Source organism: Actimicrobium sp. GrIS 1.19 (assembly GCF_035984655.1).
Lineage (GTDB): Bacteria > Pseudomonadota > Gammaproteobacteria > Burkholderiales > Burkholderiaceae_D > Actimicrobium.
Genome location: NZ_JAXCHT010000012.1, coordinates 1 through 56,554 on the forward strand (window position 1 = coordinate 1; position 56,554 = coordinate 56,554).

Annotated in this window: 57 protein-coding genes (1 of these 57 cut by a window edge); 30 read left to right on the plus strand and 27 right to left on the minus strand. The window is 61.8% G+C overall.

Going from position 1 to position 56,554, the window contains the following annotated elements:
- Positions 1–251, minus strand: a 251-nt coding sequence (locus RCH09_RS10085; RefSeq protein ID WP_326940953.1) for a transposase, incomplete at its 3' end; no start/stop codon positions are given.
- A gap of 116 nt (positions 252–367) precedes the next feature.
- On the opposite strand from RCH09_RS10085, the gene RCH09_RS10090 reads away from it, so the two are divergent.
- A complete protein-coding gene (locus tag RCH09_RS10090) occupies positions 368–850 on the plus strand; it encodes a CopG family ribbon-helix-helix protein (RefSeq protein ID WP_326940954.1) in 483 nt (160 codons plus the stop codon).
- A 7-nt stretch (positions 851–857) separates the two neighbouring features.
- Here RCH09_RS10090 and atzF read toward each other — a convergent pair whose 3' ends face one another.
- The 7 genes from atzF to RCH09_RS10125 all read right to left on the minus strand — a co-directional run bounded on the left by atzF (position 858) and on the right by RCH09_RS10125 (position 10,434).
- Positions 858–2,696 carry an allophanate hydrolase gene (gene atzF, locus RCH09_RS10095; RefSeq protein WP_326941059.1) on the minus strand — a complete coding sequence of 613 codons (1,839 nt, stop codon included), beginning with the start codon at positions 2,694–2,696 and terminating at the stop codon, positions 858–860.
- Entirely contained in the window at positions 2,696–6,325 is a 3,630-nt protein-coding gene (gene uca, locus RCH09_RS10100; protein ID WP_326940955.1) for an urea carboxylase, read from the minus strand. The genes atzF and uca overlap by 1 nt, the downstream gene beginning before the upstream one ends.
- Positions 6,326–6,402: 77 nt before the next feature.
- Positions 6,403–7,053: an urea amidolyase associated protein UAAP2 gene (locus RCH09_RS10105; protein ID WP_326940956.1), complete on the minus strand. Its 651-nt coding sequence runs from the start codon at positions 7,051–7,053 to the stop codon at positions 6,403–6,405.
- A 34-nt stretch (positions 7,054–7,087) separates the two neighbouring features.
- Positions 7,088–7,870, minus strand: coding sequence for an urea amidolyase associated protein UAAP1 (locus RCH09_RS10110; protein ID WP_326940958.1), 783 nt, complete (start codon positions 7,868–7,870; stop codon positions 7,088–7,090).
- A 75-nt stretch (positions 7,871–7,945) separates the two neighbouring features.
- Complete coding sequence (locus RCH09_RS10115; protein ID WP_326940959.1) at positions 7,946–8,755, minus strand: TorF family putative porin; 810 nt, start codon at positions 8,753–8,755, stop codon at positions 7,946–7,948.
- A gap of 16 nt (positions 8,756–8,771) precedes the next feature.
- The gene (locus tag RCH09_RS10120; RefSeq protein ID WP_326940960.1) at positions 8,772–9,056 is read right to left on the minus strand and encodes a hypothetical protein; all 285 of its coding nucleotides are present in this window, start codon (positions 9,054–9,056) and stop codon (positions 8,772–8,774) included.
- 112 nt (positions 9,057–9,168) lie between these two features.
- Entirely contained in the window at positions 9,169–10,434 is a 1,266-nt protein-coding gene (locus tag RCH09_RS10125; protein WP_326940961.1) for a catalase family protein, read from the minus strand.
- A 417-nt stretch (positions 10,435–10,851) separates the two neighbouring features.
- Between RCH09_RS10125 and RCH09_RS10130 the strand changes: the two genes are divergently transcribed.
- The 10 genes from RCH09_RS10130 to RCH09_RS10175 all read left to right on the plus strand — a co-directional run bounded on the left by RCH09_RS10130 (position 10,852) and on the right by RCH09_RS10175 (position 20,712).
- Positions 10,852–12,030 carry an acetyl-CoA C-acyltransferase gene (locus tag RCH09_RS10130; RefSeq protein ID WP_326940962.1) on the plus strand — a complete coding sequence of 393 codons (1,179 nt, stop codon included), beginning with the start codon at positions 10,852–10,854 and terminating at the stop codon, positions 12,028–12,030.
- 88 nt (positions 12,031–12,118) lie between these two features.
- Entirely contained in the window at positions 12,119–13,936 is a 1,818-nt protein-coding gene (locus RCH09_RS10135; RefSeq protein WP_326940963.1) for an acyl-CoA dehydrogenase, read from the plus strand.
- Positions 13,937–13,956: 20 nt separating this feature from the next.
- Positions 13,957–14,739 (plus strand): SDR family oxidoreductase, encoded by a 783-nt coding sequence (locus RCH09_RS10140; RefSeq protein WP_326940964.1) that lies wholly within the window; start codon positions 13,957–13,959, stop codon positions 14,737–14,739.
- Positions 14,739–15,197: a PaaI family thioesterase gene (locus RCH09_RS10145; protein ID WP_326940965.1), complete on the plus strand. Its 459-nt coding sequence runs from the start codon at positions 14,739–14,741 to the stop codon at positions 15,195–15,197. Before RCH09_RS10140 ends, RCH09_RS10145 begins: the two co-directional genes overlap by 1 nt.
- Positions 15,184–16,179: an NADP-dependent oxidoreductase gene (locus tag RCH09_RS10150; protein ID WP_326940966.1), complete on the plus strand. Its 996-nt coding sequence runs from the start codon at positions 15,184–15,186 to the stop codon at positions 16,177–16,179. The genes RCH09_RS10145 and RCH09_RS10150 overlap by 14 nt, the downstream gene beginning before the upstream one ends.
- Positions 16,180–16,199: 20 nt before the next feature.
- Positions 16,200–17,132 (plus strand): glutathione S-transferase family protein, encoded by a 933-nt coding sequence (locus RCH09_RS10155; RefSeq protein ID WP_326940967.1) that lies wholly within the window; start codon positions 16,200–16,202, stop codon positions 17,130–17,132.
- Between the two features lie 16 nt (positions 17,133–17,148).
- Positions 17,149–18,057 (plus strand): SDR family oxidoreductase, encoded by a 909-nt coding sequence (locus RCH09_RS10160; RefSeq protein ID WP_326940968.1) that lies wholly within the window; start codon positions 17,149–17,151, stop codon positions 18,055–18,057.
- Between the two features lie 13 nt (positions 18,058–18,070).
- Entirely contained in the window at positions 18,071–18,964 is an 894-nt protein-coding gene (locus RCH09_RS10165; RefSeq protein ID WP_326940969.1) for an alpha/beta fold hydrolase, read from the plus strand.
- A gap of 64 nt (positions 18,965–19,028) precedes the next feature.
- Positions 19,029–20,294, plus strand: a complete 1,266-nt coding sequence (locus RCH09_RS10170; RefSeq protein WP_326940970.1) for an HD-GYP domain-containing protein — start codon at positions 19,029–19,031, stop codon at positions 20,292–20,294.
- Positions 20,275–20,712, plus strand: a complete 438-nt coding sequence (locus tag RCH09_RS10175) for a GNAT family N-acetyltransferase (protein ID WP_326940971.1) — start codon at positions 20,275–20,277, stop codon at positions 20,710–20,712. The genes RCH09_RS10170 and RCH09_RS10175 overlap by 20 nt, the downstream gene beginning before the upstream one ends.
- Before the next feature lie 9 nt (positions 20,713–20,721).
- On the opposite strand, the gene RCH09_RS10180 is transcribed toward RCH09_RS10175, so the two are convergent.
- The 5 genes from RCH09_RS10180 to ygfZ all read right to left on the minus strand — a co-directional run bounded on the left by RCH09_RS10180 (position 20,722) and on the right by ygfZ (position 24,029).
- Complete coding sequence (locus RCH09_RS10180; protein ID WP_326940972.1) at positions 20,722–21,345, minus strand: hypothetical protein; 624 nt, start codon at positions 21,343–21,345, stop codon at positions 20,722–20,724.
- 155 nt (positions 21,346–21,500) lie between these two features.
- Entirely contained in the window at positions 21,501–21,923 is a 423-nt protein-coding gene (locus RCH09_RS10185) for a hypothetical protein (protein ID WP_326940973.1), read from the minus strand.
- 87 nt (positions 21,924–22,010) lie between these two features.
- Positions 22,011–22,736, minus strand: coding sequence for an NRDE family protein (locus tag RCH09_RS10190; protein ID WP_326940975.1), 726 nt, complete (start codon positions 22,734–22,736; stop codon positions 22,011–22,013).
- Complete coding sequence (locus RCH09_RS10195) at positions 22,727–23,014, minus strand: DUF4936 family protein (protein ID WP_326940976.1); 288 nt, start codon at positions 23,012–23,014, stop codon at positions 22,727–22,729. The genes RCH09_RS10190 and RCH09_RS10195 overlap by 10 nt, the downstream gene beginning before the upstream one ends.
- Before the next feature lie 7 nt (positions 23,015–23,021).
- Positions 23,022–24,029, minus strand: a complete 1,008-nt coding sequence (gene ygfZ, locus RCH09_RS10200; protein WP_326940977.1) for a CAF17-like 4Fe-4S cluster assembly/insertion protein YgfZ — start codon at positions 24,027–24,029, stop codon at positions 23,022–23,024.
- 109 nt (positions 24,030–24,138) lie between these two features.
- On the opposite strand from ygfZ, the gene mltG reads away from it, so the two are divergent.
- From mltG to RCH09_RS10235, 7 genes are read left to right on the plus strand one after another with little or no spacing between them, the layout of a single operon-like run.
- On the plus strand, positions 24,139–25,119 hold the full coding sequence (mltG, locus tag RCH09_RS10205) for an endolytic transglycosylase MltG (RefSeq protein WP_326941060.1): 981 nt from the start codon (positions 24,139–24,141) through the stop codon (positions 25,117–25,119).
- Positions 25,116–25,784 (plus strand): dTMP kinase, encoded by a 669-nt coding sequence (tmk, locus tag RCH09_RS10210; RefSeq protein ID WP_326940978.1) that lies wholly within the window; start codon positions 25,116–25,118, stop codon positions 25,782–25,784. The genes mltG and tmk overlap by 4 nt, the downstream gene beginning before the upstream one ends.
- A 32-nt stretch (positions 25,785–25,816) precedes the next feature.
- Entirely contained in the window at positions 25,817–26,842 is a 1,026-nt protein-coding gene (locus tag RCH09_RS10215; RefSeq protein WP_326941061.1) for a DNA polymerase III subunit delta', read from the plus strand.
- Between the two features lie 12 nt (positions 26,843–26,854).
- Complete coding sequence (locus RCH09_RS10220) at positions 26,855–27,217, plus strand: PilZ domain-containing protein (RefSeq protein WP_326940979.1); 363 nt, start codon at positions 26,855–26,857, stop codon at positions 27,215–27,217.
- A gap of 9 nt (positions 27,218–27,226) precedes the next feature.
- Positions 27,227–27,727 carry a GNAT family N-acetyltransferase gene (locus RCH09_RS10225; RefSeq protein WP_326940980.1) on the plus strand — a complete coding sequence of 167 codons (501 nt, stop codon included), beginning with the start codon at positions 27,227–27,229 and terminating at the stop codon, positions 27,725–27,727.
- Between the two features lie 7 nt (positions 27,728–27,734).
- A complete protein-coding gene (locus tag RCH09_RS10230) occupies positions 27,735–28,514 on the plus strand; it encodes a TatD family hydrolase (RefSeq protein ID WP_326940981.1) in 780 nt (259 codons plus the stop codon).
- Positions 28,511–29,167 (plus strand): ankyrin repeat domain-containing protein, encoded by a 657-nt coding sequence (locus tag RCH09_RS10235; protein WP_326940982.1) that lies wholly within the window; start codon positions 28,511–28,513, stop codon positions 29,165–29,167. Before RCH09_RS10230 ends, RCH09_RS10235 begins: the two co-directional genes overlap by 4 nt.
- 4 nt (positions 29,168–29,171) lie before the next feature.
- Here RCH09_RS10235 and RCH09_RS10240 read toward each other — a convergent pair whose 3' ends face one another.
- A complete protein-coding gene (locus tag RCH09_RS10240; RefSeq protein WP_326940983.1) occupies positions 29,172–30,773 on the minus strand; it encodes an NAD(P)/FAD-dependent oxidoreductase in 1,602 nt (533 codons plus the stop codon).
- A gap of 211 nt (positions 30,774–30,984) precedes the next feature.
- Here RCH09_RS10240 and RCH09_RS10245 point away from each other — a divergent pair, with 211 nt between their 5' ends.
- Positions 30,985–31,443, plus strand: a complete 459-nt coding sequence (locus tag RCH09_RS10245; RefSeq protein WP_326940984.1) for a PA2169 family four-helix-bundle protein — start codon at positions 30,985–30,987, stop codon at positions 31,441–31,443.
- Between the two features lie 94 nt (positions 31,444–31,537).
- Here the strand turns inward: RCH09_RS10245 and cls are convergent, their stop codons facing one another.
- Positions 31,538–32,932: a cardiolipin synthase gene (gene cls, locus RCH09_RS10250; RefSeq protein WP_326940985.1), complete on the minus strand. Its 1,395-nt coding sequence runs from the start codon at positions 32,930–32,932 to the stop codon at positions 31,538–31,540.
- Between the two features lie 175 nt (positions 32,933–33,107).
- Between cls and RCH09_RS10255 the strand changes: the two genes are divergently transcribed.
- Entirely contained in the window at positions 33,108–34,016 is a 909-nt protein-coding gene (locus RCH09_RS10255) for a methyltransferase domain-containing protein (protein WP_326940986.1), read from the plus strand.
- Between the two features lie 27 nt (positions 34,017–34,043).
- Here the strand turns inward: RCH09_RS10255 and RCH09_RS10260 are convergent, their stop codons facing one another.
- The 3 genes from RCH09_RS10260 to RCH09_RS10270 form a co-directional block, all read right to left on the minus strand.
- Positions 34,044–34,805, minus strand: coding sequence for a hypothetical protein (locus RCH09_RS10260; RefSeq protein WP_326940987.1), 762 nt, complete (start codon positions 34,803–34,805; stop codon positions 34,044–34,046).
- Between the two features lie 219 nt (positions 34,806–35,024).
- Positions 35,025–36,086, minus strand: a complete 1,062-nt coding sequence (gene mnmH / locus RCH09_RS10265; protein ID WP_326940988.1) for a tRNA 2-selenouridine(34) synthase MnmH — start codon at positions 36,084–36,086, stop codon at positions 35,025–35,027.
- Between the two features lie 4 nt (positions 36,087–36,090).
- Positions 36,091–36,741 carry an arylesterase gene (locus tag RCH09_RS10270; protein WP_326940989.1) on the minus strand — a complete coding sequence of 217 codons (651 nt, stop codon included), beginning with the start codon at positions 36,739–36,741 and terminating at the stop codon, positions 36,091–36,093.
- Here RCH09_RS10270 and RCH09_RS10275 point away from each other — a divergent pair.
- The gene (locus RCH09_RS10275) at positions 36,740–37,426 is read left to right on the plus strand and encodes an ABC transporter ATP-binding protein (protein ID WP_326940990.1); all 687 of its coding nucleotides are present in this window, start codon (positions 36,740–36,742) and stop codon (positions 37,424–37,426) included. The two genes, RCH09_RS10270 and RCH09_RS10275, sit on opposite strands and share 2 nt — an antisense overlap.
- Positions 37,427–37,554: 128 nt before the next feature.
- Positions 37,555–38,205 carry an SGNH/GDSL hydrolase family protein gene (locus tag RCH09_RS10280; RefSeq protein ID WP_326940991.1) on the plus strand — a complete coding sequence of 217 codons (651 nt, stop codon included), beginning with the start codon at positions 37,555–37,557 and terminating at the stop codon, positions 38,203–38,205.
- Between the two features lie 22 nt (positions 38,206–38,227).
- Here RCH09_RS10280 and RCH09_RS10285 read toward each other — a convergent pair whose 3' ends face one another.
- The 8 genes from RCH09_RS10285 to RCH09_RS10320 form a co-directional block, all read right to left on the minus strand.
- On the minus strand, positions 38,228–39,721 hold the full coding sequence (locus tag RCH09_RS10285) for an NAD(P)H-hydrate dehydratase (RefSeq protein WP_326940992.1): 1,494 nt from the start codon (positions 39,719–39,721) through the stop codon (positions 38,228–38,230).
- A 1-nt stretch (position 39,722) separates the two neighbouring features.
- On the minus strand, positions 39,723–40,967 hold the full coding sequence (locus tag RCH09_RS10290; RefSeq protein ID WP_326940993.1) for a D-amino acid dehydrogenase: 1,245 nt from the start codon (positions 40,965–40,967) through the stop codon (positions 39,723–39,725).
- A gap of 55 nt (positions 40,968–41,022) precedes the next feature.
- The gene (locus RCH09_RS10295; protein ID WP_326940994.1) at positions 41,023–43,053 is read right to left on the minus strand and encodes a site-specific recombinase; all 2,031 of its coding nucleotides are present in this window, start codon (positions 43,051–43,053) and stop codon (positions 41,023–41,025) included.
- Positions 43,054–43,160: 107 nt separating this feature from the next.
- Complete coding sequence (locus RCH09_RS10300; RefSeq protein WP_326940995.1) at positions 43,161–43,817, minus strand: OmpA family protein; 657 nt, start codon at positions 43,815–43,817, stop codon at positions 43,161–43,163.
- A 50-nt stretch (positions 43,818–43,867) separates the two neighbouring features.
- Positions 43,868–44,350 (minus strand): pyridoxamine 5'-phosphate oxidase family protein, encoded by a 483-nt coding sequence (locus tag RCH09_RS10305; RefSeq protein ID WP_326940996.1) that lies wholly within the window; start codon positions 44,348–44,350, stop codon positions 43,868–43,870.
- Positions 44,351–44,364: 14 nt separating this feature from the next.
- Positions 44,365–44,919: a ferritin-like domain-containing protein gene (locus RCH09_RS10310; RefSeq protein WP_326940997.1), complete on the minus strand. Its 555-nt coding sequence runs from the start codon at positions 44,917–44,919 to the stop codon at positions 44,365–44,367.
- Positions 44,920–45,040: 121 nt separating this feature from the next.
- Positions 45,041–45,196 (minus strand): entericidin A/B family lipoprotein, encoded by a 156-nt coding sequence (locus RCH09_RS10315; protein ID WP_326940998.1) that lies wholly within the window; start codon positions 45,194–45,196, stop codon positions 45,041–45,043.
- A 34-nt stretch (positions 45,197–45,230) separates the two neighbouring features.
- On the minus strand, positions 45,231–45,380 hold the full coding sequence (locus RCH09_RS10320) for a lmo0937 family membrane protein (RefSeq protein WP_326940999.1): 150 nt from the start codon (positions 45,378–45,380) through the stop codon (positions 45,231–45,233).
- A gap of 297 nt (positions 45,381–45,677) precedes the next feature.
- On the opposite strand from RCH09_RS10320, the gene RCH09_RS10325 reads away from it, so the two are divergent.
- The 5 genes from RCH09_RS10325 (at position 45,678) to purL (ending at position 52,878) form a co-directional block, all read left to right on the plus strand.
- The gene (locus tag RCH09_RS10325; protein WP_326941000.1) at positions 45,678–46,352 is read left to right on the plus strand and encodes a Crp/Fnr family transcriptional regulator; all 675 of its coding nucleotides are present in this window, start codon (positions 45,678–45,680) and stop codon (positions 46,350–46,352) included.
- 106 nt (positions 46,353–46,458) lie between these two features.
- Positions 46,459–47,004 (plus strand): hypothetical protein, encoded by a 546-nt coding sequence (locus RCH09_RS10330; protein WP_326941001.1) that lies wholly within the window; start codon positions 46,459–46,461, stop codon positions 47,002–47,004.
- Between the two features lie 91 nt (positions 47,005–47,095).
- Positions 47,096–47,407 carry a BON domain-containing protein gene (locus tag RCH09_RS10335; RefSeq protein WP_326941002.1) on the plus strand — a complete coding sequence of 104 codons (312 nt, stop codon included), beginning with the start codon at positions 47,096–47,098 and terminating at the stop codon, positions 47,405–47,407.
- A gap of 134 nt (positions 47,408–47,541) precedes the next feature.
- On the plus strand, positions 47,542–48,672 hold the full coding sequence (locus RCH09_RS10340; protein ID WP_326941003.1) for an AI-2E family transporter: 1,131 nt from the start codon (positions 47,542–47,544) through the stop codon (positions 48,670–48,672).
- Between the two features lie 201 nt (positions 48,673–48,873).
- Positions 48,874–52,878, plus strand: coding sequence for a phosphoribosylformylglycinamidine synthase (gene purL / locus RCH09_RS10345; protein WP_326941004.1), 4,005 nt, complete (start codon positions 48,874–48,876; stop codon positions 52,876–52,878).
- 10 nt (positions 52,879–52,888) lie between these two features.
- Here purL and RCH09_RS10350 read toward each other — a convergent pair whose 3' ends face one another.
- Positions 52,889–53,830 (minus strand): PfkB family carbohydrate kinase, encoded by a 942-nt coding sequence (locus tag RCH09_RS10350; protein WP_326941005.1) that lies wholly within the window; start codon positions 53,828–53,830, stop codon positions 52,889–52,891.
- A gap of 207 nt (positions 53,831–54,037) precedes the next feature.
- Here RCH09_RS10350 and RCH09_RS10355 point away from each other — a divergent pair, with 207 nt between their 5' ends.
- From RCH09_RS10355 to RCH09_RS10365, 3 genes are all read left to right on the plus strand, one after another.
- Entirely contained in the window at positions 54,038–55,033 is a 996-nt protein-coding gene (locus RCH09_RS10355; protein ID WP_326941006.1) for a sugar ABC transporter substrate-binding protein, read from the plus strand.
- Between the two features lie 105 nt (positions 55,034–55,138).
- On the plus strand, positions 55,139–56,095 hold the full coding sequence (locus tag RCH09_RS10360) for an ABC transporter permease (protein ID WP_326941062.1): 957 nt from the start codon (positions 55,139–55,141) through the stop codon (positions 56,093–56,095).
- 3 nt (positions 56,096–56,098) lie between these two features.
- Positions 56,099–56,554, plus strand: partial view of an ATP-binding cassette domain-containing protein gene (locus tag RCH09_RS10365; protein WP_326941007.1) — the 5' portion only. The gene runs 339 nt beyond the window's last position; only the first 456 of its 795 coding nucleotides appear in the window; the start codon lies at positions 56,099–56,101; the stop codon falls past the right edge of the window.

Here is a 56,554-nt window from a genome sequence, read left to right on the forward strand (position 1 = left end):
CCGTCCTCGTAGCCGCAGCCGATTTGAAAGATTCGCTGCGTCAGTAAGTCACGATAAGAATGGCTGATGTAACTTTGGTGACGACGATCGCCTAGGGCGGCCGTGAGGCGCTCGGTCAGTCCAATCTGGCGATCAACACCGCGTAGCAGCAGCGGGCCAAGGTCGGATGACAAACCACCGCCGGCAAAGTCGGCGCGAACGGTATGTCCTGGAATGGATGCAAAACGGAGCTGCTCTGAAGTAGAATTCATGTCGGGCAAGGTGGCGTTTGTGTTGATGAGTGTGTTTCTCGATAACTTACATTTTATCAATCACTTACGGCATTCTTGCCCTTTTTTATGCAAAATTCAGGCTAAAGGATGCGCGCATGGTGATAAAGAAAGACAAGGCAAGTGAGCTGGTCAGCCGGATCAGCGTTTCGCTGGCGCCGGCGCTGCTCACCGAGCTCGATCAGATGGTCGAGTCGCGCCAGTTCGGCAGTCGCTCGCAAGCCGTCAGCGACATGGTCAATCGTGAACTGGTGGAGTACAAGCGCAGCGTCGGCAACGACATCATGGTCGGCACGATTACGGTGCACTACGATCGCTCGGTGCGCGGCCTGCAAAGCAAGCTGGCCGACATCGAGTATCAATACATTGATGAAGTCATCAGCTCGCTGCACGTTCAGTTGAGCGAGAACCAGGTGATGGAAGTCCTCCTGGTCCAGGGCCATACCCAGCGCCTGCAGGAAATCGCCAACGTGATGTTGACCCGGCGCGGGGTGTTCAGCTGCCGTCTTCAGGTCCACGCGGCGATCATTCCACCGCTGCAGGCGCCGGTCGCTTCGCCGCGACCAAAACGCCTGCGCTGAGGGTGCGTCAGGCGATGCTGGCGAGGTAGTTGCGCCACCCGCCGAAATGACTGATGTCCTGCGCGTGCCGGGTGGCGTGTGCTTCGCAGACAAATCCCTGCACGCTGCTGCCATCCTCAAGCAGCACGGTTCCGATGCCCAGTGGCGCCGGGATGCCTGCCACGAATCCGCCAAACTCGCGCGCCGGCAGCTCCCAGACTTCGAGCGCGATCGCTGCGCCATCCTGCTCCACCCGGACCATGCCGGGGCGATACGGCGGTCCGCCTGGCAGGGCGAACAAGCGATAGCAGGCAGCACTCTGGACGGTGCTTACCAGGCGGCCTCCGCGCTGCGTCAGTTGCCAGTTCAATGCCAGTCCGCTCAGATGCGCACCACAGACGGCGACCTGCACCTGGCCTGCATCAAACGGGGCGGCGTCGGGCGCGGGATCGGCGACGCGATGCGGAGCGTGCGAAGTCGCACCGACGCGCTCGACGGCCCGTGCATGCAGTCGTGCAGCCAGCGACAGAAGCGGCAGATCCTTGCCCGCGGGCGCCACCAGCGTCACGCCCCATGGCAGTCCGGCCAGCGCGCCGCGCAAGAAGCCGGTCGGCACCGCGACTGCGGCCAGATCGAGCAGATTGACATGATTGGTGTAATAACCCAGGTTCGAATTGAGCCGGACCGGGTCGGCCAGCACGGCGGCAATCGTGTAGTGGGTGCTGGCCGTCGGTGTCACCATGCAGTCGATGCTGTTCCACAGCGCTGCCGTCTGCTGTGCAAGTTGCTTGAGCTGGTACATCGCCGCAAAGGTGTCGGCAGCAGAGATGCCGCGGGCTTTTTCGGTAATGGCGCGGGTCACCGGGTGCAAGGCATCGGGCTGCGCTTCGATAAAGGCACGAATTGCCTGATACCGTTCCGCTACCCATGGCCCGTCGTACAGCAAGGTGGCGACCGCGCGAAACGATGTGAAATCGATTTCCACCGGAATGCCGCCCAGGGCCACCAGATGGGCGACGGTCTGCGCAAATTGCGCCGGGCCGTCGGCGTTGCCGTGGAATTCCAGGTCGGCCGGCCGCGGCACCCCGAACCGGAACGCCGTCGCGGCGCCAAAATTGACGCCGTGCGGTGGCAGGGCACGCGAATACGCATCGCCGCCATCGACTCCCTGCGCCACCCCCAGCACCACCGCCGCATCCGCCGCCGTCAAGGCAAATACCGAGACCGCATCCAGCGTGCGGCACGCCGGCACCACGCCGGTGGTTGGAATCCGCCCGACACTGGGTTTGAGGCCCACCAGATTGTTGAGCATGGCCGGCACCCGGCCCGAACCGGCCGTATCGGTGCCGAGCGAAAAACTGGCCAGCCCCAGTGCCACGGCCACCGCCGAGCCGGCCGACGAGCCGCCCGAGACATAGTCCGGATCAATACTGTTGCGACAGGCGCCGTAGGGCGACCGCACACCGACCAGACCGGTCGCGAACTGATCCATGTTCGCTTTGCCGACCGGGATTGCGCCGGCATCGATCAGGCGCTGCACCACGGTTGCGCTGATTGCCGGCGTGTACGCATAAGCCGGGCAGGCCGCCGTGGTCGGCACACCGGCCAGATCGATGTTGTCCTTGATGGCGAACGGAATGCCGTACAGGGGTAGCGATGCCGGGTCGCGGTCCATCAGTGCGGTTGCATGGGCGCGCATCTGTTCCAGTGTCAGGCGCTGAATCCAGACATGCCGATCGACGATGCTGTCTTCGATTGTCATCTGCCGCTCCAGCAGATCGACCAGTTGCAGCGGCGTCAGGCTGCCGGCGAGATAGCGCGCCCGCAGTGCCGGAAACGAGAGATCGAGGCGCTCAGGTTGGGTCATCATGATTCGGTCCGTTGCATAAGAATGAGTGACTGTCCGGCCGTCACGGCCTGGCCTTCGACGCACAGCAGCTGCACAATGTCGCCGTCGCAGTGGGCCTGGACATTGATTTCCATTTTCATGGTCTCCATCACCAGCAGTGTCTGTCCAGCCTTGACGTGGTCGCCGATGGCGACCCGCATCGACCAGACCCCGCCGGCTACCTGCGAGGCGATCACTTCGCCATCGAAGGCATTGGCGGCGGCTTCGCTGGCGGCGCTGTTGCCGGCGCTGTCGTCGTCGACTGTCTCGGAGACCCCGGCCAGGCGCCAGCGCTCGCGTTCGGCTTCGAAGGCCGCCTGTTGCCGATCCTTGAAGTGCTTGATCGAGGCGCTGTGCTCGTGCAGGAAGCGCTGGTAATCCGACAGCCGGAACTCGCCTTCCTCGATACGCAGCGAAACCCGACCGGCGATGAAGTCGTCGCGGTAGGCCAGCAGCGCCTCTGGCTCCATCGGGTAGAAGCGGATCTGATCGAAGAAACGCAGCAGCCACGGTTTGGCGCGTGAGAATTGGCTGGTATCGCGCCAGCGGTTCCACATCTGCACCGTGCGACCGACGAACTGGTAGCCGCCCGGTCCTTCCATGCCGTACACGCACAGATAGGCGCCGCCGATGCCGACCGCATTTTCCGGCGTCCATGTGCGGGCCGGGTTGTACTTGGTGGTCACCAGCCGATGGCGCGGATCGAGTGGGGTGGCCACCGGCGCGCCAAGATAGACGTCGCCCAGGCCGAGCACCATATAGGTCGCTTCGAACACGATGTCGAACACCGCCTGCATATCGGGCAGGTCGTTGATGCGGCGGATGAACTCGATATTGCTCGGGCACCATGGCGCGTCGGCCCGCACCGATTGCATGTATTTTTCAATCGCCAGCCGGGTGGCAGGATCGTCCCACGACAACGGCAGCCACACCGTGCGGCTCGGCACGACGATGTCGGCACTGTCATCCAGTCCGGTCTGCGCCTCGACCAGCAGTGCCATCAGCGCTGGCAGTGGCAGCACCAGCGGATCGTAATGCACTTGCAGCGAGCGGATCCCAGGAGTCAGGTCGATCACCCCCGCCAGGCGGCCCTCGTCGCGCCATGCTTGCAGACGCATCATCAAGGCGTGGGCCAGAAAACGCAGGGTCAGGTCCAGCTTGAGTTCGCCGAATTCGATCAGCACGTAGGCATCGCCGGCGCGGCGGTAGACCACACCGACCCGGTCGCCGAGGCCGGGTGAACGCAGCAGCACCGCCGCATCCAGCGGAGTCACGGGCAGGCTCGCCGCTGGCGGCGCGAGGTGCGTCGTCGCGGTCGCCAGCGCGGCCTGCTGATCCCGTGCCAGCGCGCTCGCCTGCTCCAGCCGCAGCGGCTGGAAACGCACCGTATCGCCCGGCGAGAGCTGGCCAAGCTTCCACAGCTCGGCCTGCACCACGGTCGCCGGGCAGACGAAACCGCCCAGGCTCGGACCATCGGGCCCCAGGATCACCGGCATGTCACCGGTGAAGTCAATGGCACCGATGGCGTAGGCATTGTCGTGAATGTTTGATGGGTGCAAACCGGCTTCACCGCCGTCGAGGCGGGCCCAGTGCGGCTTGGGACCGATCAGCCGGACGCCGGTGCGGCTTGAGTTGTAATGCACTTGCCAGTCGGTGGCGAACAACATCGTCATGTCGTCATCGGTAAAAAAATCCGGCGCGGCATGCGGCCCGACCAGCACACCGATGTCCCAGTGGCTGGCATACACCGGGGTGAGCGCGGCAACGGCAGCGGCAGACAGTGGCGCCAGACCGGCTGGCTTGCCGACATGCAGCACGTCACCGGCCCGCAAGGTGCGACCGCCATGCCCGCCGAACTGGCCGAGCGTGAAGGTCGAACCGCTGCCCAGATAGTCGGGCACCTCGATGCCGCCAGCGAGTGCCAGATAGGCGCGGCACCCGGCGCCCTGCACGCGGCCGATGCGCAGTGTCTGTCCAGCCTGCGCCGACAGCGCCTGGCTCATCGGCACTGCTACGCCATCGAGGGTCAGCTCGATGGGTGCGCCGGTGACGGCAAACCGATGGGCGCTGCGAAAGCACAAGCTCGGCCCGGCCACCGTCAGCTCCAGCGCCGCATCGCCCTCGCGATTGCCGACCAGGCGGTTGGCCAGGCGTAGCGCCAGCCCATCCATCGGGCCAGACGGCGGGACCCCGACATTCCAGTAGCCGAGGCGGCCAGGCCAGTCCTGCACCGAGGTGTGGACCCCGGCGCTGAGCACGTCGATGGCGTGGCTCGGCGCGACAAAGGTGTTCAGGCTGCGCGTGGTGTGGCGTCCGGCAAGAAATGCGGGAAACTGCATCACGCCACGCAGATAGTCCAGATTCGATTCCAGTCCGGCCAGCCGCGTCTCAAGCAGTGCCTGCTCCAGGCGGGCCAGCGCCTGCTCGCGCGTGGCGCCGTGGGCGATCACCTTGGCCAGCATCGGATCATAGAACGCGCTGACCTCGGTGCCGGCAGCGACCCAGGTGTCGACCCGCACATCATCAGGAAAAGCGACCTGGGTCAGGATGCCGGTGGCGGGCTGGAAATTCTTGAATGGATCTTCGGCATACAACCGCGCCTGCACCGCGTGACCGCTCGGCACGATGTGCAGGCTATCGAGCGGCGGCATCTCGCCGGCCGCCAGCCGCACCATCCATTCCACCAGATCCACGCCGGTGACGGCTTCGGTCACGCCATGCTCGACTTGCAGGCGGGCGTTGACCTCCAGAAAATAGAACTCCTGCGTCTGCGCATCGACCACGAACTCGACCGTGCCGGCCGAGCGGTAGGATACCGATCTGGCCAGCGTGCAGGCCGTGTCGAGCAGCGCCTGGCGAACGGCAGGGCGCAGATTCGGCGCCGGCGTCTCCTCGACCACTTTCTGATTGCGCCGTTGCAGCGAACAATCGCGTTCGCCCAGCGCCAGCACGCCGCCAGCACCGTCGCCGAACACCTGGACTTCGATATGCCGGGCGTCAGTAATGTAGCGCTCGAGGAAGACGCCGGCATCCGAGAAATTCAATTGTGCCAGTCGCTTCACCGAATCGAATGCGGCGTTCAGCTCGTCGGCGTTGCGGCACATCTGCATGCCGATGCCACCGCCGCCGGCACTGCTCTTGAGCATGACCGGATAGCCGATGGCGCGTGCGTGCAGCAGTGCGCTGTCGAGGTCGGCCAGCAGCCCGGTTCCCGGCAGCAGTGGCACTCCGGCCTCCGTCGCCAGCGCCCGCGCGGTGTGCTTCAGTCCGAACATCCGCATCTGCTGTGGCGTCGGCCCGATGAAGGCCAGGCCGGCCGCATCACAGGCGTCGACAAAGCCGGCGTTTTCGGACAGGAATCCATAGCCCGGATGGATCGCCTGGGCGCCGCTGGCGAGCGCAGCATCGATGATCCGATGCATGGCGAGATAACTGTCGGCGACCGCTGCCGGACCAACGCAGATGGCTTCGTCGGCCATGGCCACGTGGGCCGACCCGGCATCGGCTTGCGAATAGATGGCAACGGCGCCGATGCCCATGCGCCGCAGCGTGCGAATGACGCGGCAGGCAATCGCGCCGCGATTGGCGACAAGTACTTTATTGAACATGGTGCAGCCCGGGTCTGGTGCAGGTCGTCCGGCAGGTCAGAAAAACAGGCGCGGGTCGTCCCGCGGCTGCAAGAGGTTTATTCGGCATCCCACGCCAGGCAGCGCACCGGTGTCGGGTTATAGCCGTTGCAGGGATTGTTCAACTGCGGGCAGTTCGAAATCAACACCACGAGGTTCATCTCGGCGCGCATCTCGACGTACTTGCCGGGCGCCGAAATACCATCTTCGAAGGTCAGCCCGCCCGTCTGCGTAACCGGCACATTCATGAAGAAATTGATGTTGGCAACGATGTCGGGTTTGTGCAGACCATACGCGTCGTTGGCAATCGCCGCCATGAAATTGTCGCGGCAACTGTGCATGAAGCGTTTTTCCAGTGCGTAGCGCACCGTATTGCTTTCGCACGAACAGGCCCCGCCCAGGGTGTCGTGGCGTCCGCAGGTGTCGGCGGTAATGGTCAGCATCGGGCGTGCGTCGCTGGACATCAGGACCGTGCCCAGGCCCAGATACAGCGCACGCTGTGCCTGGATGGTCTGCGTCGCGCTGTAGTGCTCTTGCAGATCATCGGCATTGAAGAACAGCGTATCGACGGCCTGGTTGCCTTCGAGGTCGACGATCCGGAACACCTGGCCGCGCTGCAGCCTGGTCATCCAGGGCTCGCCGGCTGGCACGATGTGGTCGAGGCAGGCATTGGCCGGGTCGCGCGTGCTGGCCTGTGTGGAGACGGACATGAATGGAATCCTCGGTAAGTGTCTGGAGGCTGGCTCAGAGAAACCAGCGTTCCGTGTTGATGAAGCCACGGTCGTTCTCGGGGCACATCAGCCGGCACGGGTCGTCGGCGCCGGCGGTGCCCGAACGCCACGCCGTCATCCGCACGGCGCCGGGTGCATAGGCGGTGGCCGGATCGAGGGGATGCGGCGCGGCCGACAGCACCACCAGAACATGCATTTCGCAGCGCAGATCGACGTACTGGCCGGCGTGACGATGGCCGCGCTGGAAGGACAGGCCCCCGTGCTCGTCGGTGTCGACCTTGCTGAAGAAATTGACGGCGCCACCGAGGTCGCGCTTGCTCAGGTTCCATTTGCTCAGTTCGATCAGCAGTCCTTCGCGCCCGCTGCGGAACATCGCATTGCGGTGTTCCTGATACCTGGCCTCGCCATATTGCGCATGCATGTCGGCCTCGTTCAAGACGCCGCACAGCGGATCGTGCCAGCCGCAGGTGTCGTCGGCAATCGAACAAAGAATCCGGCCCATGTCCGAAAAACAGACATGGCCGCTGGTCAGAAACGCGGTGTGCTGCGCCTTGAGCGTATCGGGCATGTTGTAACGCTCGGTCTTCTCCTCCTGATTGAAGAACAGTGCCGACACGTTGGCCGTGCCGTTCAGGTCGGTCAGGCGCAACGTGGTGCCGCGCCGCAGCACGCCGGACCAGTGCGCGCCACCCGGCACGGTCTCTTCCCACAGCACCTGGTCGGGTGAAAAGGGGGTGGATACCCTGGGTACCGCGCTTTGGGCCAGGGCTGGCAGGTCGGCAAAACTGATTGGCATGGTGTCCGCACTCGCTACATAAAATTTGTGATGAAGGCCGGCACGATCACATGACCGGTCCGGTCAGCAGCAGGGTCAGAAGCTGTACTTCAAACCGATGGCAAGCGTACTGTTGGCCAGGAAGCGGCCGTGCGTGTCGGTATAAAACGTGCGATCGGCATTGGTCGCCAGTGCCGCCGCAGTACCGGTCAGACCGCCACCAAAGTCCTTGCTCAGGGTCAGTGCGATATCGGAATAGTTCGCCTGGCCGGTCTGGTTCGGAATCAACTGGCGGCCAATGTGTGGTGTCAGGACATAGCCGTTGGTCATGTCGATGGCGGCGCTGAGGTCAAAATACTGGCTGCCCGAACTGTTGACGTTGCCGAGGAAGTCACCCAGGCTGCGGTTGTACTTGAAGGTGTAGATGCCGTAGCTCAGCGCACCGAACGCTTCGGTCGTGCTGGCGTTCGAATACGTCCCGGCAGGGAAGAATCCCTCCACGCCCGAATTGTTGCCCGGGTAGCGATAGCTGATCACACCGACATCGTAGGTAAAACTGGTATCGGTAATCTGCGCCTTGTAGCCACCGTACAGGTCCAGCTCGTAGCTACCCTTGGTGGCGCCGTTGAATTCCTTGACCCATTTCACGTTGGATGCTGCCAGTCCGAGGTAGAGGCCGCTCTTCAGCGCAAAATCAACGCCGCCCTGAATGGCTGGTTTTTTCGACGTCTGCGCAATGCCGCGCACGCGGTAATCGGATGTGACGCCGACGTTGTAGGTCAGGGTGCTCTCGGGCTCAGGGCCGTCTTCGGCACGGGCGACGAGCGGAAACTGCAGAACCACGACCGTCACAGCAGCAATGGCGAGAAGCTTACGCTGCGAAGCCGACAAGGAATCAGATTTCATGGAAACATCCTTTACGCTAGGTGGTATTACGGAAATGAAGAAAAATACTACTAAGTCCGTAAAAGCACGTTGCATGCCAGCTAGTTTTGCGTGGTAACACGCGCTGCGCGCCTTGTTGAGGCGCAGGAACGGCCGCAAGTTGCGGCTCGGGATGGCGCAGTGCATGTGTTTTGTGCGCGCTGCACCAAAAGTGGAAGGCAGGGCAGGCGCAATTTTGCAGCGAGGTGTTGCTGGTCGCGCGGCGCTGATCGTGCAGGCCCATGGCCGCCAAGCCCACCGTCATGGCCAGGCGAAAAGCCATGGCAAAGATCCTGTCGGGATGTGCAAGCGCGGCATCAGTCGACCGCTATCTGTCGACACCGCCTCCCGACAGCTGCGATCAGATCGCTTGCTGGTCCACGGACGTGAACAGGTCAGGCAGGAAAATCATCCAGATTTTTTGGCTCAACAATCACCAGCCCATTGTGCTGCGCGCGAAATCTTGCCGACATTTCATAGGCAGCCTTGCGGATACGCATAATGGCACCAATGGGTCGATGTGCAGTAACGCCATGCCATGGACTGAACGACATTTCATCGTCAACCGCTTTCGACCGTGCCTCGCTCCACGCGACCTGCGGCGCGACCGTAACACGCGCGACGGTGACATATGGGCTGCTGTCTTCGGGCCAGGCGATCGACGCGTCCTCGATTGGCATGCTGTCCAGGTCTGTACATAACTGGACCCGCAATTCCCACTCGGCGGTATGCTGCGCGAAGAATTCAACCACCGCCTCGCGCAGCCCGTTTGGCTTGCCATTGACGTTGAGCGGCGCGTCAGTCAATTCTTTCAGATTCCCGGAAACCGGCACCAGTGAAAGTTTTGCCATGTACGGGCCGAACAGAATGGGCGCCTTGCTGAAGAAAGTCTCTCCCAGTATGTGCGTTTCCGGATGGCCGCCCATCCCAATAATGGTGGCACTTTCGCCGCCGACGGATTCAATCACCTTTTCCGCACCGCGCAACACGGCAGACAACGCTTTTTTCAATGTCGGCACCTTGTCAGTGGTCGAGGCCAATAACTTCAAACCACCCAGAAACTTCTTTGGCCCGGGCGTTGAAAATGCGGGCCCGCAATTGACCAGGACGAAATCCTGCGTGACATCGTCTTCGCTGCCATGTAACCGGGTACCCGCAACACCGACGACTTTGACGGCGAGGCCGCGTGGGGTCGAGACACTGTCGTCGAGTATGTCGCCCGGCACCGTGGAAAGGCGCATGACCACCGGCCAGGTGCCGGCTTCGGCAAAGATGCCCTGGGCCAGAACCGCGGGCAAGCCATCGAGGACATGCAGCTCGCCCCGTAACAGGCCATGACTTTTTGCATGCACGCTGCGGGTCGCATGGCCGGAATCTTTCAACGTTATTTCGGAAATGTGCGTCAGTGTCTTCAACAATTCTGCTTGCGTTTCGGTTTCTCCCTCTTCGGGAACTTCAAAACTCGTTTTGTATTCGATGGGCTGTGCGGTAACGCGGGTGGATGAATCCATGGTGTTTCCTTCGTTTGGTCGTGTGACAGTCAAATTTGGTTGGGGCGGAACCGGAATCTGCACCAATGCCGATTTCAATCCGATGCCAGGATCCGGAAAGCCGGAACGGTCCGGCTGATGCAAATTGCCATCCGCCTGACTGGTTCCCATCAGGTTGGGCGAATCGGTCGGCGAATTCGGAGGTTATGCAATTGACCAGTCGGGTGTCCGTTCGGGGTCGCACACAACGGCAGCGGCAGTTTTTCAGTCCGGCGTTGCCTGAGCGAGCGGCAGCACCTGTCCCGCTTTGAACCCGGTCGGCGCAACGTTGCGCCGGCAACCAATAATGACCTCGCCGCAACCCGGCGAAAAAGCCCGCACAGCCTGTGCGCACAATCGCACCTGACGCATGTTTCAGGGCGTGAAATGCTTCCTGCCTTTCATCGCCCGACAAGTCACTTTCAATTTTGCGAACGACCGTACTAAATCATGCTATTCTCGATCACCGTTGCGTCGAACCGCCGTAAGATAGGTGCTCCGCCAGCCTGCATTCCAACCACCCAATACCAATAATTTCAGGAGACTCACATGATCGACGCCGTCATCGTATCGACCGCACGTACCGCCCTCGCCAAATCATGGAAAGGCGCGTTCAACATGACCCACGGCGCCACGCTGGGTGGGCATGCGTTGAAGCACGCCATCGAGCGCGCGCACATTGAATCCGGTGAAGTCGAAGATGTGATGATCGGTTGCGCCACGCCCGAGGGCGCTACCGGCGGCAACATTGCACGTCAGATTGCACTGCGCGCAGGTTGCCCGGTCACCACCGGTGGCATGACGATCAACCGGTTTTGCTCGTCCGGCCTGCAAACCATTGCGACCGCGGCGCAACGCATCATTGCCGGCGAAGGCGATATCTATGCCGCCGGCGGCGTCGAGTCGATCTCGTGTGTGCAGCAGGAAATGAATTTGCACATGATGGTGGAAGTCTGGCTCAAGCAAAACAAGCCGGAAGTGTATTGGCCAATGCTGCAAACCGCCGAAACCGTCGCCAAGCGCTACAACATCAGCCGCGAACGCCAGGACGAGTACGGCGTGCAAAGCCAGCAGCGCGCTTCCGCCGCACAGGCCGCCGGCAAGTTCAACGATGAAATCGTGCCAATGACCACCATCATGGGCGTGGCCGACAAAGCCACCGGCATGCTGGTCAGCCGCGAAGTCACCATCTCCGCCGACGAAGGCATCCGCGCCGACACCACGCTCGAAGCGGTTTCCAAGATCCGCAGTGCCGTGCCCGGCGGCGTCATCAGCGCCGGCAATGCCAGCCAGTTTTCCGATGGCGCTTCGGTGGCCATCGTCATGAACAGCAAGGTCGCCGAAGCGCGTGGCCTGAAGCCGCTCGGCGTGTTCCGCGGTTTTGCGGTGGCCGGTTGTGAGCCCGACGAGATGGGCATCGGTCCGGTGTTCGCGATTCCCAAGCTGCTCAAGAAAGCCGGGCTGAAAGTCGAAGACATCGGCCTGTGGGAACTCAATGAAGCGTTTGCCGTGCAGGTGCTGTATTGCGCCGACAAACTCGGCATCCCGATGGATCGGCTCAATGTCAATGGCGGCGCCATCGCGGTCGGCCATCCGTATGGCGTATCGGGCGCGCGCCTGACAGGCCATGCGCTGATCGAAGGCAAGCGGCGCGGCGTCAAGTACGTGGTCGTCACGATGTGTATCGGTGGCGGTCAGGGTGCAGCGGGCCTGTTCGAAGTCCTTTAATTTCCACCAACGATGACCATCACACCCGTTGCCATGCGCGGGTGTGCGTTGTTGCGTTCATTTTCACGCGCCTTGTCCGGAGCCATTGATGCAATCCAAAATCCTCCCCCGCCGCGATCTCGATTTCCTGCTGTATGAATGGCTGCATGTCGAACAGCTGACCGAGCGCGAGCGCTTCGCCGATCATTCGCGCGAAACCTTCAATGCCGCACTCGACACCTGCGAGCAGATCGCCACCGACCTGTTCGCGCCGCACAACAAGAAGAGCGATCAGAACGAGCCGCACTTCGATGGCGCGACGGTGCACATGATTCCCGAAGTGCAGGTCGCGCTCGACGCATTCTGCGCGGCAGGATTGCTGGCGGCGGGGCAGGACTTTGACAATGGCGGCATGCAGTTGCCGTGCGTCGTCGAGAAAGCCGGTTTTGCGTATTTCAAGGGCGCCAATGTCGGTACCGCCTCGTATCCGTTCCTGACCATCGGCAATGCCAACACGCTGATGAAATGCGGCACTCCGGAACAGATCGAGACCTTCGTCAAGCCGATGCTGAGCGGTCGTTTTTTCGGCACCATGTGCCTGTCGGAACCGCAAGCCGGCTCCAGCCTGTCGGACATCGTGACCCGGGCCGAAGTCCAGCCCGACGGCAGCTACCGGCTGACCGGCAACAAGATGTGGATCTCCGCCGGTGAACATGACCTGTCGGAAAACATCGTGCATCTGGTGCTGGCCAAGGTGCCGGATCAGGACGGCAAGCTGATTCCGGGCGTCAAGGGCATTTCGTTGTTCATCGTGCCCAAGAAACTGGTCAATGCCGACGGCTCGCTGGGCGAGCGCAATGATGTCGTGCTGGCTGGCCTGAATCACAAGATGGGCTATCGCGGCACTACCAATTGCCTGCTCAACTTCGGCGAAGGCAAGTTCAAGCCGCAGGGCAAGGCAGGCGCGATCGGCTATCTGGTCGGCGAGGTCCACAAGGGCCTGGCCAACATGTTCCACATGATGAATGAGGCGCGCATCGGCGTCGGACTGGGCGCCGTGATGCTGGGCTATACCGGCTATCTGCATGCGCTCGATTACGCCCGCAACCGGCCGCAGGGCCGTGCACCGCAGGCCAAGGACCCGGCCACGCCGCAACTGCCGATCATTGCGCACACCGACGTCAAGCGCATGCTGCTGGCGCAGAAAGCGTATGTCGAAGGCGGCCTGGCACTGGCGTTGTACTGCTCGAAACTGGTCGACGACGAGCGCACCGCGGTCGCAGTCGAACAGCGCCGGCACGCCACGCTGCTGCTGGATATCCTGACCCCGATCGTCAAGTCATGGCCGTCGCAATGGTGCCTCGAAGCGAACAACCTGGCCATCCAGGTGCATGGCGGTTATGGCTACACGCGCGAATACAACGTCGAACAGTTCTACCGCGACAACCGCCTCAATCCGATCCACGAAGGCACCCACGGCATCCAGGGGCTCGATCTGCTCGGCCGCAAGGTCGTGATGCAGGACGGCGCAGCCTTCAAGGCGCTGGCCACTGAAGTGCAGAAGACCATTGCGCGTGCGGCTGAAGTGGTTGAGTTACAGGGCTACGCAAGCGCACTCGGTAACGCATTGACACGTCTGGCGGCAGTCACCAGAACACTGCACGGCGCCGGCGATCTGAACAAGACGCTGGCCAATGCCTCGCTGTACCTGGAGGCGTTCGGACATGCGGTGGTGGCATGGATCTGGCTGGAGCAGGCGTTGCTGGCGGTGGGGCAAGCAGCGGCGCACGATGCCGATTTCTATCGCGGCAAATTGCAGGCCTGTGCCTATTTCTACCAATGGGAATTGCCAAAAATCGCGCCGCAACTCGATTTGCTGGCCAGTCTCGACACCACCACGCTCGACATGCAGGACAACTGGTTCTAATCATAAAAAAAGGAGACATCATGCGCACCACACAACAACTCTTCAATCTCGCTGGAAAAACCGCACTGATCACCGGCGGCTCGCGCGGTCTGGGACTGCAAATCGCCGAAGCGCTGGGCGAGCAGGGCGCCACCATCGTGCTGTCGTCACGCAAGCAGTCGGACCTCAATGATGCGGTCGAGCACCTGAAAAGCCGTGGCATCACCGCCACCGCGATTGCCGCCGATCTGTCGCAGGACGCCGCGGTCGAGCCGCTGGTGACAGAAGCCCTGCATCGTCTCGGACACATCGACATCCTCGTCAACAACGCCGGCGCCACTTGGGGCGCGCCTGCCGAAGACCATCCGATCGAGGCGTGGGACAAGGTCATGAACCTGAATATCCGCAGCATCTTCCTGCTGTCGCAGATGGTCGGCAAGCGTTCGATGATTCCGCGCAAATATGGCCGCATCGTGAACGTCGCGTCGATCGCCGGCCTGGGTGGCAATACCCCGGGCACGATGCAGACCATCGCCTACAACACCTCGAAGGGCGCGGTGATCAATTTCACCCGCACGCTGGCGGGCGAATGGGGTCAGTACGGCATTACCGTCAATGCGCTGGCGCCGGGCTTTTTCCCGTCGCGCATGACCAAGGGCGTGCTGGAAAAACTCGGCAAGGATGAACTGGCCGCACATGCGCCGCTGCAGCGCATCGGCGACGACGAGGACCTGAAGGGTGCTGCGCTGCTGTTTGCATCCGACGCCGGCAAGCACATCACCGGCCAGATCCTGGCGGTGGATGGCGGCGTGTCGGCGGTCTGATGATCGACAGCCGGCCGCAGCCGTTCCCGTCCGAGATCCCGTTTCTGGACGATCTCGGCGTCGAATTTCTCGGCATGGCCGACGGTCAGGCGCAGGTGGCATTGACGCTGACCGCGCGCCACATGAACGGCTGGCAGGTCGGCCATGGCGGCGTCACGATGACGCTGCTGGATGTGGCGATGGCCATGGCGGGACGCTCACTGGAGCCAACTGCGCGCGGCGGCGTCACGATTGACATGACGACCAGCTTCCTGCAACCGGCCGGCCAGCCCGGCGGCCGCCTGATCGCCACAGGCCGCGCCTGTCACCGCTCCACAACGCTGGTGTTTTGCGAAGCTGAAGTACGCAATGGCGAACGCGTGGTGGCCAAGGCGATGGGCACCTTCAAATTCATCAAGCGACTCGATGTCGCACAAAAATTCGGTTCACTCAATGGAGACAACAATGAGCACATTTAAACAGATTGTTCTGGCCTCGCGCCCCAAAGGCGCTGTCGTGGCCGGCAATTTCCGTCTGGAAGACGCGCCGGTCCCGAGCCTCGCCGATGGCCAGGTGCTGGTGCGCAATCATTATCTTTCGCTCGACCCCTACATGCGCGGTCGCATGGAAGATGCGAAAAGCTATTCGGCCCCGCAAGTCATCGGCGAGGTCATGATCGGCGGCACCGTCGGTGAAGTCGTCGAGAGCAAGAATCCCAAGTTCGCCGTGGGCGACAAGGTGGTCGGCATGCTGGGCTGGGCCGAGATGGGCGTGTCCGATGGCGTCATGTTGCGCAAGGTCGATACCAGCCATATCCCGCTGTCGGCCTATCTCGGCGCGGTCGGCATGCCGGGCATGACCGCCTGGTACGGCCTGACCCAGATCATGCAACCGAAGGCCGGTGAAACCATCGTCGTCTCGGCCGCCAGCGGCGCGGTCGGCAGCGTGGTCGGACAGCTTGCCAAGTTGCGCGGCGTGCGCGCCGTCGGTATCGCCGGCGGCCCGGAAAAGTGCGCGTATGTGGTCAACGAACTGGGCTTCGATGCCTGCATCGATTACAAGGCCGGCAATCTGATCGCGGATCTGGCGGCTGCCACGCCGGACGGCATCGACGCCATCTTCGAAAACGTCGGCGGTGAAATTTTCGATGCCTGCATCGCCCGCATGAATCCGTTTGGCCGCATCGCGCTGTGCGGCATGATCGCTGGCTACAACGGCGAGCCGATGGCGCTGAACAATGTGCGCACCTTCCTGACCATGCGCCTGTCGCTGCGCGGTTTCATCGTTGCCGAGCACATGGACTTGTGGCCCGAGGGATTGAAGGAACTGGGCACGCTGGTCGCGACCGGCAAGCTCAAGTTTCGCGAATCGGTGGCACAGGGACTGGCATCGGCGCCGGAAGCATTCATCGGTCTGCTCAAAGGCAAGAACTTTGGCAAGCAACTGGTCAAGCTGGTGTAACGATGGCACACGGAACACCCATGGCCGACCTGATTCTGCATCACTATCCCAACTCGCCGTTCTCGGAAAAAGTGCGCTTGATGTTTGGTTTCAAGCAGTTGGCCTGGCAGTCAGTGCTGATCCCGGTGATCATGCCCAAGCCGGATGTGGTCGCCCTGACCGGCGGCTACCGGCGCACGCCGTTTCTGCAGATTGGTGCCGACATCTATTGCGATTCGGCCCTGATCGGCGAGGTGCTGGAGCGCATTGCGCCGACGCCGCCGCTGTACCCGGTGCAGAGCGCCGGCCTGGCGCGCACGCTGGCGCAGTGGGCCGACAGTACGCTGTTCTGGACCGCGATTGCCTATGCGTTCCAGCCGGCCGGCCTGCAAAGCATGTTCGCCAATGTACCGCCGGAGCACGCCAAGGCGTTTGGCGCGGACCGCGCGGCAATGCGTGGCAATGCGCCGCGCCTGTCGGCGGCCGAAGCCACCGCCAATCTGACCGATTACCTCGATCGGCTGGAAAACATGCTGGCCGATGAACGGCCGTTCCTGCTCGGCGCGGCCGCCACCATTGCCGATTTCTCGGTGGTTCACTCGATCTGGTACGTGCGCCGCGTGCAGAGCATCGCATCGATTCTGGAGCGCGCGCCGAAGCTGCTGGCGTGGGCCGACCGGATGGCGGCGATCGGTCACGGTACGTTCGGCAAAATGACCAGCGTCGAGGCGTTGCAACTGGCCGACAGCAGTACGCCGGCCGCGCTGGACGCCACCTTTGTGCATTTGTCCGACGTCGCGCCGGGCGACCGCGTGACGGTTACGCCGACCGATTACGCGCTCGATCCGGTCGAGGGCGAACTGGTGCAGGCCAGCGCCAGCATGCTGTCGTTGCGCCGCACCGACGAGCGGGCTGGCACCGTGATCGTGCATTTCCCGCGCATTGGCTATCAATTGAAAAAAATCGCAGTCTGACAACACAGGAGACAACATGAAAAATTTTGCCAATAGGGTCGCCGTCATCACCGGTGGTGGAAGTGGGTTCGGTCGTGAATTTGCCTTGATCGGCGCACGTCTGGGCATGAAACTGGTGCTGGCCGACGTGCAGCAGGATGCACTCGACCGCGTCAAGGCCGAAGTCGAGGCGCTCGGCGCCGAGGTGCTGGCGATGCACTGCGATGTGCGCCATGCCAATGAAGTGCAGGCGCTGGCCGATGCCACGATGACGAAATTCGGCGCGGTTCATCTGCTGTTCAACAATGCCGGCGTCGGTTCGGGCGGCCTGATCTGGGAAAACACCCAGGCCGACTGGGAATGGGTGCTGGGCGTGAACCTGTGGGGCGTGATCCATGGCGTGCGCATTTTTACGCCGCTGATGCTGGCCTGCGCCAAGACCGATCCGGCCTACGAAGGTCACATCGTCAATACGGCCTCGATGGCCGGTTTGCTCAATGCGCCAACGATGGGCGTCTACAACGTCTCCAAGCATGCGGTGGTATCGCTGTCCGAATCGCTGTATCAGGATTTGCGCCTGGTCGAAGCGCCGATCAGCGCGTCGGTGCTGTGCCCGTATTTCGTCCCGACCGGGATTTCGCAGTCGCACCGCAATCGCCCTGATGACGTTGCCAACGCGTCGCGTCCGACCACCAGCCAGCTGGCGGCGCAGGCGATGTCGGACAAGGCCGTCAGTTCCGGCAAGGTGACCGCCGCCGAAGTCGGGCAAATGACCTTTGATGCGATCGGGCGCGACCAGTTTTATGTGTTCTCGCATCCGAACGCGCTGGGCCACGTGCAAAAGCGCATGGAGGAAATCGTCACGCAAACCAATCCGGGCGATCCATATGCCGGCGCCGAGCATGTGCGCGAGATGTTGCAAGCCAAACTGAAAGCCAATCCATAACCGGAGGCAAAGCATGACAGCTGCAATCGAAAGCGGGCAGTTCGCAACACTGCCCAATGGCACCCGCCTGCATTTCGCCAGCGCCGGCAAGCCCGGTGCGCCATTGATCCTGTTCGTCCACGGCTTCCCGGAGTTCTGGGCCGAGTGGGAGGCGCAGTTGCAGGAGTTCGGCACCACCCACTATGCGGTGGCGCCGGATCTGCGCGGCTTCAATTTATCCGACATGCCGGCTGATCTGGGTGCCTACAAGGCGCGCCACATCGTCGACGACCTGCGTTTGCTGGCAGCCCAGCTCGGTTACGACCGCTTTGTGCTGGTGGCGCACGACTGGGGCGGTGCGATTGCGTGGAACCTGGCGATTGCGCTGCCGCAGTTGCTGCATCAGCTGATCATCATTAATTCGCCGCATCCGTACCTGTTCATGCAGGCACTGGCGAACGATCCGGCCCAGCAGGCCTCGAGCCAGTACATGAACTGGCTGCGCGCCGAGGGCGCCGAGGCGGCGCTGGAGAAGGATGACTTTGCCCTGCTGGACGGTTTTTTCAATGGCATGGGGCAGCCGGAAGCGCCGTGGTTCACCGAGGCGGTGCGGCAGCGCTACCACGCGTGCTGGCGGCACGGCATCACCGGTGGCTTGAACTACTACCGTGCCTCGCCGTTGCATCCGGCCACCGAAGGCCATCCTGGTCCGACGGCGCTGCAACTCGACCCGGCGGCATTTCGCGTGACGGTGCCGACACGGGTGATCTGGGGCGAAGCGGATATGGCGTTGCCGAAATCCCTCCTCGATGGCCTCGACGGCTTCATCGACGATCTGCAAATCGAACGCGTGGCAGCCGGTTCGCACTGGATCGTGCATGAACAGCCGGCGCTGGTGAATGGCTTTTTACGAAAGTTTATCGGTTAAGCTTGCAGGGCTTGTTATGATGCTAAATTGCATCATTTCCATTTCCCCGGGGTAGGGTCGGTCAATGTTAAAAAAAATCGGTGTCGGACAGCTGCGTTCAGGAATGTATATCCAGGAGCTCTGCGGTTCCTGGCTTGACACGCCATTCTGGAAAAAATCGTTCATGCTCGACGATAAGCCGACCCTCGACAAGATCTTGAAAAGCAATATCGAAGAGGTGGTCATCGACACCAACCGCGGCCTTGATGTCGAAGCCGAGCCCGTCGAGGACGCCCCAGCGGAAGAGGAGCCCGCCGCCAGCGTTGCTGCGCCGCTGGTCGCAGCGCCGCCGCAACGCAAGGTGCGCGTGGTGCTGTCATCGATTGCACCGGTTTCCATGGAAGAGGAAATCGGACGGGCCGCCAAGATCGTCGACCACTCCCGGCAAGCAGTCGAAAGCATGTTTCACGAAGCGCGCATGGGCAATGCGATCGATTCCGAAAAGGTGGTCGCGCTGGTGGATGAAATCGCCTCGTCGGTGATGCGTAATCCTGGCGCATTGATTGGGCTGGCGCGCCTGAAGACCGCCGACGATTACACCTATATGCACTCGGTCGCGGTGTGCGCGCTGATGATTGCGCTGGCCGGGCAGCTCAAGCTCGGTGAGGACGCCACCCGCGAGGCCGGTCTGGCCGGACTGTTGCACGACATCGGCAAGATGGCGGTGGAGCCTGACATTCTCAACAAGCCGGGCAAGCTGACCGATGCCGAATTCATCGCGGTGAAAGAGCACCCCGCCGCCGGACACAAGATATTGCTGGCCACGGCCGGCATCAGCGAAATCGCGCTGGATGTGTGCCTGCATCACCATGAAAAAATGGATGGCAGCGGCTATCCCCATCGCCTGGCCGGTGAGCAGATCAGCCTGCATGCCCGCATGGGTGCGGTCTGCGATGTGTACGACGCGATCACCTCGAACCGTCCCTACAAGCAAGGCTGGTGTCCAGCTGAATCGTTGCGCCGCATGGCCGAATGGAGCCACAGCCATTTTGACGACGTGGTGTTCCAGGCCTTTGTCCGCAGCATCGGTATTTTCCCGGTCGGCACCCTGGTGTTGCTGGCATCGGGCAAGCTCGGCGTGGTGGTGGAGCAACAAATCGGCAAGTCGCTGTTGTCGCCAAAAGTGCGGGTGTTCTTTTCGACCAAATCCGCCACTTACATCAAGCCGGAACTGATCGACCTTGCCGGGCCTGGCATCCGTGACAAGATTGTCTCGCGCGAAGATGCGGCGAAATGGCATCTCAAGGATGTCGACAGTTACTGGATCGGCGATGCCCTCACACCCGGCTGAGGTCGCGCTGCGGATCGACGACTGGGACGCATTGCGCGAGGCCGCGCGCGCCGTGCGTACTGCAGTGTTCGTCGTCGAACAGCAAATTCCGCTCGAACTGGAACAGGATGCGATGGATGCGCTGTGCCTGCACGCGGTCGCGTTCGACCCGCATGGCACGCCGGTCGGCACGGGACGTTTGCTGCCGGACGGTCATATCGGTCGCATGGCGGTGCTCAGGACAGGGCGCGGACAGGGCCTCGGCGGCGTGATTTTATTGGCGCTGATTGAGGCGGCGCGCCAGCGTGGCGATACCGAAGTGGTGCTCAATGCGCAGCAAAGCGCTGAACCTTTTTATCTGCGGCACGGCTTTGTGCGCGATGGTGAGCTGTTCGTCGAGGCCGGCATTGTGCACGTGTGCATGCGCCGACTGCTATAAGCGGCGGCATCAAGAGACGGGCGCCGGCACTGCCGTTGCCATTGGAACGCTGCTGGCGTTTGCCACAGGGAAGTGCGCCGGATGCGCCACCGGATTGGCATGGGGTGGGTTCTGCGCGTCGACTTGCGGGAAGAATCCCGCCATGAACGGATAATGCGCAGGCATGCCAAATGGCACCACCCCTGGGTGATAAAACACACCGCCCGGGTAATACACCACGGTATTCGGCGGGACGAAATAATGCCCGTAGACCGGCTGATAGCTTGAACTGCCCGGCGCCGCGCAATACCCGATCGCGCCGCCGAAAACCAGACCGAGCGGCCCCAGCAACAAGCCGCCCAGCAGCGCGCCGAGTGCTGCGCCTTTCCATCCGCGCCCACTGGGTGCACGGTGGTGCTGCACATGCACCGTGCGGTCGGTCATGTGCTCACAATGCGCTTGGACCGTGTTCTGGCCGGCTTGGCTTAGCCTGCCGACGCGTTTCGCGCTCTCTCCAAAATCCGGAGGTGATGCCAGGTCGACGAGGCTTTTGGCGTGATATGCGCGGCTTGATGTCTCAACGGGCGTATGCGCTCGGGGATTCCAAAAGCCGTTCAGCCGCTCACTCAAGGTGATCCGGCTTGCGCTGTTCATGTCCCGACTGCTGTGTGAACTGCTTCCCATTTTTCAACCCGATTCAGGCTGCCCCGGATCGTCGCCGGTGCAAAAAATTGTCCTGCCGATGAGTCGTGAATGGCGACCGGTTGGTTCCGTATCCGCAGCGCGTTGCTGGATGCGGCTGGCATCGGCTACAGGGGTGGCAGCCGGATCAATGTTCCGAGCAGGTCATGGCGATCGACCTTGTAGGTCGCCGGATCGGTCATCACCCAGTCGGGATTGTTGCGGTTGAGGATGGCAGACACCAGCACGTCATGCGCCATCTTGCGCCGATCGATGGTGGCGGCGCTGGCCTGGCGCGCCGAGGTACTCAGGGCGCGCACGTTGTTGGTGGCTGCGATGTTGCGGTTCGCGGGAGGCAGTGGCTCGACCGTTTCCAGCTCGGCCAGCAGCGCGGCGATGTTCTGCTCAAGACTTGCCATGGCGCGCCGTTGCAGATCACGCACCCGCATCGCGGTGTCGGGGTCGCGGGTGAGTCCATCAAGGTTATCCGGATCAAAACGGATGGCGCTCAGCTCGGATTCAGTCGGCAGGGAGAGGGGATGGTGTGGCATCGTGATCGGCTCCGGGGCATCTGCAAGTGGGTTGCGTTGCGTGGTCGGATGGTTCCGTTGCAGGATGTCGGCGCGGCCGGGCCCCTCTCAGCGCACGGTGCGCTCGCTCAGCGTCGCATTGCCATCCGCATCGAGCCGGACGATGCTCGACGCTCGGGTGCCGTAGTCGGGAGTCTCGATGCACACCGCCGACAATACCCGTTCCAGCTCGATCGGCACACCGGTTTTCGGCAAGCGGCAATCGGAGGCCTGGCGCGTGTCGGTCAGCATTTCAAAGAAGGCTTCGTCGGAGGCGCCCTGGCACAGCAGACTGGCGAAGTCCGCCTTGGCCCGCACCACCTTCGGCCAGGGTGCATCGAGCTCGGCGTTCGACAAGCCGTAGATGCCGGGCGCGATCGGACGGCCGTTGCGCAGATTGTCGCGCGCTCGGTTGGAAAACCAGATCAGTTCATTGCGGTCGCCGACCAGCAGATTGAAACCATTGAAGTGGTCGGGCCGGGTATTGAGCGCGGCGACATACGCGCTCGGCGACTGCCTTCCGGTGAGGAAGTCGCTGACCAGCCGGCCGCGCGACTGTACGTCGGTGCGACGCTCCTGCGGTGCGCGGATATTCGTGATGGCGGCAAAGCGGCCATCGTGCGTGACGCCCATCCAGCTGCCACCGGCTTGCAGATCGCGACCCGCATACACCTGCGGGAAGTCGCGCCACCATTGCGCCGGGGCGCTGGGGCGGTCAAAAAATTCATCGCGGTTGCCAGCGGCGATCAGCGGCATGCCCGGCACCACCTGCCATGCGAATACGATCAGGCACATGGCGTCAGCTCCGAGAAGTATTCGACATGACGCTCGCCTTGTGCCAGCGCAGTCAAACCATGTTCGGCGGCGGCCTGCGCAATCACCCGGTCGAAACCGGGCGGCACCGCCGGGTAGATTTCCATCCACGTCTGCACGCCATCGCTTTGGTCGACGCGGCGTTTGCGCTGCGGCACGATATCGTAGGCAGCCGCCAGCTGCTGCTGAAGCTGCGTCACGCGCTGCAGCGCCAGGGCCGCATCGCCGGCCTGGATCGTGTAATAAATGTAGAGGTCCATGCCCGGCTCAGACCGTGTCGGGCAGCGCGTACGGCAGTGCTGCGAAGGTGAGGATCGGGCCGCCGGCGCCCAGATGGATGGTGTCGTTGTCGATTGCTGCCGTTTTGATTTCGACCAGGCAGTGGGCCTTGCCATCGCTGCCCGCTGCGGCGTTGACGATCATGCCGCACGGCTGCTCCGGGTCGGCGGCGGCGAACACTTCCATGCCGGCCGTCACGTCCGGAGCCATCACGGTGGCCGGCAACATGCGCCGCTTGAGCTTGCCGAGATACTGGCTGCGCGCGACGATTTCCTGGCCGGGATAGCAACCCTTCTTGAAGTTGACGCCGCCGATGGCTTCCAGATTGACCATCTGCGGGACAAATTTTTCCTGCGTCGCCAGCGTGATGTGCGGCACCGCTGCGATGATCTCGGTCAGCCGCCAGTGTGCGGCCCCGACCAGCGCCAGGCCGGCTTGCTGCAGGATCGGCCAGGCCGCCTGCGCCAGTTCCGGCGTGGTGATCCACTGATAGCGCGGCAGGGCGGCGGCATCGGCAAGTCGTATCAAGGTGCCATGGTCATTACTGAGTGCGGCGTAGGGCAGGGCCGGCAGGACTGGAAACCACTGCAGCAGGGCCTGCGCTGCGGCCGCGCCGCCCAACCCGATCAACGCGTGGCTGTCGGTGATGTCGGCGAGTTTGACTTTGGCGCGCAGCACAAACATCTGCAAGCGTTTCTGGATCGCCGGCTGCAGTTCGCGCGCCAGTTCCAGCACGATGTTGTCGGCGCTGCGCCACATCAGAAACGACGCCAGCAGACGGCCCTTCGGGGTGCAGTAGCCTGCCAGGCGCGCAGCGGCGGGGCCCAGGTGTTCCACATCGATGGTCAACTGGTTGTGCAGGAAATTGGCGGCGTCGTCGCCGCTGAAGGCGATCAGGCCCAGATCGGTCAGCGCGCCGAAAAAAGCCGTGTCGGCGGCAACCGGTGCGGCATGGGTTGCGCCGGATTGTTCAGTAAAATCGTGCCAGTCAGCCATGTGTCGGTCGATAAAGTGAGATGGAGAGTCGGTTAAACGTTTATCATTATTGGCTGATTATAGATGCGTGAAACAGATCGCGTCGGAACCCACCGAATTGATGACCGTGCTGACCAAATTTTTCCTGATCCTGCTTGCCGCGGCCCTGCTCGCACTCGGTGCCTTTGCGTTCTGGGCACAGCAGCCGGTGCTCGCGCCGGGCGCTGCCGCGATCGACTTTTCCATCAAGGCCGGCAGCGGCGTGCGCAGTGCGGCGCAGCAAATTGCCAGCGAAAATATCCCGGTCAATCCCTTGCTGCTGGAAGCGCTGGCCCGAGCGACTGGCAAGAGCGCGCGCCTGAAGGCCGGCAACTACGAGCTCAAGCCGGGTACCACGCCGCTGCGTCTGATCAACCAGCTGGTGCGCGGCGAATTTGCCCAGGAGTCGCTGTCGATCATCGAGGGCTGGACCTTCCGCCAGATGCGCGACGCGATTGCGCTGCATCCGGCGCTCAAGCACGACACCGCGCTGCTGTCGGACACCGAACTGCTGGCACGCATCACGCCCGATTACAAGGTGCCGGAAGGCCTGTTCTTTCCCGATACGTATCTGTTTGCCAAGGGCAGCAGCGACTTGCAGATTTACCGCCAGGCGCATGCCACGCTGCTCAAGCGCCTCAACGCGGCCTGGGAGCAGCGCGACCTGTCGCTACCCTACAAGACGGCCTACGAGGCGCTGACGATGGCGTCGATTATCGAAAAGGAAACCGGCCAGAAAGCCGAGCGCCGCATGATCGCCGGCGTCTTCATCAATCGCCTCAAGACCGGCATGCTGCTGCAAACCGATCCCACCGTGATCTACGGCATGGGCAGCAAATACCAGGGCGTCATTCGCAAGAGCGATCTGCTGACCGACACGCCGTTCAACACTTACACGCGGGCCGGCTTGCCGCCGACGCCGATCGCATTGCCGGGCAACGCGGCGCTGACGGCGGCGTTACGTCCCGAGACTACCGACGCGTTGTACTTCGTGGCGCGCGGCGATGGCAGCAGCGTGTTTTCGACCAACCTGCCCGAGCACAATCGGGCGGTCAACAAATACCAGCGATGAATCCAGCGACGACACCAGCGACGACCTCAGCGACGACCTCAGCGACGACCCAGCCCACGCGCGACGCCAGATTCATTACGTTCGAAGGCATCGACGGCGCCGGCAAGTCGAGTCATATCGACTTTGTCGCCAGTCTGCTGACTGCACGCGGCGTGCAGGTTGTGACGACCCGCGAACCCGGCGGCACGGCGCTGGGCGAGCAGTTGCGCACCCTGCTGCTGCATCAGGCCATGCACCTCGACACCGAGGCGCTGCTGATGTTTGCCAGCCGTCGCGAACATCTGGCGCAGGTCATCGAACCGGCACTGGCGCGCGGCGACTGGGTGATTTCCGACCGGTTCACCGACGCCACCTTTGCGTACCAGGGTGGCGGCCGGCATCTGTCGATCGACCGGCTGGCACAGCTCGAAGCCTGGGTGCATCCGCATCTGCAACCGGACCTGACGTTGCTGTTCGATGTGCCGCTGGCGGTGGCGCGCGCGCGTCTCGACAATAATGGCCAGCTCGACAAGTTCGAGCAGGAGCAGAGCACTTTTTTTGCCGATGTGCGCAATGAATACCTGCGCCGCGCGGCGCAATTTCCGCAGCGCTTCCGGATCATCGACTCGACCCGGCCGATGGATGAAGTACGGCGCCAACTGACCACGATTGTCGGCGCCGAATGAAAGCCGCCGACGCCGCCGCTGCCGCCGTGCCGATGACCACCGCGATCTATCCGTGGCATGACGCCGCTTGGCAGCAGTTGCATGCGCTGCGGGCGCGCCTGCCGCATGCGATTCTGTTTCATGGCAATGCCGGCATTGGCAAGACCGCCTTTGCCGAAGCCTTCGCGCAGTCATTGCTGTGCGAGACGCCGCTGGCCGACGGACGCGCCTGTGGCACCTGTCTGTCGTGCGGCTGGTTCGTCCAGTACAGCCATCCGGATTACCGCCGCGTGCGCCCCGAAATGCTGGACGACGCTGGCAGCGACGACGAAGACGCCGAACCAAAGAAAACCGCCAAGGCCAGCAAGACACCCTCGAAGGAAATCCGCATCGAGCAGATTCGGGCGCTTTCCGACTTCATGAATCTGTCGACGCACCGCAATGGCAATCGGGTGGTGTTGCTGTATCCCGCCGAAGCACTGAACACGCCATCGGCCAATGCCCTGCTCAAGACGCTCGAAGAACCGCCGCCGCACACCGTATTCCTGCTGGTGTCGAACGGCATCGACCGGCTGCTGCCAACGATCCTGTCGCGCTGTCGCCAATTTGCCTTGCCGATGCCGTCGACCGACGTGGCGCTGGCATGGCTGGCGGCGCAACAGGTCAAGGATGCCGACGCCTGGCTGGCCGAGCAAGGAGGCGCGCCGTTGAGTGCGCTCGACCACGCGCAACGCAATTCGCGTGAGTTGCAGGATGAATTACTGTCGATGCTGGCGCAGCCTTCGATCGAAGGCGCCTTGAAGAGCGCAGAAAAATTGCAGAAAACCGCTGCCGCCGACCTGGTGTTGTGGCTGCAACGCTGGCTGCATGACATCTGTAGCTTCAAGCTGTCGGGCAAACTCCGGTACTATCCACGCTATCGAAAAGAGCTGGCGGCGCTGGCCGGACGGGTTGCCATCGCGGATCTGCTGGGCGCGATCAAGCAACTCGGCGAACGGCGCGCGATTGCCGACCATCCGTTGTCTGCCAAGCTGTTCATCGAAGACATGCTGCTGGATTATTCGACCCTTTTTTCATAGGACCCATTCGTCATGGCAGAACTCCCTCCCGTCGTCACAAGGCCATCGGTCCTTTCCCTGGCCATCAAGGAAAAGTCCGCGCTGTATGCGGCCTACATGCCGTTCCTGACCAATGGCGGCATCTTTGTGCCGACCAACAAGGCCTACCGGATCGGCGATGAAATCTATCTGATCCTCAGCCTGATGGACGACCCGAGCAAATATCCGATCGCCGGCAAGGTGGCATGGATCACGCCGGCCGGCGCCAACAACAACAAGGCGCAGGGCATTGGCGTGCATTTGCCGGGCGACGAGAGCGGCGTGCGGGTGCGTTTGCGCATTGAAGAACTGTTAGGTGCCGCGCTGGGCTCATCGCGCGCCACCCACACGCTGTAACGTCGCCGCATGTCCATGCACCATCGCCTTGCCCGCGCCGACGACCTGCCAGCCATCGTCGCGATTTACAACAGCACGGTCGCTTCGCGTGAAGTCACTGCCGACACCGAGCCGGTGTCGGTCGAGTCGCGGCGCGCCTGGTTTGCTGAACACAACCCCGAGCGTCGCCCGCTGTGGGTGGTGGACGGGCCCGACGGCGCGCTGCTCGGCTGGCTGTCGTATTCGAATTTTTATGGCCGCCCGGCATATTCGGGCACGGCGGAGCTGTCGATCTATATCGGCGTCGGCGCACGCGGCAAGGGACTTGGGCGGTATTTGCTGACCGAAGCCATTGCCTTCGCACCGCAGATTGGCGTGCACACGCTGCTCGGTTTTATCTTTGGCCACAACCAGCCCAGCCTGAATCTGTTCGACGCCTTCGGCTTTACCCGCTGGGCCGAGATGCCGCGTGTCGCCACGCTGGACGGCATCGAGCGCGACCTGATCATCGTTGGCAAACGGGTAGACTGACCACCTCATGTTCATTGACTCGCACTGTCACATCAACTTCCCCGAACTGGCCGCGCGGCTACCGGAAATTTTCGGCAAGATGGCCGAGAACAAGGTTACCCACGCGCTGTGCGTCTCGGTCGACCTGCCGGATTTCCCGCAGGTGCTGGCCATGGCCGAGCAGCATCCGCATATCTACGCATCGGTGGGTGTGCACCCGGATTATGTCGACACGCCGGAACCGAGTGTCGAGCAGCTGATTGCGCTGTCGCAGCATCCGAAGATCGTCGCGATCGGCGAGACCGGGCTGGATTATTTCCGCCTTGAGGGCAATCTCGACTGGCAGCGCGAACGGTTTCGCGTCCACATTCGCGCCTCGCGTGCGACCGGCAAGCCACTGATCATCCACACCCGCGCGGCCTCCGAGGACACCATCCGCATCATGCAGGAGGAGGGTGCCGGCACCGACGCCGGTGGCGCGGGCGGCGTGATGCACTGCTTTACCGAATCGCTGGCGGTGGCGCAGGCTGCCATTGCGATGGGGTTCTACATTTCCTTTTCCGGCATCGTCACTTTCAAGAGTGCCAGGGAGCTGCAAGCCGTCGCACTGGCGGTGCCGCTCCAAAACATGCTCATCGAAACCGATTCGCCGTATCTGGCGCCGGTGCCGCATCGCGGCAAAATTAACGAACCGGGCCTGGTGCGGCATGTGGCCGAATACATCGCCAGCCTGAAAGGCGTGCCGGTCGCGCAAGTGGCACATCAGACCACCGACAATTTTTTCAAGCTGTTCAAGATTGCCCGATGAAACCGTTGCGACGACACCTGCTGCTGGGATTGCTGGCGTTGACCTTGCCGCTGCTGGCGACGGCAGGTTCGTACGACGAGTTTTTTTATTCGGTGCGCAACGACAATCCCTACAAGATCAACCAGCTGCTGCAACGCGGTTTCGATCCGAACACAGTCGATCCGGAACGCGGTGAAACCGGCCTGATGATTGCCTTGCGCGAAGAAAAATTGCGCGCCGCCGAGGCGCTGTTGAAAGCCCCGGCTCTGGATGTCGAAGTCAAGGCGCGCAACGGTGATACCACGCTGATGATTGCGGCCTTCATGCGCAATACCGCTGCAGTGCAGGCGCTGCTGGAGCGCAAGGCCGAAGTCAATCGTCCCGGCTGGACCGCGCTGCATTACGCCGCCACCGCAGGCGCCAACGAGATCGTGCAGTTGCTGCTCGATCACTACGCCTACATCGATGCCGAGTCACCCAACAAGACCACGCCGCTGATGATGGCGGCGCGTGGCGGGCATATTCTGACCGTCAAGCTGCTGCTCGACGAAGGCGCCGACGCTTCGCTGAAAAACGACCAGGGCCTGAGCGCAATCGACCTGGCCAAGAAATTCGACCATGCCGATATCGCCGATGGCCTGACCGCGCGGCTGCAAAAAGCCGGCAAGCTGTAGCGCGTCACCCGCGCAATATCGACAGCGCGACGGCCTCGGCGACCTTGATGCCATCCACCGCCGCGGACAAGATCCCGCCTGCGTAACCGGCGCCTTCACCGGCCGGAAACAACCCGACCGTATTCAGGCTCTGGCAGTCATCGTTGCGCGTGATGCGGATCGGCGACGAGGTGCGCGTCTCAACCCCGGTGAGGACCGCATCCTGCATCGCAAAGCCGCGGATCTGCTTGTCGAATTCGGGCAGCGATTCGCGGATGGCGGCGATGGCATAGTCCGGCAGTGCGCTGTTGAGATCACACATCGTCACACCTGGTGTGTACGACGGCATCACCGCACCCAGCGCGGTCGATGGCCGGTCTGCAATGAAGTCGCCAACCAGCTGGCCGGGGGCGTTGTAATTGCTGCCGCCGAGCAGATACGCCTGTGATTCCCAATGCCGCTGAAATTCCATGCCGGCCAGCGGATCACCCGGGTAGTCGGCCGGCGTAATGCCGACCACGATGCCACTGTTGGCGTTGCGCTCATTGCGCGAGTACTGGCTCATGCCATTGGTGACCACCCGGCCCGGTTCGGAGGCGGCGGCCACCACGGTGCCGCCGGGGCACATGCAAAAGCTGTACACGGAACGTCCGTTGGAGGCGTGATGCACCAGCTTGTAATCGGCCGCGCCCAGCACCGGATGGCCGGCATTCGGTCCGAGCCGGCTGCGATCGATGACCGATTGCGGATGTTCAATCCGGAAGCCCACCGAAAACGGTTTGGCTTCGATATGCACGCCACGCCGGTGCAGCATCTCGAAGGTGTCGCGCGCGCTGTGACCGATGGCCAGCACCACGTGATCGCTCAACAGTTCAGTGCCATCGGCCAGCCTCACGCCGCGAATCTTGCCGTGCTCGATCAGCACATCGTCGACCCTGCTTTCAAAACGGAACTCGCCGCCGAGACCTTCGATGGTGGCGCGCATCTGCTCAACCATCTTGACCAGCCGGAAGGTCCCGATATGCGGCTTGCTGACGTACACGATTTCCGGCGGCGCACCGGCCTTGACGAATTCCATCAATACCTTGCGGCCGTAATGTTTCGGGTCCTTGATCTGGCTGTACAGTTTGCCGTCGGAAAAGGTGCCGGCGCCGCCTTCGCCAAACTGCACATTCGATTCCGGATGCAGTTCACGTTTGCGCCACAGGCCGAAGGTATCCTTGGTCCGTTCGCGCACCGACTTGCCGCGCTCGAGAATGATGGGGCGAAAGCCCATCTGCGCCAGAATCAGTCCGGCAAACAGGCCGCACGGACCAGTGCCGATCACCAGCGGACGTTGCGCCAGTTGCGCTGGCGCCTGCGCGACGAAGCGATACGCGGTGTCGGGAGTCGGCATGACCAGCCGGTTGCCGCCGACGCGCTGCAAAACCTCGTCTTCATCGGCCACCTCGACATCGAGCGAGTAGATCATCAGCACCGCATTTTTTTTGCGGGCATCGTAGCTGCGCTTGAAAATGGTCAGGCCGAGCAGTCGATCGGCGTCGATGGCCAGGCGGCCGAGGATAGCGGCGCGCAATTCGTCGTCCGAGTGGTCCAGCGCAAGTTGAATATCTGTCAGTCGCAGCATGAATGTTTTCTTGGTAATCCGGGTGGATTGCGGGCAGGGCGGGAAGGGCCGCATTTTACCGCAACAGCGCCGATCGGCCGCGCGGTAAATTCTACCGACGTCGTGTAGATTTTTCCGCAAAACGCGGCGCTCGGGCACGTCAAGGGTGAAGAAACCGATGGCATATGGTTTGCATGGACAGCGGGACGTACCCAACTACGATGGAGAGAATATGGAAAACCGGCAAATAGTTTCAACCCTGAATGACCTGATTCAGACTTGCAAGGATGGCGAAGAAGGTTTTCGCGACTGCGCGGATGACGCCTCCAACCCGCAACTCAAGACCCTGTTTTCGGATCGCGCACAAAGTTGCGCAAGTGCCATGCGTGAACTGCAGGATCTGGTGCGTTCTTATGGTGGCAAGCCGGAAACCGGCAGCAGCCTGAGCGGCGCGCTGCACCGGCGCTGGGTTGACATCAAGGCGGCGGTGTTTGGCAAGGACGATGAAACCGTGCTCGTCGAGTGCGAACGCGGCGAGGACATCGCGGTGCGCAGTTATCGCGAGGCGCTGGAACAGGACCTGCCGCCGGCGGTACGGACCGTGATCGAACGGCAGTACCAGGGCGCGCGCCAGAATCACGACCAGATCAAGCGCATGCGCGATCAGGCGCACTCCACCAGCGGAACCTGACCAGCAACCGCGCAAGGGACGCGCTGGAACGCATCACGCTGGCCCCCGTGCATCGCGGCGACGCCATGCGCGGGGGCCACGTCCGGATCGCCTGTTACAGCCAGTATTCGAACAGTCGCGCGGCAAATTCCTTGAGCCGGTTCTTGATCGGGCGGTTATCCCAGGCGTCGCGTGTAATTTCGGTCGAATCGCGCAAGTCTTCCGCAAACGCACTTTCCATGTTGGCGCCAAAGGTGTCGCCAATAACGATGACATTGACTTCGTTGTTATGCAGGAAGCTGCGGGTATCCAGATTGGTCGAGCCAACCGTGGACCAGACGCCGTCGATGACCGCGGTTTTTGCATGCAGCACCGAGACCTTGAGCTGGTAAATCTTCACGCCGGCGGCCAACAGGTCGGTATAGAACGATTGGCCGGCGTGCTGCACCAGTCCGCTGTCGGTGACCCCGGAGAGCACCAGCTTGACGTCGACCCCGCGCGCAGCGGCGGCTTTCAATGCGTTGACGATTTGTACGTCCGGCACAAAGTAGGCCGATGTCACATGAATCGAGCGCGATGCCTGCTGCATTGACAACACGTACGCCTTGTAAATTTCATGATCGGTGTCCGGGCCACTGGCGAGCACACGCACCAACCGGTCGCCTGCAACGACTGGCGCCGGAAAGTAGTCCCGGTCCGCCATGGGCTCCGAGGTTTGACTGTCCCAGCCAGAGATGAAGATCGCCTGCAGCGCCGCGACTGCCGGCCCTTCGATTTGAAGATGGGTATCGCGCCAGCCGGTGTCGCTGCTGCTGCGTTGTTTCGAGCGAAACAGCGAACCGCGCGAGTAGGTTTCGCTGATATTCACGCCGCCGGTAAATCCGACCTTGCCATCGACGACCAGAATCTTGCGGTGGTCGCGGCTGTTGATCTCCCAGTGGCCGACGCGATTGAGCGGGTTGATCGGATTGAACGCCAGCAGATTGATGCCAGCCGCTTTCATCTTGTCAAAAAATAGCTGTGGCGTGGACAAGGTGCCGACGCTGTCATACAAAATATTGATCGTGACGCCAGAGCGCTGCTTGGCCATCAGCAGATCGGCAAAGCGCAGACCGACTTCGTCCTGGTCGAAAATGTAGGTTTCCAGATTGATGTTGTCCTTGGCTGCACTGATGGCCGCCATCATTGCTGCCATCGTTTGCGGGCCGTCATACAGCAGCGTGACGCGGTTGCCGGCAATGAGCGGCGTCCCGGTGGCGGCCTCTTCGATCGCAGCGCGCGCATTGAGATCAATGCTGGATTTGTTCAATCGCTTGTCCAGCATCGCCCTGACCTTGGCTTGCGACAGCTGCGGACCGCGGCCGGGCTGTACGGTCGCAACAGGCTTCGCATCCAGCGATGCATCGAGATACTGCACGTTGGGAAGGCTGGCGCAGGCGGACAAATTAAGTGTCGCCATCAGCACCAAAAGCGCGGGCAGATTGCGAGAGAGCAGTTGAAGTCGGACCATGTTTGTCAATTTCCTTGATGAGTTGGGCACGCACGCCGGGCAGAGTGTAGCCGCGTTTGCGTTTTCGATTCTGTTCGGTCGGACACCGACTGCGCCACAAAACCTGTCTGCTCGACCTTTTGATTCCGACCACTCCACCGATAATCGGACGGCGCCCACTTCTCAGGAACCTGCCATGCTGACCGAACGCGAAATCGAAAGCTGCTATCTCGGACAATTCATCCCGCTCCACTACCACCACAACATGCTGATGGATCAGAACCGCATGAAGAATTTCAAGGCAGCGATTGATCATGTGGTATTCCCCGGCGCGAAGGTGCTGGAGCTGGGTGGTGGCACCGGCGTACTGTCGTTTTTTGCCGCAGCCCACGCCGACAAGGTCTGGTGCGTCGAATACAACCCGGACATGGTGGCCGAGGCGCGTCGCCTGCTGGCGATGAACGCCAATGGGGATCGGGTCGAGGTGGTGCATGCTGACGCGTTCGAGTACCTGCCGCCGGAGCCGGTCGATGTCGTCATCTGCGAAATGATTCATGTCGGCATGCTGCGCGAAAAACAGGTCGAGGTGATCGCGTCGTTCAAGCAGCGCTATCTGGCCAAATTCGGCGGTACGCTGCCAGTATTTATTCCGGACGCCATCATCATGGCGGTGCAGCCGCTGCAGCAGCAGTATGCCTTCGAGGGCTTCAATGCCCCGATCGTGCAGTTCCAGCCGCTCTCGCCAGTCGCCGACGGCACGCTTGAGATGGCCGCGCCAGCGGTCTATAGCGTGCTCGATTTTCAGGCTGCGGTGGACCCGTTGATCCGCTGGAGCGGCAGTTTCACGATGGCGCATAGCGGCACCGTGACGTCGCTGCGGTTCATCACCAAGAATGTGCTGGCGGTGCTGATGCAACAACAGACCACCATCGACTGGCTCAACAATCACATGGTGCTGCCGCTGGCGGAACCCGTGCAGGTCGTTGCGGGAGAGATGCTGCACGTGGCATTTTCCTACCGGGCGGGTGGTTCGATCCCGTCACTGCAGGCGACCATGACGGCGCGCCTGACGGTGCCGCTGGAGCGCTTGCCGGCACTGGCCTGACCTGTCGCGCGCGCAGTCGCGGCGGCGTTAAAAGGCGTACTGCGCCCGCATCGTGAAGGTTTGTCCATGCTCGGCGTACAGCGACCCGGCCAGGAACGCGGCTTCAATGGTCATCGCGCGGCCGCCGGCCATCGGCAGGCTGCTGAAAATCGCCGGGCCGATGCGGTGTGACTGCTCCGAACGCGGCGCCCAATGGTCCCACTTGCCGAGTTCGCCAAAGCCCTGCAGGCCGAACGCAAACGCGGGCCGCCAGCGATGCTTGATCTGCCACTGATAGACGGCCTGCATCGGACTGGCGACCGTGGTGCGGTAACTGCGCGTGAAAAATATATTGGCATTGAACTGCGTGCGGCCCAGTTCGGTCTGCAATACCGGGCCGAATTCGAGTTCATAGCTGTGTGCATTGCCAAAATAGGCGGAGGCAGCGCGTGGCGCACCGTCGTAATACTTCTTGATATTGGTATGCAGCGCCAGATCGAACGGATATTGCCCCTGCGTGAGCAAATAATCGTTCTGCCAGAGCAAACCGTCACTGCGCGTGCCGCTGTCGGCCAAATGCAGCCAGGAGAGCGTCAGCTCGGTGTACCAGCGACTGGTCACGCCGTATCCGAAACCGATCTCGGGCGCAAAGACGGCCGGATATTCCGGGCTCTTGAACGACCAGAATTTGAAATCGATGGTGGCTTCACCGGCCTTGTCGTAGGTCGAGACGAGGTAATAGCCAGGTGACGCCAGAGCCGGCAAGGCAGCGCATGCCAGTAGTAAAACAAACGCAATGAATTGTTGCATGCAGGAGTCCGCGTGAACTTGAAGTGATCGGGTAATCAGCAGTTGGGGTGGGTAGCGGAAAGGCGACAGCATGTTAATTTGCTGTTTCTTTTGATGTGCTACTGGATTTTGTCGAAAGGGTACATCACCGGCGCCTGAAAAACATTCTTTTGAGAAATTATGGCGCCATCGCGGTGAAATGTGTGGCTGATTGGCACGCCACCAACATTTCAGCGACCGTCAGGATGATGCCAGCAATGTCCGCGCCAGGTTTTCAAACGCGCTGGCCGAGATGTCAGGCAGTTCCACCACTGTGGCGCTGCCATATTGCGCAAAGTTGCGTGCAATCGATTTCAGGTAGGCCGGATCATAATGCTGCACCAGCAGTTCTTCGACCAGCGGGCGCAAATCACCGCTGCGCGCCATGCAGGCCCATGCTGCAATGCGCTCCTTGCCGTACAGCGTGACCAGGCAATTGAGTTGCTCGACCAGCGTTTCCGGGTCGCTGACGAAGTGTTCGTATTCTTCCATCAGCAGTTCGACCCGATGCGCCTGCGACAAGCCGAGTGCGATACACGCCGAGGCGCGCACGCGTTCCATCAATTCCTCCGGCACACGCACGTTGCCAACCTTCTTGCTTTCGGACTCAACAAACACCGGCCGTTCGGCATCGAAGCTGCGCATGGCCTGCCACAATCGGGTCTCGAACATTTTCTGGCTCGGCTGCGGTGCGCTGGGCCAGCCGCCCAGCACCGAGCCGCGATGTTCGGCCAGTTGTTCGAGGTCCAGCACCTGCGCGCCCTGGGCGGCCAGCACCTGTAATAACCGGCTCTTGCCGCTGCCGGTGGTGCCGCAGACGACCCGGTACTGCAGCCGCTGCGCCAGCGCAGGCAGGCTGGCGTTGACATGCTGCCGGAACGCCTTGTAACCGCCATCGAGTTGCACTGCCGGCCAGCCAATCCTGGCCAGAATGTGCGCCATCGCGCCGCTGCGGTTGCCACCGCGCCAGCAATAGATCAGGGGCTTCCAGTCCTTTGGCTTGTCGTGAAAGGTGGCCTCGATGTGATGTGCGATGTTGCGGGCCACCAGCGCGGCGCCGGCTTTTTTCGCCTCGAACGCGTTGACCTGCTTGTACATCGTGCCGATGCGCACCCGTTCGGCATCATCGAGCACCGGGCAGTTGATCGCACCGGGCAGGTGGTCTTCGGCGAATTCGCCCGGACTGCGTACGTCGATGATGGTTTCGAACTCGTGCAGGCGCGGCAGCAGCTCCGGAAAGGAAATCAGTGCGGGATATTTCATCGCCTTATTTCCCCAGCAGTGGTTTCAAATGCGGCCAGACATTGTCGAGAATGATCGGATGGGCCGCCGCCGTGGGATGAATGCGGTCGGCCTGGAACAGCTGCGGTTGCGTCACCACCCCCTCCAGCAGGAACGGTACCAGCGCCACTTTGCTGTCTTTGGCCAGTGCCGGAAACAGCGCGGCAAAGCGCTTGGTGTAATCGGTGCCGTAGTTCGGCGGCAGCTGCATGCCGACCAGCAGCACGCGCGCGTTGGCCTTCTTTGCGGCGCTGACGATGTCCTGCAGGTTCTTCCTGGTTTCCGCCAGCGGCAAGCCGCGCAGGCCGTCGTTGGCGCCGAGTTCGACGATCACTACGGCCGGGTGGTTTTTCTCGAGCAGCGCCGGCAAGCGGCTCTTGCCGCCGCTGGTGGTCTCGCCGCTGATACTGGCGTTGACGATATCGAAGTTCAGGTGATTGTCCGCGAGGCGCTTTTCGAGCAGTGCGACCCAGCCATCACCGCGCCCAAGGCCGTATTCGGCCGACAGGCTGTCGCCGAGCACCAGCACTACTTTTGATGCAGAATAGGCGCTCGTCGCACCCAACGCCAGCGCCAGCAGCAACACCGCCCGCGCCCATTTCAACAACCCCATCATTCCTTCAAACTGATTGCGCATGCCTGATCTCTCCACTGCGGTACCTGCGATTGAAGCCAAACACCTGAGCAAACATGTCGCGGATGCGACCGGCACGCTGACGATTCTGGACGGCGTTGATTTTACCGTGCCAGCAGGCGCGACGGTTGCGATTGTCGGCGCCTCGGGTTCGGGAAAGTCCACCTTGCTCGGATTGCTGGCAGGGCTCGACACGCCGTCGTCGGGCACGGTCTGCATCGACGGCATCGATATTTTTGCGCTGGACGAGGATGGTCGTGCCGGCGTGCGCATGGCAAAGCTCGGCTTCGTGTTCCAGTCGTTTCAGCTGCTGACGCATTTGACCGCGCTCGAAAACGTGATGCTGCCACTCGAGCTGCGTAGCGACAATGACGCACGCGCGAAAGCCGAAGCGATGCTGGAACGGGTCGGGCTGGGCAGCCGTCTGAAGCACTACCCCAAATATTTGTCCGGTGGCGAGCAGCAACGCGTTGCGCTGGCGCGGGCGTTCGTCACCGAACCGCCGCTGCTGTTCGCCGATGAACCGACCGGCAGCTTGGATGCTGCCACCGGCGAGGCGATCATTGCACTGATGTTTGCACTCAATCGCGAACGCGGCTCGACACTGGTGCTGGTCACGCATGATCCATTGATTGCGGCCCAGTGCGGCTCGACCATCACGATTGCGGCGGGGCGGCGGGTGGCCTGATGCAGTTGGGGCGAACCTGCCGGTAATGTCACCGACTGAGCGTCGTCGCCGCCTGGTGGCGGCGCAGTTTTTGTCATTGCTTATGGTTAGAATTGCAATGATTACCTTGCACCTGTCCAAGAGCCGCCATGCAGCACATTCTCGTTTACTCCGATTCCTTGTCGTGGGGCATTGTTCCAATGACGCGACAGCGCCTGCAGTTCGACCAGCGCTGGCCAGGCGTCATGGAGATCGCACTGTGCGCATCGGGTTGCAAGTCGCGCGTCATTGAAGATTGCCTGAATGGGCGGCGCACTGTGTGGGATGACCCGTTCAAGCCCGGGCGCAACGGCCTGGTCGGATTGGCGCAGCGCATCGAGATGCATTCGCCACTTGCGCTTGTCGTGCTCATGCTGGGCACCAATGACTTTCAGTCCATGCACGCGCACAATGCCTGGCATGCCTCGCGAGGCATTGCCGCGCTGGTGTCGGCCATCCGCACTGCGCCTGTCGAGCCAGGCATGCCGGTGCCGCCAATACTGGTGATTGCGCCGCCCGCCATCCGCACGCCCAAAGGATCGATCGCTCCAAAATTCACCGACGGCGCAGCGAAATGCATTGGACTGGCCGCTGCCTATCGGACGGTTTGCGACGAACTCGGCTGCCACTTCTTCGATGCCGGTGAGGTTGTCACCTCCAGCAATCTCGATGGCGTTCATCTCGACTTGGCGCAGCATTTGACGCTTGGTCATGCAGTGGCCGGGTTGGTCAAACCGCTGCTGTCGATAGAAGGGCACTAATCCTGCAACAAGCAATACCGATTCAACCTTGGCGCGCCGACACACACGCATTCAACGCCCGCCGAATTTGCGGCAATAACTCGCTGGCGTTAACCCCAATCGGCCCGATGCCCTGCGCCACCAGCATGTCAGCGGCATGCCCGTGTAGCCAGACCGCCCCGAGCGCGGCTTCCCATTCCGGCCATCCTTGTGCCAGCAATGCGCCGCACAATCCGGCCAGCACATCGCCGGTGCCGCCGGTGGCCAATGCCGGATTGCCGGATGGATTGATCGCCAGTCGCCCATCCGGATGCGCGATGACGGTGCCAGAGCCTTTCAGGATGACGATCGCACGACGTCGTTGCGCCAGTTCGGCGGCAGCTGCCAGCCGGTCGGCCTGCACCGCGCTGGCGCTGCGTTTCAAAAGGCGCGCCGCTTCGAGCGGATGCGGGGTCATGATCAGCGGCGCGGCGTGGCGGTCGAGGGCGATTTGCAGGGTCGATTCCGATGCCAGCAGATTAAGGGCATCGGCATCGATCACCAGCGGCGTCTGCGCTGCCATCACCCGCAACAGGTGGGTGGCAGCGGCCGCCGAGGTGCCCAGGCCGGGGCCGACCACGACCACGGATTGCGCAAGATCGACGCCGTCGGCGGCGCGGCACATCAGTTCCGGATGCAGCACATCATGGCGCGGCACAGTACCGGCGAAGGCCGCATAAATCCGACCGGCGCCGGCATACAGCGCACAGCGTGCCGCCAGCAGGACCGCGCCGCTCATGCCGTTGGCGCCGCCGAGCACGACCACATTGCCGTAACTGCCCTTGTGCGACGTGTGCGAGCGCGGCCGGGCGGCATGGACGAACAGCTCGGGCCCGGACAGCATCAGCGGGCTGGCCGGAAAGCTGGTCGGGTCGAGGCCCAGCGCGGCGACCTCGACCGCGCCGGCCTGCTCGCGTCCGGCCGCTGTGTGCAGTCCCGGCTTGTCGGCGATGAAGGTGATGGTGTGGCTGGCATGCACGGCGATGCCGTCATTGCCGACAATGGCGCCGGTGTCGGCATCGAGGCCGCTTGGCACATCCAGCGCCAGCACCGGACAGTGCAGTGCATTGATGGCCTGTACCAGCGTGCGCAACGGTTCATCGATGGCGCGCTTCAGGCCGATGCCGAACAGGCCATCGATGACCAATGACCAGCCCAGCGGCGGTACGTCATGACAGAAGCTGACCGGCGCGGCGCGCGCGCGCAACAGCGCCTGATGTGCATCGGCCGGCAGCCGTGAGGGATCGCCGCACAGCAGCACGTGCACGTTGGCGCCGGCTTCGGCCAGATGACGTGCCGCATCGAGTGCGTCGCCGCCATTGTTGCCCGGACCGGCCAGGACCAGGATCGTCGACAGATGCGGCGGGATGGTCAGCAATGCCAGCGCGGCTTGTGCTGCTGCGGCGCCGGCACGCTGCATCAGGGTGCCGGCCGGCAGCGCCGCCTGGGCAGCCTGTTCGATTGCGCGGATCGCGGCGACGGGTTGGAGGGTATGCATGTCAGCCGAACCGTGACAACGTGAGGCCGTCGATATCGATATCGGGAACGCGGCCCGATACCAGGTCCGACAGGACTTTTCCGATGCCCAGTGCCGCGGTCCAGCCGTTGGCGCCATCGTCGAGGCCAACAAACACATTGCGCAACGGTGTGCCGCCGACAATCGGCACACCGTCGGGCAACATTGGCCGCATGCCGCTCCAGAGGGTCGCGTTGTTGTAATTGCTGGCGTTGGGAAACCAGTCGGTGGCGACCTTGCGCAGCGTGCGCTGGGCCGCCTCGGGGACTTCCTGGGAACGTGCGCCCGGCTCGGCGACGCCGGCCACGCGCACGCGGTTGCCAAAGCGGGTGATGGTGGTCTTGTACGCTTCATCGGTCAGCGATGACAGCGGCGCATCCTCGAAATTGCGGATGCCGCAGGTGGCCGAATAGCCCTGTACCGCCTGCGTTGGAATCCGGCCGCCGGCGGCCCCCAGCAGCGCCGGATTGGCGATGCCTGCGGCCAGTACCACGGCATCGGCGGTAAAGCGGCCCGCCGACAGATGCAGTGCGATGCGATTGTCGAGCTGTTCCAGCTGTTCCACATAACTGTTGAAACGGAACGTCACGCCGATCGATTGTGCAATGGTTTTCATTTGCTTGGTGAACAGCGCGCAATTGCCTGCTTCGTCCAGCGGCAGGTGCAGTGCGCCGGCGAGGGCGGTCGTGCTCGCCAATGCCGGCTCGATGCTGCAGGCCGTTTGTGCATCGACCAGCGCATGCGTGACGCCGTGTTCGGCCATCAGGGCCAGCGCGGGTTGCGCCAGCAGCAGATCGCGCTCGGTGCGAAACAGTTGCAGGTGTCCGCCTGTCTGTTCGTACTCCAGGTGGTAATGCAGGCGCAGTTGCTCCAGCAGATCGCGACTGTAAAAGCCAATGCGTTGCAGGCGGGTCTTGTTGATCCGGAAGCGTTCGAGTTCACACTCGCCCATCCAGCGCCGCGCCCAGCGCCACAGTGCCGGATCGAGTTTGTGTCGCAACAGCAGCGGCGACTCGTTCTTGAACAACAGCGACAGCAGTTTGCGCGGCATGCCGGGGATTGCCCACGGCGCTGCCAGCCCCGGCGCCACCAGTCCCGAATTGCCAAAGCTGCCTTCCTCGGCGACATTGCTGCGCCGCTCCAGCACTACCACTTCGTGTCCGGCCGCAGCCAGGAAATAGGCCGTGTTCACTCCCAGCACCCCTCCGCCGATCACTGCTACTTGCATTGCCTGAGGCCTTTGCATGTGTGGCCCGCGCGCGCGGGCACTGGGAAAGAATGCGTCATTGTGTGCTGGCCTGTGTTTTTGGTGCGATGAAGAAATCCTGAGGACGATGCCACAGATGGGACAGCAATGCCTTGACCAGCATCCAACCTTTGCGAAAACGCACCTGGCGCGAACGCATTGCGACCATCAGCGCGAGCGAGAAGCTTACCAGCAGATTGGCGGTGCCAATGCACAGGATGCCGGCGCCGGAGAACGCCAGCACTTGCCACGTCACCTTGAAATCAAGCGCGAACACGGCAATGGCGAGGTTTGCCGACGACAGTGTCACGTGTCGCACGTCGATCGGCAGTCCGAGCAGATCGCCGAACGTGCTCATGAAGGCAAGCAGAATCCCGAAGAAAAAATTTCCCATCAGGCCGCCCAGATCGTGTTCCAGATAGTTGGCCATGCGCAGATGCCGCGCCGGGCCGACCAGCCGCTGCAAGCCGTGCAGCCGGAGCACCCGTTGCGCCATGTGCGTGTACATGGCGCGATTGTCGAAGTAGCCTGATATCAGCCCGGCAAGGAACAGGCAGACGCCGGCAATGGCGGCATACAGGATTGCCATGCTGGCGAACGGATTGACGTCGTGTAGCATGTGCAGGGCCTTCTCGTGGGATACCAGATGCTGGCCCGTGACATAGTGCGTGACCCAGCCAATTGCCATTGCAGTGGGAAACACCGTGGCGAGATTGCCGAGCACCGCGACGAATTGCGTGCGCAGCACCTTGACGATCAAACCCGCCAGCGAATCGACGTCCACCATGCGGCTGTCGGGCGTATGCAAATCGGCGGCGATGCGCGCGGCGGTCATCGCCGGCTGCTTGGTCGCCACGGTGAAATGCAGCAAGTGAATCAGCATGAAGCCGAGCGAATAATTGAGGCTGAACAAAAATGCCTCGACCAGCGGCGCGCTGCGCAGTGTGGCGGTCAGCAGCTTGATCAATGCCATGAATCCGATGATCACGCCGGCACCGGCGGAGGAACGCAACATCGCGAGGTATTCCTTGCGCGTATCGGCGATGTAATGCTCGCCGGTCTGGCTGGCGTTCTCTGTGACATTGCGCGCCAGCAGATCAATGTTTGCCGCAAACAGTTCGCGCAGTTTGTATTTCCGGTTGTGCGCCTCTGCCAGATCGAGGGCGAAGGCGAGCGCGCGGCGTCGCCGGCTGTCGGTCCACGGCGCTGGCACCGGCGTCAGGTCGAGCAGCGACAACAACCGTCGCAGGCGTTCGATGTTCTGCGCCAGCCGCACCATCAGATAGGTCAGTGCGACGCTGGTGCCGAGGCGCCGCGTGTTCTTGCGGATGCGCGCCAGCACGGTATCGCATTGATCGAGCATCACCAGCAGGTGGGCAGCGTCGTCGGACGGCGCCTGGTCGTCCTTGAGCTGGCTCAGCGCGTCATCGAGATAGCGATGCACTTCGACGTTCTGCACCAGAAATGGCGAGGCAAAATTTTCCAGGTCGGGATGCACCCGGACCAGGGCCGGCTCCAGTCCCATGGCGCTGATGCGATGCGACAGTGTCTGGATCGCTTCGAGAATTTCAAGGTGGGCCTTGCGCCGATCCGCCACGTCGACCAGCGTCGCGGCCTCCGGCGTGACCAGCACACCGCCATTGGCGATGACATCGAGCAGGGCCAGCCAGTCGTCGGCCGGAACCGCGCGCAACCAGACATAGTCCGTCTCGACTGACAGTATGCGGTCGAGACAATCGCTGAGGTAGAGATTGTCGATGGCCGGCGGCAGGATGCGGTACGACAGGCGGCGAAACAACTCGGTAAAAAACCCATCGTTGGGCAGGATGCCGGTGTCGGTGTAAAGCGTGGTGTGGCGCCGGCTCGACAGCACATGCAGCACATAGTGGCGCAGCCCGGCAGCCAGCGCCGGGTCGGCCATCAGCAACCCGATCAGCACGCGCACGTTGTCGGCGGCCTGCGCGCCGAGGGTTGGCTTGCGCGGACGGAGCAGGGCGACCAGGTCGGCCAGCACGGCGATGTCATCGCCCGCCGAAGCGGACGCAATGCGTTGGAGAAGAGTCAGCATGCAATCAGGGAGGGAAGGTCGTTCAGGGCGCGTAGTTTAACGCCTGGGCGCGCGGGCCACAGCGCAAGGCAGCTGACTGGCAGGTCAGCCTTGAAAACCGGTGTCGGTTATTGCTGTTGTTGCTCCGCGATGTAGATTTCGACGCGGCGGTTGCGGGCGCGGCCGGCGGCGTCATTATTGGAGGCGATCGGCTCACGTTCGCCACGTCCGGAGATGGTGAAACGTCCCGCTGCGGCGCCGTGCGCCACCAGGTAATCGCGGGTATGGGCGGCACGCTCAACGGACAGGGGGTCGTTGATGGCGTCGCTGCCGGTATTGTCGGTGTGGCCAATGATGGTCACGGTGGTGATCGGATGCTCGACCAGCGTGCTTGCAAAACGGTCCAGGACCGGCCGGAAATTGGCCTTGATGTCGGAGCGGTTGGTGTCGAACGAAATATCGCTCGGAATCTCCAGCTTCAGGCGATTGTCAGCGGTCTGGCTGACTTGCACGCCAGTGCCCTGGGTGGCCTGCTGCAGCGAGCGCTTCTGGTTTTCCATGCGGGTCGACCAGATATTGCCGATTGCTGCACCGGCGGCCGCGCCCAGCACCGCGCCGCCGGCAGTACGACCGCCGCCGCCGCCACCGGTCGATGCACCCAGAATTGCTCCCAGGCCGGCGCCAATCCCGGCGCCGGTGGCGGTGCCGCGCTGGGTCTCGGACATGTCAGCACAACTGCTCAGGGCCAGGGCGGCGATGACGGTAGCGACGACTGTTAGGCGCATGATGTTTTCCTGTCTGGACTGCCCGCGTTTCGTGTACACGGGAGTGATGATTATTTCAGCTCCTGATGCCCGCTGAGCTGTTCCTTGTCAATTTTCATGCCCAGAGCGGATTTGGTAACGCTGATCAGCTGTTGCATGGCGGACTGTTGCGGGTTCCAGATGTCCGCGTGGTCTATTGCAATCCGCAACAACACCAGCGCCGGATCATCGATTCCCTGCGGGAAAAAGGTCTGGTACGCGGGCTCCCAGAATTCCTCAATCAGGGCGCGATCATGCGACAGCGTCGCGCGGCCGGCCGCCGCAATGAAACGGCCCTTCTCGGTATCTGTGTAGCACAGCAACACCTTGTCGCTGGTGCCAATGTCGCGCACTGCAGCGGTGTCGGTGCGTGCAAAAAACCAGACCGCACCTTCACGTCCGGCGGCCTGCGTCGTGAAGGGACGCGCCTGCATCTCGCCGTCTGCGTCGTGGGTGATCAGCATGGTGAATTTGATGTCGCTGATCTTTTCGAAAAAACTTTGCCAATCGTCCATGCTCATCTCCTCTGTCAGGCGTTGTGTGATTTCATGCCGTGATGCAGGCTTGCCAGCTCGTCGGCATGCTCTTCCTCGACTTCAAGGATTGCGGTCAGCATGCGGCGCGTGGTCGGATCGGTATGGCCAATGAACGCGATCATTTCGCGATAGCTGTCGATGGCAATGCGTTCGGCCACCAGATTTTCGCGAATCATGTCTTCCAGCGTGACGCCTTCGACGTATTCCGCATGGCTGCGATCAGCCAGGCCGACCGGCGAGAAATCCGGTGCGCCGCCGAGCTGCACGATGCGCTTGGCGAGCATGTCGGCGTGGCCGGCTTCTTCATTGGCATGCGCCATGAATTCAGCCGCAACCGCGCTGGCGTGAATCCCGTCGGCCATGAAATGATGGCGCTTGTAACGCAGCACGCAAACCAGTTCGGTCGCCAATGCGCCATTGAGCATCGCCAGCACGGCTTTGCGGTCGCCCGCATAGCCGTCGGTAACCGCGCCATCGTCAATATGCTTGCGCGCGCGCTGGCGCAGTGTTGCGGTATCGGTCAATTGAGGCGTTGTGGTGGTGGTCATGATGACTCCTTGAAAAACGGCGGGAATGAAAGTACGGGGAGGGCGCAGGGATCGTCCCGGGATGCGGGGCGACACTGCAGGTCATGCGCGCGCGGCGTGCCGGCAACGCCGGCAGTCAGCGTTATTTCTTTGCTTTGTCGCTGGCGTCCTGCAATTTTTCGCCACCGACTTCAACGTCCTTGCCGACACCTTTGACGGTGTTGCATCCGGAAAAACTGCCAGCCAGCCCAACAACAAAGACCACTGTCAATGCGGATCCAATGAATTTTTTGAACATGGTGTCGCTCCTGCAGGTTGGATGGATAAAAAAATCAGAGTGGTTTGCGGCCGGAAATCACGCGCAACAGAATCACCACAATAGCGATCACGAGCAGGATGTGAATGAATCCACCCAGCGTGTAGGAAGTGACCAGGCCCAGAAGCCACAGGATGACGAGAATAACGGCGATGGTGTACAGCATGATTGAAAGTCCTTTGCAATTTGATGGCTGGGCGTGCTCATGGCACGTCGTCTGAAGCAGATGCTGCGGTTAAAAATACTGGCACGCTCCGGATGCATTGCGACCGGAACGGCAACTTGCCGGTGACGCTGATGCGGATGTTGCCTTTCAGTTCTGTCAACTTCTGTACGTCAGCGTACATACCGCAAAAAATTTCATCGTTAGCCTCCACAGCATGCGGTCAGGCCGCCCCTGTTATTCCAACTATCGGAGTGCGCTTTGAAATCCGGTTCTCCTCTCGTTCCTGCCAATCTCCTGTTGGCAAAGCTGCCGGTGGCAGAGTACGTCGAGCTCGCACGCGGGCTGGAGCACATCGAACTTGAAGCGGGGTGCCTGATTGAACAGCGCGGGACGCCGCTGCAATACGTATGGTTTCCCAACGACTGCCTGATTTCCCTGCGCGCTGAAATATCCGACGAGGCCGGACTTGAGGTTGGCTTGATCGGTCGTGAGGGCGCGCTCAGCATTGCCTTCGGCGCGCGCGGCAGCGCAGCGCCGCTAACGGCTCTGGTGCAGGTCGGCGGCAGCGCCATGCGCATTGAAGCAGAAGCGTTTGCGCGTCTGGCAGGGCGCAGCCTGGGACTGCAACATGCGATCTTCGCCTCGATGCGCAGTTTGATGATGCAGGCCAGTCAGATCGCCCTGTGCAGCCATTACCATTTGCTCGAAGCACGCCTGGCACGAGCCCTTCTGCTCACGCGTGATCGGTTGCAGTCCAACGAGTTCCACCTGACGCACGAGTTCTTGTCCAAGGCTTTGGGTGTGCGGCGCGTCGGTGTGACCCGGGCAGCGAGTACATTGCATGAGAAAAACCTGATTCATTATCGGCGCGGCGCCATCACGCTGGCTGATATCCCCGGCCTTGAGGCGGCGGCATGCGCGTGCTACGAAATTGATAAGGGGCTGCAGACCAGTCCAGGAAAAAGTTATTGAGTTGGCCAGCTTGTGTTCGGTGGCGTACAGAAGGCTGACATTCGCATCGCTAGAGTTCGGGTTGTCGCAACAAGATATTCATAATCTAAAACCAAGAGGATAAACAATGAAAAAAATTATTTCGACCGTATTGTTCTGCGCTACATCCCTGGCCTTTGCCGCATCGGCTGCACCAACGCCTGAAGCCAAGGCTGCCTACAAGGCCGCAAACGAAACCGCTACTGCCAATGCCAAGGCCAGCATGCCGAAGTGCGATTCCCTGTCAGGCAACCCGAAGGACGTGTGCGTTGCTGAAGTCAAGGCCGCCGAAAAAACCGCCAAGGCTGAAGCTGAAGCGACCTACAAAGGTACCGACAAGGCACGTGCCGCAGCCCGCAAGGATGTTGCCAATGCCAACTACGATGTCGCCAAAACCAAGTGCGGCAGCATGACTGGCAATGACAAGGATGTCTGCATCAAGGAAGCCAAATCAGCCAAGATCGCTGCAACCGAAGACGCCAAGGCCGACAAGAAAATCGCCGACATTCGCAAGGATGCCAGCGAAGACAAGATGGAAGCCGAGTACAAGGTTGCCAAGGAAAAATGTGACGCGTTGGCCGGCGATGCAAAAGACGCTTGCATGAAACAGGTCAAGGCCACGTTCAAGAAGTAATCAGAAAACGGTTGGCAAGCAGTCGTTGTCGCTGACCATATGTTACAGCAAGTCTCATTGTTCGATTCAATAATTTAATAGGGATACCATCATGATTTTCTCAAACCGCATCAGCACTTTCATCCTTGCCGCCGCTCTGGTTGCCGTCGCAGGTTGCGCTTCGACCTCCACCAAAGAAGGCACAGGCGAATACGTCGATGACACCGTCATCACCACCAAAGTCAAGGCAGCCATCCTGAATGAGCCAACCTTGAAATCGAACGAAATCAACGTCGAAACATTCAAGGGCATCGTGCAATTGAGCGGCTTCGTCAAGCAGCAACCTGATGCTGTCAAGGCTGGCGAGATCGCCCGCGGTGTAAAAGGCGTGGTATCAGTCAAGAACGACATTCGCATGAAGTAAATTGGCGCAGCAGAGTGCCCTGTGCGGGACTTTGCGGCTTACAATTGAAGACGGCCCGACATATGATGTCGGGCCGTTTTTTTGTCGAGTACCGTCGACATCGTTGACGCCCTCCCATTCAAATCGAGACCCCAATGGATAGTTTTCCGCCCGAGCCGCCCGTCGTTACCGAGAAGCCGGAACGCACCCAACGCATTCATGTCGACGTGCACGGATTACCGCTTGCCATAGTCGGGACCGTTGCGCTGGTGTTCGGGTTGCAAACGGCGCAAAAATTCCTGATTCCATTGATCTTCGGGATCTTTCTTACCTATACACTCAATCCGCTGGTGAACTGGCTGGAACGACTGCGGATCGGACGTTTTGCCGCGACCTGTGTGGTGATGCTGGCACTGCTCGGCGCCATCGGCGGCGGCACCTCGACGCTGGCCGATGAATTCCAGTCCATCATGCAAAGCCTGCCGGAAGCATCCCATAAAATCTCCCGTGCCCTGCTGTTGGTGCAAACCGGCGGGCCAAGTGCCATGCAGCGCATGCAATCGGCCGCCAACGAGATTGCATCGGCCACGACCGGCAGCCGAACCGTGCAGCGCGCGGTGGTGTCCGAGGCGCCCGGGTTCCGCGTCAATGAGCTATTGCTGGCCGGTTCGATGGGTGCCGCAGGCTTGCTCGGCCAGGCCATGGTCGTGTTGTTCCTGGTGTTCTTTCTGCTGCTGTCCGGCGACACCTTCAAGCGCAAGCTGGTCAAGCTGACCGGGCCGACCCTTTCGAAGAAAAAGATCACGGTGCAGATTCTCGATGCGATCAACAAGTCGATCCAGAATTACATGTCGATGCTGTTGCTGACGAACGTCCTGCTGACGGTGCTGATGTGGGTGACCTTTCGCGTCATCGGCCTGGAGAACGCCGGCGCCTGGGCGGTGGCGGCAGGGCTGTTGCATATCATTCCGTATTTCGGACCGCTGTTGATCGCCTTTGCCACCGGTGTCAGCGCATTGATGCAGTTCGGCACGGTGTCGATGGCGCTGGTGGTGATGGGGGCAGGCCTCGGCGTCGCAGCACTGGTGGGGACCTTCGTCACTACCTGGATGACCGGGCGCATTGCGCGCATGAATGCCGCAGCGGTGTTCATCTCGCTCTTGTTCTGGGGCTGGTTGTGGGGCGTCTGGGGCTTGCTGCTGGGCGTGCCGATCGTGGTCATCGTGCGGGTGGTGGCAGAGCACATCGAAGAAATGCAATCGATTGCCGAACTGCTGGGTGAATAGATTCAGCGCAGATTCAGCGCGCCATCGTCGGGATGATGGCGCGCGCAATCGACGCATCGTGCTGTTTTAGCAGCACCGCCAGAATGGAATCCACATCAAATGGCAACATCAAACGGGCTGGCGATTGAGCGCGGTATAATCCGGCTTCGTCGTTTCAACCCGTGACGTTGCCATCGACGTCACCTCAACTTTCCTCACGCCATGTTGATTTTGCCGGGCTCTAACGCGCTCCCCGCTTTCCGTTCCCGCCGCCTGTTGTCGCTCTTGCATCATGTCGACCCGGCCATTATTGCTGTCACTGGTCGATACGTGCATTTCATCGATGCCAAACAGACACTGGACGCCTCCGACCTTGATCGCCTGCACGGTTTATTGACCTACGGCGAGCCAGCCGCCGGCGCTGCCGATGGCGACGAGTTTGTCGTCATTCCGCGTTTCGGCACCATCTCACCATGGGCCAGCAAGGCCACCGACATTGCCCACAACTGCGGCATGCACCAGATTCATCGCATCGAGCGCGGCATCTCGTATCACGTCAAGGTCAAGACCGGCTTGCTGCGCGGCGCGCGCCACCTGCAGGACGCCAGCATCGGTGGTGTTGCCGCTGTCCTGCATGACCGCATGATCGAGATGGTATTGCGCAGTAGCGATGAGGCGGCGGGATTGTTCCGCGAGCTCGATGGCAAGCCATTGGCGTCGATTGACCTGCTCGGTAGCGGCAAGGCCGCCCTGAGCCTGGCCAACACGGAACTCGGACTGGCGCTGTCCACCGATGAAATCGATTATCTGGCCGAAGCGTTCACGCGCGCCGGACGCAATCCGACCGATGTCGAACTGATGATGTTCGCGCAAGCCAATTCCGAGCATTGCCGCCACAAGATTTTCAATGCCGACTGGACCATTGACGGCAAGCCGCAGGCAAAGTCGCTGTTCGGCATGATCAGGAATACCCACGAGTTGCACCCGCAGGGCACGGTGGTGGCCTACAGCGACAACTCGTCCGTCATCGAAGGCGCTGGCGTGATGCGGTTCTATCCGCGCGGCGCCGCCGCAGGCAATGAATACGCCGGCTCGCAGGAACTGACCCATATCCTGATGAAGGTCGAGACTCACAATCATCCAACCGCCATCGCGCCGTTTCCCGGTGCGTCGACCGGCGCGGGCGGCGAGATCCGCGACGAGGGTGCGACCGGGCGGGGCGCCAAGCCCAAGGCCGGCCTGACCGGCTTCACGGTCTCCAACCTGATGCTGCCGGGAGCAATCCGCAGTTGGGAAAACGCCCACGATGTCACCACGGCGGCGGCTGGCGTCAGTCACGTCTATGGCAAGCCCGACCGGATTGCGTCGGCACTGCAGATCATGATCGACGGGCCGCTGGGCGGCGCGTCATTCAACAATGAATTCGGCCGGCCAAATCTGACCGGCTATTTCCGCAGCTATGAACAACACGTTGGCGGCGATGTGATCGGCTACCACAAGCCCATCATGATCGCAGGTGGCATCGGCAACATCTCCGCGCTGCACACCAAAAAGAACGACCTGCCGGTGGGCAGTCTGCTGGTTCAACTTGGTGGCCCGGGCATGCGCATTGGCATGGGCGGCAGCGCCGCGTCGTCAATGACCACCGGCTCGAACACGGCCGATCTGGATTTCGACTCGGTCCAGCGCGGCAATCCCGAAATGGAGCGACGTGCGCAGGAGGTCATCAATTGCTGCTGGCAGCTGGGTGAAAACAATCCGGTGCTGTCGATTCACGATGTCGGCGCGGGCGGCCTGTCGAATGCCTTCCCCGAGATCACCAACGATGCCAAACGCGGCGCGATTTTCGACCTGCGCAAGATTCCGCTGGAAGAAAGCGGCATGGCGCCGAAAGAAATCTGGAGCAATGAGTCGCAGGAACGCTACGTGCTGGCGATTGCGCCGGACAGCCTGCCGTTGTTCCAGTATTTCTGTGAACGCGAACGCTGCCCGTTTGCCGTCGTCGGCACCGCCACCGAGGAGCGCCAGCTGCAGGTGATCGATCCGGCGCACGACAATGCGCCGGTCGACATGCCGATGGATGTCCTGCTCGGCAAACCGCCGAAGATGCATCGCGACGTGATGCATCTGGCGCGCAGCCTGCCCGCCATCGACCTGACCGGCGTCGAGCTGGTCGATGTCGGCCAGCGCGTGCTGCGTCTGCCAACGGTCGGTGATAAATCCTTCCTGATCACGATTGGCGACCGCACTGTCGGCGCATCGACCGTGCGCGACCAGATGGTCGGCCCATGGCAGGTGCCGGTGGCCGATTGCGCCGTCACGGCGATGAGTTTTGAAGGCTGGCTCGGCGAGGCAATGGCCATGGGTGAACGCACGCCACTGGCCGTGATCAACGCCGCCGCCTCGGGCCGGATGGCGGTTGGCGAGGCGATTACCAACATTGCCGCCGCCGCCATTGCCGACATTTCCGACATCAAGCTGTCGGCCAACTGGATGGCCGCATGCGGCCAGCCCGGCCAGGATGCTGCGCTGTTCGATACCGTCAAGGCAGTCGGCATGGAGCTGTGTCCGGCGTTGGGTATCAGCATCCCGGTCGGCAAGGACTCGTTGTCGATGCGCACCACCTGGAAGGAAGACGGCGCGGCCAAGTCGGTCACCTCACCGGTATCGCTGATCGTCACGGCCTTCGCGCCAGTGCAGGACATCCGCCGCTCGCTGACGCCGCAATTGCGCACCGACATGGGCGACACGGTGCTGATCCTGATCGATCTCGGCCGCGGCAAGAACCGCATGGGTGGATCGGCGCTGGCGCAGGTGCTGCAACAGATCGGCAATACCGCGCCGGATCTCGACAGTGCCGAGGACCTGAAAGGCTTCTTTGCCGCGATTCAGCAACTCAACCGCGATCAGCACCTGCTGGCCTATCACGACCGCTCCGACGGCGGGCTGTTCGCCACGCTGTGCGAGATGACGTTTGCCGGACGCACCGGCATTTCGATCAATCTCGACATTCTGGCCATGGAAAGCGAGCATGCAGCCGACTGGGGCGACTCCAAGAACTGGGCCACGCAAGTGGGCGAGCGCCGCAACGAACTGACCCTGCAGGCGCTGTTCAATGAAGAACTGGGCGCCGTGATCCAGGTCCGGGCCGCGCAAAAATCCGAGGTCATGAATGTGCTGCGCAGCTTCAATCTGGGCGCCGCCAGTCACATCATCGGCAAGCTCAATGAGCGTGGCATGGTCGAGTTCACGCGCGATGCCAAGGTCATCTACCAGCAACCACGGATCGACCTGCATCACTTCTGGAGCGAAACCAGCTGGCGCATCGCCCGCCTGCGCGACAATCCGGAATGCGCCGATGCCGAATATGCGCGCATCCTCGACAAGAGCGATCCGGGCATTTCGCCGATCCTCAGCTTCGATCCGCAGGAGGATATCGCTGCACCCTTCATTGCTACCGGAGTGCGGCCGAAAGTGGCGATCTTGCGCGAGCAGGGCGTGAACTCCCACATCGAGACAGCGTACGTGATGCACAAGGCCGGCTTTACGGCGATTGATGTGCACATGAGCGACCTGATTGCTGGACGTGCCCGCTTGTCCGATTTCCAGGGCGTCATTGCAGTCGGCGGATTCTCGTACGGCGATGTGCTGGGCGCCGGTGAAGGCTGGGCCAAGACAATCCTGTTCAATCCGGCCCTGGCCGAGCAGTTTGCGTTGTTCTTCCAGCGCACCGATACCTTCGGTCTGGGCATCTGCAATGGTTGCCAGATGATGAGCAATCTGAAGTCAATCATTCCTGGTGCACAGGCCTGGCCGAAATTCACCCGTAACAAGTCGGAGCAGTTCGAAGCGCGACTGACGATGGTCGAAATCACGGCAACGCCTTCGATCTTCTTCGCCGACATGATCGGCAGCCGTGCCGCCATCGCGGTGGCGCATGGGGAAGGCCATGCCGACTTTTCGCTGACCGGCGACATCGAGTCGGCGCTGGTGGCCATGCGCTACGTCGACAACAAGGGCAACGTTACCGAGGACTATCCTTACAACCCGAACGGTTCGCCCAAGGGCATTGGCGCAGTGACCACCGATGATGGCCGGTTCACCGTACTGATGCCGCACGCCGAACGCGTGTTCCGCTCAGTGCTTCATTCGTGGCACCCGGAACACTGGGGCGACGATGCACCGTGGATGCGCATGTTCCGCAATGCGCGCAAATGGGTCGGCTGACCTTGCGACGTTATTGACGCTGGATGGCGACGGTCTCTTCCCACGTCGCCGGATTGCAGCCAGCCCGTGTGACATTGATGCTGGCCGCGGCCAGTGCGTGGGACAGGGCAGTGCACAGCAATGCAGGGTCGAGTTCGGCCAGCGCACCAACCGAGTCGAGCTTGCCGGCGCGCGCCAGGCAGGCGATCAAGCCGGCCTGAAAGCAGTCGCCCGCGCCCACCGTGTCAACGATGGTCAGGTTGGACGGCGCCGGCAAGGCGATCCGGTGTTGTCGGGTCATTAGCAGCGCGCCACTGGCGCCGCGTGTCAAGGCGATCAGCTGCACGCTGGCCGGTTGCAGCAAGGTCGCGACTGCCTCCAGATCGTGTGGATCAATCCCCAGCACCTGCAGGTCTTCGTCGCTGACCTTGATCACCTGCGCCAGCGCCAGTGCCTGGCGCACCCCGGTCACGTACACGGCGGGGTCGTCGACCGCCACCGGGCGCAAGTTCGCATCAATCGAAATCAGCGTGCCGTTGGCCGCTGCAGCGCGCACGACCTCAAGCGTTTTGTCGAGATCGGCCGGGGTCAGCGCCAGCCCGCCGGTGTGCAGCAGCTGGCAGGGATCGGGCAGTGCGGTGATCAATTCGGCGGCACTGATGTCGCGGTCGGCCACCGAGTCGCGATGGAAGGCATAGGTCGGCGAACCCTGTTCGTCGAGGCTAACGATGGCCAGTGCGGTCGGACGGAGGCTGCGTCGGCCTGTCGCCATATGCACGCCGTGGCTCGACAGCAGGGCGCGAAAACGGAGACCGAAGTTGTCGGCCGACAGCGGGTTCAGATAACTTGTGTCGATCCCCTGCAGCGCCAGCGCCTGCGTGAAATTGCAGACCGATCCCCCCAGACAGGCATCAAAACGGCCATCCTGCTGCTCGATCATGTCGACCAGCGCTTCTCCTAAAGTTGCAATCATTGTCGGTCCGTAAGTAAGTGCGCGGGCGCGGCATGCGCCTGCCGGTTGCTGCAACTGTAGCGTATTTCTGCGTGCTTTTTAATTAATAAAACAAGTTGATTTAATCGAATTTCACGCCTATATTCACAGGCAGCGGGGCCGGAACCAGGCAGGCCAGTCAGAAATGCAACGTCCCCCCGCATCCATCTCAACGTGAGGAGACATCGCATGAAGTTTCACTATTGCATTGCTGCGGCCGTTCTTGGTGCGGCGGCTGGCGCCGTTTCTGCGGCCGAGCCAGTGGTTGGCCTGATTACCAAAACCGATACCAATCCGTTCTTCGTGAAAATGAAAGAAGGCGCGCAACAATCGGCCAAGACCAATGGCGTCAAATTGCTCACCGGCGCCGGCAAGGCCGACGGCGACAATGCCGGACAAGTCACGGCGATCGAAAACATGGTGGCTGGCGGCGCCAAGACCATCCTGATCACGCCGAACGATTCGAAAGCCATCGTGCCCGCCATCAAGAAGGCGCGCGACCAGGGGGTGATGATCATTGCGCTCGATAGCCCGACCGAACCGCAGGAGGCCGTCGATGCGCTGTTCGCGACCGACAACTTCAAGGCGGGTGTCCTGATCGGACAATATGCCAAGGCCGCGCTGGCCGGCAAACCGGCGAAAATCGCCACGCTGGATCTGTTCCCCGGTCATCCGGTGGGGATTGCCCGCCACAACGGCTTCCTGGCCGGTTTCGGTGCGCCCGGGATTGACGCCAGGACCGCCGGCCTGGCCCGTACCGCCGACGTGGTCTGCATGGCAGACAGCTTCGGTGATCAGGGCAAGGGGCAGACCGCGATGGAAAACTGCCTGCAAAAGAATCCCGACATCAATCTGGTCTACACCATCAATGAGCCTGCCGCCGCGGGGGCCTACAAGGCACTCAAGGCCATCGGCAAGGAAAAGGGCGTGATGATCGTCTCGGTGGATGGCGGCTGTGCTGGCGTCAAGGATGTGCAGTCCGGCATCATCGCAGCGACTTCCCAGCAATATCCGTTGAAGATGGCCGCGATGGGCGTGGCCGCAGGGGCGGAATATGCGAAGAGCGGCAAAAAAGCCAGCGGCTACGTCGACACCGGCGTGACGCTGATTGCGCATCAGGCAGTCAGCGGCGTGAGCAGCAAGGATGCCAAAGTTGGACTGGATGAATGCTGGGGTAACAAGTAACAGCGTGGTCCGGGGCGTCGTGGACGCCCTGTGATGCAACCTCCCTTCGATCAGGAGTCAATCGTGTCCTACGTACAAAATTCCCCCTTTCCCGCGCGCGAGGCATTGCGACGGGTAGCCGACCACCTGCCGCCGGTGTCTTCACTGGGGCCGTTTCTGGCCCTGCTGGCGGCGTGCATCTTCTTTTCGTTCCAGTCCGACCGCTTCCTGAGCGGCCAGAATTTTTCCCTGATCCTGCAGCAGGTCATGGTGGTCGGCGTGATCGCCATCGGCCAGACACTGATCATCCTGACCGCCGGCATCGATCTGTCGTGCGGCATGGCGATGGCACTCGGCTCGATCATCATGACCAAGTTCGCCGTCGCACACGGCATGAACGTGTATCTGGCGATGGGCTGCGGGATTCTGGTCTGCGTGCTGATCGGCTTTGCCAACGGCGCGCTGGTCACGTTGATCAAGCTGCCGTCGTTCATCGTCACGCTCGGCACGATGAACATCATCTTCGCCACTACCCAGTTGTATTCGGGCGCGCAGACGATTACCGATCTGCCGGCCGCGATGCTGTTTCTCGGGAATACCTTTGCCGTCGGCCAGACCAGCATTACCTATGGCACCGTGCTGATGGTGGGGCTGTATCTGCTAACCTGGCTGTTCCTGCGCGAGACCGCGCCCGGACGTCACCTGTACGCAGTGGGCAATAATGCTGAAGCCGCGCGCCTGACCGGGATTGCCACCAATCGGGTGCTGATCGGGGTGTACACGATGGCGGGATTTTTCTATGGCGTGGCGGCGCTGCTGTCGGTGGCCCGGCTCGGCGTCGGTGATCCGCAGGGCGGGCAAACCGATAATCTCGACAGCATCACCGCCGTGGTGCTGGGCGGGACCAGCCTGTTTGGCGGACGCGGCGTCATCATCGGCACCCTGATCGGGGTGCTGATTGTCGGCGTGTTTCGCAATGGCCTGACGCTGATGGGCGTGCCCTCGGTGTTCCAGACCATGGTCACTGGCGTGCTGGTGATCCTGGCGGTGGCAACCGATCAACTGACACACAAGAAGGGTTGAGCCATGACGACAACGACTGCTCCCACCATCCTCGAAGCGCGCGGACTGGTCAAGCATTACGGCCACGTGATCGCGCTCGATGGGGTGGATTTCGATTTGCGTGCCGGCGAAATTCTGGCGGTCATCGGCGACAACGGCGCCGGTAAATCGTCGCTGATCAAGGCGCTCTCGGGCGCGCTGGTGCCGGACTCCGGCGAGATGTATCTCGATGGCAAAGCCGTGCATTTTCAGTCGCCGATCGACGCCCGCAAGCACGGCATCGAGACGGTCTACCAGGATCTGGCGGTGGCGCCGGCCATGACGATTGCCGAAAACCTGTTTCTCGGTCGCGAAATCCTGCGGTCCGGCTGGATCGGTCGCTGCCTGCGCCTGATCGACAAGAAGGCCATGCTGGCCGAAGCCACGCGCCATATGCAGGATCTGAAAATCGGCATCCGTTCGATGAACCAGGCCGTCGAG

Bases quoted from the DNA above. Each gene is read 5' to 3' on its own strand.
- RCH09_RS10355 (WP_326941006.1), top strand. From the start codon at position 54,038: ATGAAGTTTCACTATTGCATTGCTGCGGCCGTTCTTGGTGCGGCGGCT.
- RCH09_RS10235 (WP_326940982.1), top strand. From the start codon at position 28,511: ATGAAACCGTTGCGACGACACCTGCTGCTGGGATTGCTGGCGTTGACC.
- RCH09_RS10280 (WP_326940991.1), top strand. From the start codon at position 37,555: ATGCAGCACATTCTCGTTTACTCCGATTCCTTGTCGTGGGGCATTGTT.
- RCH09_RS10275 (WP_326940990.1), top strand. From the start codon at position 36,740: ATGCCTGATCTCTCCACTGCGGTACCTGCGATTGAAGCCAAACACCTG.
- RCH09_RS10305 (WP_326940996.1), bottom strand. From the start codon at position 44,350: ATGGACGATTGGCAAAGTTTTTTCGAAAAGATCAGCGACATCAAATTC.
- RCH09_RS10165 (WP_326940969.1), top strand. From the start codon at position 18,071: ATGACAGCTGCAATCGAAAGCGGGCAGTTCGCAACACTGCCCAATGGC.
- RCH09_RS10215 (WP_326941061.1), top strand. From the start codon at position 25,817: ATGACCACCGCGATCTATCCGTGGCATGACGCCGCTTGGCAGCAGTTG.
- RCH09_RS10105 (WP_326940956.1), bottom strand. From the start codon at position 7,053: ATGTCCGTCTCCACACAGGCCAGCACGCGCGACCCGGCCAATGCCTGC.
- RCH09_RS10310 (WP_326940997.1), bottom strand. From the start codon at position 44,919: ATGACCACCACCACAACGCCTCAATTGACCGATACCGCAACACTGCGC.
- ygfZ (WP_326940977.1), bottom strand. From the start codon at position 24,029: ATGGCTGACTGGCACGATTTTACTGAACAATCCGGCGCAACCCATGCC.
- RCH09_RS10335 (WP_326941002.1), top strand. From the start codon at position 47,096: ATGATTTTCTCAAACCGCATCAGCACTTTCATCCTTGCCGCCGCTCTG.
- RCH09_RS10260 (WP_326940987.1), bottom strand. From the start codon at position 34,805: ATGCAACAATTCATTGCGTTTGTTTTACTACTGGCATGCGCTGCCTTG.
- RCH09_RS10245 (WP_326940984.1), top strand. From the start codon at position 30,985: ATGGAAAACCGGCAAATAGTTTCAACCCTGAATGACCTGATTCAGACT.
- RCH09_RS10150 (WP_326940966.1), top strand. From the start codon at position 15,184: ATGAGCACATTTAAACAGATTGTTCTGGCCTCGCGCCCCAAAGGCGCT.
- RCH09_RS10270 (WP_326940989.1), bottom strand. From the start codon at position 36,741: ATGCGCAATCAGTTTGAAGGAATGATGGGGTTGTTGAAATGGGCGCGG.
- RCH09_RS10185 (WP_326940973.1), bottom strand. From the start codon at position 21,923: ATGCCACACCATCCCCTCTCCCTGCCGACTGAATCCGAGCTGAGCGCC.
- RCH09_RS10175 (WP_326940971.1), top strand. From the start codon at position 20,275: ATGCCCTCACACCCGGCTGAGGTCGCGCTGCGGATCGACGACTGGGAC.
- atzF (WP_326941059.1), bottom strand. From the start codon at position 2,696: ATGACCCAACCTGAGCGCCTCGATCTCTCGTTTCCGGCACTGCGGGCG.
- RCH09_RS10115 (WP_326940959.1), bottom strand. From the start codon at position 8,755: ATGAAATCTGATTCCTTGTCGGCTTCGCAGCGTAAGCTTCTCGCCATT.
- RCH09_RS10180 (WP_326940972.1), bottom strand. From the start codon at position 21,345: ATGAACAGCGCAAGCCGGATCACCTTGAGTGAGCGGCTGAACGGCTTT.
- RCH09_RS10350 (WP_326941005.1), bottom strand. From the start codon at position 53,830: ATGATTGCAACTTTAGGAGAAGCGCTGGTCGACATGATCGAGCAGCAG.
- RCH09_RS10155 (WP_326940967.1), top strand. From the start codon at position 16,200: ATGGCCGACCTGATTCTGCATCACTATCCCAACTCGCCGTTCTCGGAA.
- RCH09_RS10140 (WP_326940964.1), top strand. From the start codon at position 13,957: ATGCGCACCACACAACAACTCTTCAATCTCGCTGGAAAAACCGCACTG.
- RCH09_RS10230 (WP_326940981.1), top strand. From the start codon at position 27,735: ATGTTCATTGACTCGCACTGTCACATCAACTTCCCCGAACTGGCCGCG.
- RCH09_RS10145 (WP_326940965.1), top strand. From the start codon at position 14,739: ATGATCGACAGCCGGCCGCAGCCGTTCCCGTCCGAGATCCCGTTTCTG.
- RCH09_RS10130 (WP_326940962.1), top strand. From the start codon at position 10,852: ATGATCGACGCCGTCATCGTATCGACCGCACGTACCGCCCTCGCCAAA.
- cls (WP_326940985.1), bottom strand. From the start codon at position 32,932: ATGGTCCGACTTCAACTGCTCTCTCGCAATCTGCCCGCGCTTTTGGTG.
- RCH09_RS10225 (WP_326940980.1), top strand. From the start codon at position 27,227: ATGTCCATGCACCATCGCCTTGCCCGCGCCGACGACCTGCCAGCCATC.
- RCH09_RS10195 (WP_326940976.1), bottom strand. From the start codon at position 23,014: ATGGACCTCTACATTTATTACACGATCCAGGCCGGCGATGCGGCCCTG.
- RCH09_RS10315 (WP_326940998.1), bottom strand. From the start codon at position 45,196: ATGTTCAAAAAATTCATTGGATCCGCATTGACAGTGGTCTTTGTTGTT.
- mnmH (WP_326940988.1), bottom strand. From the start codon at position 36,086: ATGAAATATCCCGCACTGATTTCCTTTCCGGAGCTGCTGCCGCGCCTG.
- RCH09_RS10285 (WP_326940992.1), bottom strand. From the start codon at position 39,721: ATGCATACCCTCCAACCCGTCGCCGCGATCCGCGCAATCGAACAGGCT.
- RCH09_RS10295 (WP_326940994.1), bottom strand. From the start codon at position 43,053: ATGCTGACTCTTCTCCAACGCATTGCGTCCGCTTCGGCGGGCGATGAC.
- RCH09_RS10135 (WP_326940963.1), top strand. From the start codon at position 12,119: ATGCAATCCAAAATCCTCCCCCGCCGCGATCTCGATTTCCTGCTGTAT.
- RCH09_RS10330 (WP_326941001.1), top strand. From the start codon at position 46,459: ATGAAAAAAATTATTTCGACCGTATTGTTCTGCGCTACATCCCTGGCC.
- RCH09_RS10300 (WP_326940995.1), bottom strand. From the start codon at position 43,817: ATGCGCCTAACAGTCGTCGCTACCGTCATCGCCGCCCTGGCCCTGAGC.
- RCH09_RS10090 (WP_326940954.1), top strand. From the start codon at position 368: ATGGTGATAAAGAAAGACAAGGCAAGTGAGCTGGTCAGCCGGATCAGC.
- RCH09_RS10340 (WP_326941003.1), top strand. From the start codon at position 47,542: ATGGATAGTTTTCCGCCCGAGCCGCCCGTCGTTACCGAGAAGCCGGAA.
- RCH09_RS10290 (WP_326940993.1), bottom strand. From the start codon at position 40,967: ATGCAAGTAGCAGTGATCGGCGGAGGGGTGCTGGGAGTGAACACGGCC.
- RCH09_RS10320 (WP_326940999.1), bottom strand. From the start codon at position 45,380: ATGCTGTACACCATCGCCGTTATTCTCGTCATCCTGTGGCTTCTGGGC.
- RCH09_RS10160 (WP_326940968.1), top strand. From the start codon at position 17,149: ATGAAAAATTTTGCCAATAGGGTCGCCGTCATCACCGGTGGTGGAAGT.
- RCH09_RS10220 (WP_326940979.1), top strand. From the start codon at position 26,855: ATGGCAGAACTCCCTCCCGTCGTCACAAGGCCATCGGTCCTTTCCCTG.
- RCH09_RS10240 (WP_326940983.1), bottom strand. From the start codon at position 30,773: ATGCTGCGACTGACAGATATTCAACTTGCGCTGGACCACTCGGACGAC.
- RCH09_RS10170 (WP_326940970.1), top strand. From the start codon at position 19,029: ATGTTAAAAAAAATCGGTGTCGGACAGCTGCGTTCAGGAATGTATATC.
- tmk (WP_326940978.1), top strand. From the start codon at position 25,116: ATGAATCCAGCGACGACACCAGCGACGACCTCAGCGACGACCTCAGCG.
- RCH09_RS10120 (WP_326940960.1), bottom strand. From the start codon at position 9,056: ATGGCTTTTCGCCTGGCCATGACGGTGGGCTTGGCGGCCATGGGCCTG.
- uca (WP_326940955.1), bottom strand. From the start codon at position 6,325: ATGTTCAATAAAGTACTTGTCGCCAATCGCGGCGCGATTGCCTGCCGC.
- RCH09_RS10110 (WP_326940958.1), bottom strand. From the start codon at position 7,870: ATGCCAATCAGTTTTGCCGACCTGCCAGCCCTGGCCCAAAGCGCGGTA.
- RCH09_RS10255 (WP_326940986.1), top strand. From the start codon at position 33,108: ATGCTGACCGAACGCGAAATCGAAAGCTGCTATCTCGGACAATTCATC.
- purL (WP_326941004.1), top strand. From the start codon at position 48,874: ATGTTGATTTTGCCGGGCTCTAACGCGCTCCCCGCTTTCCGTTCCCGC.
- RCH09_RS10190 (WP_326940975.1), bottom strand. From the start codon at position 22,736: ATGTGCCTGATCGTATTCGCATGGCAGGTGGTGCCGGGCATGCCGCTG.
- RCH09_RS10125 (WP_326940961.1), bottom strand. From the start codon at position 10,434: ATGGGAACCAGTCAGGCGGATGGCAATTTGCATCAGCCGGACCGTTCC.